The 56901-nt window shown below is 64.3% G+C and carries 53 protein-coding genes, 1 tRNA gene and 1 other RNA gene (2 of these 55 running past the window's edge); 22 read left to right on the top strand and 33 right to left on the bottom strand.

The genetic code is table 11. The features are described 5' to 3' along the window. Positions 1–33: the start of a hypothetical protein gene (locus AC3A35_RS18655; protein WP_487437698.1), read on the bottom strand. Its footprint begins 1359 nt before the window's first position; only the first 33 of its 1392 coding nucleotides appear in the window; the start codon lies at positions 31–33; its stop codon lies beyond the left edge, outside the window. Between the two features lie 188 nt (positions 34–221). Between AC3A35_RS18655 and AC3A35_RS18650 the strand changes: the two genes are divergently transcribed. Continuing rightward, the gene (locus tag AC3A35_RS18650; RefSeq protein WP_487437697.1) at positions 222–1016 is read left to right on the top strand and encodes a thymidylate synthase; all 795 of its coding nucleotides are present in this window, start codon (positions 222–224) and stop codon (positions 1014–1016) included. After that, complete coding sequence (locus AC3A35_RS18645) at positions 1013–1513, top strand: dihydrofolate reductase (RefSeq protein WP_487437695.1); 501 nt, start codon at positions 1013–1015, stop codon at positions 1511–1513. The genes AC3A35_RS18650 and AC3A35_RS18645 overlap by 4 nt, the downstream gene beginning before the upstream one ends. A gap of 78 nt (positions 1514–1591) precedes the next feature. On the opposite strand, the gene AC3A35_RS18640 is transcribed toward AC3A35_RS18645, so the two are convergent. The 3 genes from AC3A35_RS18640 to apbC form a co-directional block, all read right to left on the bottom strand. Further along, positions 1592–3838 carry an Orn/Lys/Arg family decarboxylase gene (locus AC3A35_RS18640; RefSeq protein ID WP_487437694.1) on the bottom strand — a complete coding sequence of 749 codons (2247 nt, stop codon included), beginning with the start codon at positions 3836–3838 and terminating at the stop codon, positions 1592–1594. Between the two features lie 141 nt (positions 3839–3979). Next, positions 3980–4546, bottom strand: coding sequence for a dCTP deaminase (gene dcd / locus AC3A35_RS18635; RefSeq protein ID WP_487437692.1), 567 nt, complete (start codon positions 4544–4546; stop codon positions 3980–3982). 106 nt (positions 4547–4652) lie between these two features. Beyond that, positions 4653–5744, bottom strand: a complete 1092-nt coding sequence (gene apbC / locus AC3A35_RS18630; RefSeq protein WP_487437690.1) for an iron-sulfur cluster carrier protein ApbC — start codon at positions 5742–5744, stop codon at positions 4653–4655. A 159-nt stretch (positions 5745–5903) separates the two neighbouring features. On the opposite strand from apbC, the gene AC3A35_RS18625 reads away from it, so the two are divergent. From AC3A35_RS18625 to AC3A35_RS18615, 3 genes are all read left to right on the top strand, one after another. Next, positions 5904–6488, top strand: a complete 585-nt coding sequence (locus tag AC3A35_RS18625; protein ID WP_487437688.1) for an OmpA family protein — start codon at positions 5904–5906, stop codon at positions 6486–6488. A gap of 126 nt (positions 6489–6614) precedes the next feature. Beyond that, positions 6615–8777, top strand: a complete 2163-nt coding sequence (gene metG, locus AC3A35_RS18620; protein ID WP_487437687.1) for a methionine--tRNA ligase — start codon at positions 6615–6617, stop codon at positions 8775–8777. A 116-nt stretch (positions 8778–8893) separates the two neighbouring features. Next, on the top strand, positions 8894–10585 hold the full coding sequence (locus AC3A35_RS18615) for a SulP family inorganic anion transporter (protein WP_487437686.1): 1692 nt from the start codon (positions 8894–8896) through the stop codon (positions 10583–10585). Positions 10586–10648: 63 nt separating this feature from the next. Here AC3A35_RS18615 and AC3A35_RS18610 read toward each other — a convergent pair whose 3' ends face one another. From AC3A35_RS18610 to hemC, 4 genes are all read right to left on the bottom strand, one after another. Next, entirely contained in the window at positions 10649–11830 is a 1182-nt protein-coding gene (locus AC3A35_RS18610) for a heme biosynthesis HemY N-terminal domain-containing protein (RefSeq protein WP_487437685.1), read from the bottom strand. A 9-nt stretch (positions 11831–11839) separates the two neighbouring features. After that, entirely contained in the window at positions 11840–12907 is a 1068-nt protein-coding gene (locus tag AC3A35_RS18605) for a uroporphyrinogen-III C-methyltransferase (RefSeq protein WP_487437684.1), read from the bottom strand. A 174-nt stretch (positions 12908–13081) separates the two neighbouring features. Next, complete coding sequence (locus AC3A35_RS18600) at positions 13082–13819, bottom strand: uroporphyrinogen-III synthase (protein ID WP_487437683.1); 738 nt, start codon at positions 13817–13819, stop codon at positions 13082–13084. A 69-nt stretch (positions 13820–13888) separates the two neighbouring features. Next, entirely contained in the window at positions 13889–14872 is a 984-nt protein-coding gene (hemC, locus tag AC3A35_RS18595; RefSeq protein ID WP_487437681.1) for a hydroxymethylbilane synthase, read from the bottom strand. Positions 14873–14890: 18 nt separating this feature from the next. Between hemC and AC3A35_RS18590 the strand changes: the two genes are divergently transcribed. Beyond that, positions 14891–15403 carry a thioredoxin fold domain-containing protein gene (locus tag AC3A35_RS18590; RefSeq protein ID WP_487437679.1) on the top strand — a complete coding sequence of 171 codons (513 nt, stop codon included), beginning with the start codon at positions 14891–14893 and terminating at the stop codon, positions 15401–15403. Positions 15404–15442: 39 nt separating this feature from the next. Continuing rightward, complete coding sequence (gene ppc, locus AC3A35_RS18585; RefSeq protein WP_487437678.1) at positions 15443–18196, top strand: phosphoenolpyruvate carboxylase; 2754 nt, start codon at positions 15443–15445, stop codon at positions 18194–18196. A gap of 15 nt (positions 18197–18211) precedes the next feature. Here the strand turns inward: ppc and AC3A35_RS18580 are convergent, their stop codons facing one another. Further along, positions 18212–18970 carry a LytR/AlgR family response regulator transcription factor gene (locus AC3A35_RS18580; RefSeq protein WP_487437677.1) on the bottom strand — a complete coding sequence of 253 codons (759 nt, stop codon included), beginning with the start codon at positions 18968–18970 and terminating at the stop codon, positions 18212–18214. Then, a complete protein-coding gene (locus AC3A35_RS18575; protein WP_487437675.1) occupies positions 18967–19998 on the bottom strand; it encodes a sensor histidine kinase in 1032 nt (343 codons plus the stop codon). Before AC3A35_RS18575 ends, AC3A35_RS18580 begins: the two co-directional genes overlap by 4 nt. A gap of 98 nt (positions 19999–20096) precedes the next feature. Between AC3A35_RS18575 and argH the strand changes: the two genes are divergently transcribed. The 6 genes from argH to AC3A35_RS18545 all read left to right on the top strand — a co-directional run bounded on the left by argH (position 20097) and on the right by AC3A35_RS18545 (position 25883). After that, entirely contained in the window at positions 20097–21533 is a 1437-nt protein-coding gene (gene argH / locus AC3A35_RS18570) for an argininosuccinate lyase (protein ID WP_487437674.1), read from the top strand. Positions 21534–21539: 6 nt separating this feature from the next. Continuing rightward, a complete protein-coding gene (locus AC3A35_RS18565; RefSeq protein WP_487437673.1) occupies positions 21540–22826 on the top strand; it encodes a protein kinase domain-containing protein in 1287 nt (428 codons plus the stop codon). Between the two features lie 257 nt (positions 22827–23083). Continuing rightward, positions 23084–23629: a hypothetical protein gene (locus tag AC3A35_RS18560; protein WP_487437672.1), complete on the top strand. Its 546-nt coding sequence runs from the start codon at positions 23084–23086 to the stop codon at positions 23627–23629. 12 nt (positions 23630–23641) lie between these two features. Beyond that, the gene (locus tag AC3A35_RS18555; protein WP_487437671.1) at positions 23642–23923 is read left to right on the top strand and encodes a hypothetical protein; all 282 of its coding nucleotides are present in this window, start codon (positions 23642–23644) and stop codon (positions 23921–23923) included. A gap of 17 nt (positions 23924–23940) precedes the next feature. Then, entirely contained in the window at positions 23941–24789 is an 849-nt protein-coding gene (locus tag AC3A35_RS18550) for an HprK-related kinase A (protein ID WP_487437670.1), read from the top strand. A 17-nt stretch (positions 24790–24806) separates the two neighbouring features. Then, complete coding sequence (locus tag AC3A35_RS18545) at positions 24807–25883, top strand: nucleotidyltransferase domain-containing protein (protein ID WP_487437669.1); 1077 nt, start codon at positions 24807–24809, stop codon at positions 25881–25883. Positions 25884–26148: 265 nt separating this feature from the next. Here the strand turns inward: AC3A35_RS18545 and grxD are convergent, their stop codons facing one another. From grxD to AC3A35_RS18520, 5 genes are all read right to left on the bottom strand, one after another. Further along, positions 26149–26478: a Grx4 family monothiol glutaredoxin gene (grxD, locus tag AC3A35_RS18540; protein ID WP_487437668.1), complete on the bottom strand. Its 330-nt coding sequence runs from the start codon at positions 26476–26478 to the stop codon at positions 26149–26151. A 98-nt stretch (positions 26479–26576) separates the two neighbouring features. Beyond that, the gene (gene prmC, locus AC3A35_RS18535; protein WP_487437667.1) at positions 26577–27413 is read right to left on the bottom strand and encodes a peptide chain release factor N(5)-glutamine methyltransferase; all 837 of its coding nucleotides are present in this window, start codon (positions 27411–27413) and stop codon (positions 26577–26579) included. A gap of 2 nt (positions 27414–27415) precedes the next feature. Then, the gene (prfA, locus tag AC3A35_RS18530; protein ID WP_487437665.1) at positions 27416–28495 is read right to left on the bottom strand and encodes a peptide chain release factor 1; all 1080 of its coding nucleotides are present in this window, start codon (positions 28493–28495) and stop codon (positions 27416–27418) included. A gap of 54 nt (positions 28496–28549) precedes the next feature. Continuing rightward, the gene (hemA, locus tag AC3A35_RS18525) at positions 28550–29803 is read right to left on the bottom strand and encodes a glutamyl-tRNA reductase (RefSeq protein ID WP_487437664.1); all 1254 of its coding nucleotides are present in this window, start codon (positions 29801–29803) and stop codon (positions 28550–28552) included. Between the two features lie 143 nt (positions 29804–29946). Further along, positions 29947–30022: transfer RNA gene (locus tag AC3A35_RS18520), tRNA-Phe, on the bottom strand. Between the two features lie 239 nt (positions 30023–30261). Between AC3A35_RS18520 and AC3A35_RS18515 the strand changes: the two genes are divergently transcribed. Together AC3A35_RS18515 and AC3A35_RS18510 are read left to right on the top strand one after the other, a co-directional pair. Further along, positions 30262–30915, top strand: a complete 654-nt coding sequence (locus tag AC3A35_RS18515; RefSeq protein WP_487437663.1) for a response regulator transcription factor — start codon at positions 30262–30264, stop codon at positions 30913–30915. A gap of 3 nt (positions 30916–30918) precedes the next feature. Then, positions 30919–32367, top strand: a complete 1449-nt coding sequence (locus AC3A35_RS18510; RefSeq protein WP_487437662.1) for a sensor histidine kinase — start codon at positions 30919–30921, stop codon at positions 32365–32367. Between the two features lie 62 nt (positions 32368–32429). Here the strand turns inward: AC3A35_RS18510 and AC3A35_RS18505 are convergent, their stop codons facing one another. From AC3A35_RS18505 to AC3A35_RS18470, 8 genes are all read right to left on the bottom strand, one after another. Further along, the gene (locus tag AC3A35_RS18505; RefSeq protein ID WP_487437661.1) at positions 32430–34148 is read right to left on the bottom strand and encodes a cation acetate symporter; all 1719 of its coding nucleotides are present in this window, start codon (positions 34146–34148) and stop codon (positions 32430–32432) included. Further along, on the bottom strand, positions 34145–34453 hold the full coding sequence (locus AC3A35_RS18500; protein ID WP_487437660.1) for a DUF485 domain-containing protein: 309 nt from the start codon (positions 34451–34453) through the stop codon (positions 34145–34147). Before AC3A35_RS18500 ends, AC3A35_RS18505 begins: the two co-directional genes overlap by 4 nt. 174 nt (positions 34454–34627) lie before the next feature. After that, a complete protein-coding gene (locus tag AC3A35_RS18495; RefSeq protein ID WP_487437658.1) occupies positions 34628–36112 on the bottom strand; it encodes a sensor histidine kinase N-terminal domain-containing protein in 1485 nt (494 codons plus the stop codon). Next, complete coding sequence (locus AC3A35_RS18490; RefSeq protein WP_487437657.1) at positions 36087–36773, bottom strand: response regulator transcription factor; 687 nt, start codon at positions 36771–36773, stop codon at positions 36087–36089. Before AC3A35_RS18490 ends, AC3A35_RS18495 begins: the two co-directional genes overlap by 26 nt. A gap of 339 nt (positions 36774–37112) precedes the next feature. Next, a complete protein-coding gene (gene groL / locus AC3A35_RS18485) occupies positions 37113–38765 on the bottom strand; it encodes a chaperonin GroEL (RefSeq protein WP_487437656.1) in 1653 nt (550 codons plus the stop codon). A gap of 53 nt (positions 38766–38818) precedes the next feature. Next, positions 38819–39109, bottom strand: coding sequence for a co-chaperone GroES (gene groES / locus AC3A35_RS18480; RefSeq protein ID WP_487437655.1), 291 nt, complete (start codon positions 39107–39109; stop codon positions 38819–38821). A gap of 185 nt (positions 39110–39294) precedes the next feature. Beyond that, the gene (locus AC3A35_RS18475) at positions 39295–41058 is read right to left on the bottom strand and encodes an autotransporter assembly complex protein TamA (protein ID WP_487437654.1); all 1764 of its coding nucleotides are present in this window, start codon (positions 41056–41058) and stop codon (positions 39295–39297) included. Beyond that, positions 41048–42049, bottom strand: a complete 1002-nt coding sequence (locus AC3A35_RS18470) for a class 1 fructose-bisphosphatase (protein ID WP_487437653.1) — start codon at positions 42047–42049, stop codon at positions 41048–41050. Before AC3A35_RS18470 ends, AC3A35_RS18475 begins: the two co-directional genes overlap by 11 nt. Positions 42050–42224: 175 nt before the next feature. Here AC3A35_RS18470 and AC3A35_RS18465 point away from each other — a divergent pair, with 175 nt between their 5' ends. Continuing rightward, on the top strand, positions 42225–43490 hold the full coding sequence (locus tag AC3A35_RS18465; RefSeq protein ID WP_487437652.1) for a D-amino acid dehydrogenase: 1266 nt from the start codon (positions 42225–42227) through the stop codon (positions 43488–43490). A gap of 20 nt (positions 43491–43510) precedes the next feature. Here the strand turns inward: AC3A35_RS18465 and AC3A35_RS18460 are convergent, their stop codons facing one another. Beyond that, on the bottom strand, positions 43511–43999 hold the full coding sequence (locus tag AC3A35_RS18460; protein ID WP_487437651.1) for a bacteriohemerythrin: 489 nt from the start codon (positions 43997–43999) through the stop codon (positions 43511–43513). A 184-nt stretch (positions 44000–44183) separates the two neighbouring features. On the opposite strand from AC3A35_RS18460, the gene AC3A35_RS18455 reads away from it, so the two are divergent. Then, complete coding sequence (locus tag AC3A35_RS18455; RefSeq protein ID WP_487437650.1) at positions 44184–45371, top strand: glycosyltransferase; 1188 nt, start codon at positions 44184–44186, stop codon at positions 45369–45371. 15 nt (positions 45372–45386) lie between these two features. On the opposite strand, the gene AC3A35_RS18450 is transcribed toward AC3A35_RS18455, so the two are convergent. From AC3A35_RS18450 to dnaX, 8 genes are all read right to left on the bottom strand, one after another. Beyond that, positions 45387–45827, bottom strand: coding sequence for a ClpXP protease specificity-enhancing factor (locus tag AC3A35_RS18450; protein ID WP_487437649.1), 441 nt, complete (start codon positions 45825–45827; stop codon positions 45387–45389). 62 nt (positions 45828–45889) lie between these two features. Beyond that, positions 45890–46486, bottom strand: a complete 597-nt coding sequence (locus tag AC3A35_RS18445; protein ID WP_487437648.1) for a glutathione S-transferase N-terminal domain-containing protein — start codon at positions 46484–46486, stop codon at positions 45890–45892. Positions 46487–46593: 107 nt separating this feature from the next. Beyond that, the gene (locus AC3A35_RS18440) at positions 46594–47334 is read right to left on the bottom strand and encodes a cytochrome c1 (RefSeq protein WP_487437647.1); all 741 of its coding nucleotides are present in this window, start codon (positions 47332–47334) and stop codon (positions 46594–46596) included. After that, a complete protein-coding gene (locus tag AC3A35_RS18435; RefSeq protein ID WP_487437646.1) occupies positions 47331–48599 on the bottom strand; it encodes a cytochrome b in 1269 nt (422 codons plus the stop codon). Before AC3A35_RS18435 ends, AC3A35_RS18440 begins: the two co-directional genes overlap by 4 nt. 3 nt (positions 48600–48602) lie before the next feature. After that, complete coding sequence (gene petA, locus AC3A35_RS18430) at positions 48603–49196, bottom strand: ubiquinol-cytochrome c reductase iron-sulfur subunit (RefSeq protein WP_487437645.1); 594 nt, start codon at positions 49194–49196, stop codon at positions 48603–48605. Between the two features lie 179 nt (positions 49197–49375). Next, positions 49376–49969 carry a recombination mediator RecR gene (recR, locus tag AC3A35_RS18425; RefSeq protein ID WP_487437644.1) on the bottom strand — a complete coding sequence of 198 codons (594 nt, stop codon included), beginning with the start codon at positions 49967–49969 and terminating at the stop codon, positions 49376–49378. 4 nt (positions 49970–49973) lie between these two features. Then, positions 49974–50297, bottom strand: coding sequence for a YbaB/EbfC family nucleoid-associated protein (locus tag AC3A35_RS18420; RefSeq protein ID WP_487437643.1), 324 nt, complete (start codon positions 50295–50297; stop codon positions 49974–49976). A 30-nt stretch (positions 50298–50327) separates the two neighbouring features. After that, a complete protein-coding gene (dnaX, locus tag AC3A35_RS18415) occupies positions 50328–52304 on the bottom strand; it encodes a DNA polymerase III subunit gamma/tau (RefSeq protein ID WP_487437641.1) in 1977 nt (658 codons plus the stop codon). Between the two features lie 91 nt (positions 52305–52395). Between dnaX and AC3A35_RS18410 the strand changes: the two genes are divergently transcribed. The 3 genes from AC3A35_RS18410 to AC3A35_RS18400 all read left to right on the top strand — a co-directional run bounded on the left by AC3A35_RS18410 (position 52396) and on the right by AC3A35_RS18400 (position 55041). Continuing rightward, positions 52396–52977 carry a catalase-related domain-containing protein gene (locus AC3A35_RS18410; RefSeq protein ID WP_487437716.1) on the top strand — a complete coding sequence of 194 codons (582 nt, stop codon included), beginning with the start codon at positions 52396–52398 and terminating at the stop codon, positions 52975–52977. Beyond that, a complete protein-coding gene (gene cfa / locus AC3A35_RS18405) occupies positions 52865–54034 on the top strand; it encodes a cyclopropane fatty acyl phospholipid synthase (RefSeq protein WP_487437715.1) in 1170 nt (389 codons plus the stop codon). Before AC3A35_RS18410 ends, cfa begins: the two co-directional genes overlap by 113 nt. A gap of 119 nt (positions 54035–54153) precedes the next feature. Beyond that, positions 54154–55041, top strand: coding sequence for a ZIP family metal transporter (locus AC3A35_RS18400; RefSeq protein ID WP_487437640.1), 888 nt, complete (start codon positions 54154–54156; stop codon positions 55039–55041). 78 nt (positions 55042–55119) lie between these two features. Here AC3A35_RS18400 and ffs read toward each other — a convergent pair. Further along, an RNA gene (ffs, locus tag AC3A35_RS18395) (signal recognition particle sRNA small type) lies at positions 55120–55218 on the bottom strand. Between the two features lie 156 nt (positions 55219–55374). Here ffs and AC3A35_RS18390 point away from each other — a divergent pair. Together AC3A35_RS18390 and AC3A35_RS18385 are read left to right on the top strand one after the other, a co-directional pair. Then, positions 55375–56196 carry an NADPH-dependent oxidoreductase gene (locus AC3A35_RS18390; protein ID WP_487437713.1) on the top strand — a complete coding sequence of 274 codons (822 nt, stop codon included), beginning with the start codon at positions 55375–55377 and terminating at the stop codon, positions 56194–56196. Between the two features lie 83 nt (positions 56197–56279). Next, a protein-coding gene (locus AC3A35_RS18385) for a TonB-dependent receptor (RefSeq protein ID WP_487437639.1) crosses the window boundary here: on the top strand, positions 56280–56901 show its start. The gene runs 788 nt beyond the window's last position; only the first 622 of its 1410 coding nucleotides appear in the window; its start codon is at positions 56280–56282; its stop codon lies beyond the right edge, outside the window.

The raw sequence follows: 56901 nt of genomic DNA, 5'->3' as shown, positions 1-56901 counted from the left end.
GGTAAAGTCGAATATGTCGCCCCTGCTCTTCACCGCCTATCCTCCGGCCCGGTTGGCGATCGTACCCGCCGGACACTCACCAGATGGCTCTTCCTGATGCACTAGCCGCAGTCAGTTACAAGCTCGAAAAGCGAGCTTACACAATCGCGAGTGCATAAGGCCAGATTTCCGACAAACCATCTCTACACAGGTAGAATTCCGGACTTTACCCGGAAGCTGCCATGAACCAATATCTCGACTTGATGCGGCATGTGCTCGAGCATGGCGACCGCAAGACGGATCGCACAGGTACCGGTACCCTCTCGGTCTTCGGGTGGCAGATGCGGTACCCGCTGAACCAGGGTTTCCCGCTCCTTACGACCAAAAGACTGCACACCCGGTCGATCATCCACGAGTTGCTGTGGTTTCTCCAGGGCGAGACCAATATCCGCTACCTGAAAGACAACGGGGTATCGATCTGGGACGAATGGGCTGATGAAGAAGGCGAATTGGGCCCGGTCTATGGCAAGCAGTGGCGACACTGGGAGGCCGCCGACGGAAGCAGAATTGATCAAATCGCACAGCTCGTTGAAGGCCTGAAGCGGAACCCGGACTCGCGTCGCCACCTCGTGTCCGCCTGGAACCCCGGCGAGGTGGACCGTATGGCGCTCCCCCCCTGTCATGCACTGTTCCAGTTCTACGTCGCCAACGGCAAGCTGTCCTGCCAGCTCTATCAGCGCAGCGCTGACATCTTCCTCGGGGTGCCCTTCAACGTCGCCTCATACGCCCTGCTCACGCTCATGGTGGCCCAGGTTTGCGGATTCGAAGCCGGAGATTTCGTGTGGACGGGGGGCGACTGTCATCTCTACCTGAATCATCTGGACCAAGCGCAGGAGCAGCTCGGACGTGCCCCGCGTGCGCTACCGAAAATGAGCCTGAACCCGGAAGTGAAGGATTTGTTTGCCTTCCGCTTCGAGGATTTCACCCTTAGCGGCTACGACCCCCACCCTCACATCAAGGCGCCGGTCGCAATATGAACAAGCTCCCCGATGTCGTCCTGATCGCCGCGGTTGCCCGCAATGGCGTCATTGGCAGGAACAATGCACTCCCGTGGCACCTGAAGGCGGACCTCGTACGCTTCAGGAGCGTGACCATGGGGCACCCTGTACTCATGGGACGGAAGACATGGGAATCGCTCGGACGTCCGTTGCCCGGACGGCGCAATCTGGTGATTACCCGGACTCCAGGATACTCGGCGGTGGGCGCGGAGACCTACCCGGATGTCGACAGCGCCCTGAATGCGCTTGCAGATCTGCCGCAGGTGTTCGTGATCGGAGGCGCCGAGATCTATCGGCAGATGTTGCCGCGGGCGCGCACGCTGATGCTGACCGAAGTGGCTGCGGACGTTGCCGGCGACGTCCACTTTCCGGCGTTCGACCGCCAAGGATTCGTCGAAGTCAGCCGGATCAGTCACAAGGCCGACGTCGTGAACGACCACGATTATGACTTCGTGGAGTATCAGCGCCGGAAGTGACCACCACATCGGTCGATCGAAAAAGGGGCCGCTTGCGGCCCCTTTTTCGATGATCCTATCGATGCACTGAAGTCCGAATCACTTCGAGTGTACGCAGTCCACGTAGTAGCGACCATCCTCGCCCTTCACCAACCCATGAATATCGGTTTCGAAACCGGGGAAAGAGGCGTTGAAATCACGCGCAAACTTGAGATATCGCACGATGGTCGCGTTAAACCGCTCGCCAGGGATCAGAAGCGGAATACCCGGCGGATAAGGCGTAACCAGCATCGCCGTCACACGCCCTTCGAGCTCGTCGATCGCAACCCGCTCAATCTCGCGATGCGCCATCTTGGCAAAAGCATCGGCCGGTTTCATCGCCGGCACCATGTCCGAAAGATACATTTCGGTGGTCAGGCGGGCGATATCGTGCGCTTTGTAGAGCGAGTGGATCTGATTGCACAGATCCTTGAGTCCAACCTTTTCGTAGCGCGGATGCTTGCCGATGAACTCGGGCATCACCCGCCACAGCGGCTGGTTGCGGTCGTAGTCGTCCTTGAACTGCTGCAACTCGGTCACCATCGTGTTCCAGCGACCCTTGGTGATGCCGATCGTAAACATGATGAAGAACGAATAGAGACCGGTCTTCTCGACGATGATCCCGTGTTCGGCCAGATACTTGGTGACGATGGCCGCAGGGATGCCGGTGTGGTCGGCGAAGTCACCGTCGACATCCAGCCCCGGCGTGATGATCGTGGCCTTGATCGGATCGAGCATGTTGAAGCCCGGCGCCAGGTTGCCGAATCCATGCCAGCGTTCGCCAGCTTTCAGCATCCAGTCCTCGCGCTCGCCCAGCCCCTCCTCGGCGAGATACTCCGGCCCCCAGACTTTGAACCACCAGTCGGCCTCGCCAAACTCGGCCTCGACCTTGCGCATCGCGCGACGAAACTCGACCGCCTCCGACAGCGACTCGTTAACCAGCGCGGTGCCGGCCGGGGCCTCCATCATCGCCGCGGCCACGTCGCAGGAAGCGATGATCGCGTACTGTGGCGAGGTGGAGGTGTGCATCAGATAGGCTTCATTGAAAATGTCGCGGTCGAGCTTGCGCGTCTCGGAATCCTCCACCAGGATCTGCGACGCTTGGGACAGACCGGCAAGCAGCTTGTGGGTCGACTGGGTGGAGAACACCATCGACTCCTTGCATCGCGGCCGCCCCTCGCCGATGGCGTGATAGTCGCCGTAGAAATCGTGGAATGCCGCGTGCGGCAGCCAGGCCTCGTCGAAATGCAGGGTATCGATCTTGCCGTCGAGCATGCCCTTGATGGTTTCGACGTTGTACACGACACCGTCATAAGTCGACTGGGTGATGGTCAGGATCCGCGGCTTCTGGCTCCTCGCAGCGCGGGCGAACGGATTCGCATCGATCTTGCGCTGGATGGTCTCCATCGAGAACTCTTCGAGCGGGATCGGACCAATGATGCCGTAATGGTTTCGGGTCGGGGTCAGGAACACCGGCACCGCACCGGTCATGATGATCGAGTGGAGAATGGACTTGTGGCAGTTACGGTCCACCACGACGATATCGTCGGGCGCCACGGTGGTGTGCCACACCATCTTGTTCGACGTCGAGGTCCCATTGGTCACGAAATAGAGGTGGTCGCAGTTGAAAATCCGCGCCGCATTGCGCTCGGAGGCGGCCACCGGTCCGGTGTGGTCGAGCAACTGACCGAGTTCATCCACGGCATTGCACACGTCGGCACGCAACATGTTCTCGCCGAAGAACTGGTGAAACATCTGTCCCACCGGGCTCTTCAGGAAGGCGACGCCGCCGGAGTGGCCGGGACAATGCCACGAATACGAGCTGTCGGCCGCATAGTGCACCAGCGCGCGGAAGAATGGCGGGGGCAGCGACTCGAGATAGTTCCTTGCCTCGCGGGCGACGTAGCGCGCAATGAACTCGGGCGTATCCTCGAACATGTGGATGAAGCCGTGCATCTCGCGCAACACGTCGTTCGGAATATGGCGCGTGGTCCGGGTCTCGCCATAGAGGAAGATCGGAATTTCCGAGTTGCGGAAGCGAATCTCCTCGACAAAGGCGCGCAGTCCCGCGATCGCATTTGCCGAAGCCTCCGGCGACGAGAACTCCTCATCGTCGATCGACAGGATGAAGGCCGAACCCCGACTCTGCTGCTGGGCAAAGGACGTCAGATCGCCATAGCTGGTCACCCCCAGGACCTCGATGCCCTCCTCCTCGATCGCCTTGGCAAGCGCGCGGATACCAAACCCCGACGTGTTCTCGGAACGGAAATCCTCATCGATGATGATGATGGGAAAGTGGAAGCGCATCCTTCAGGTCTCCAGCACGGTGCCAGGGCGGGCAAAGCGGGATTTTACCCCCGCAATCGTTGCCCGCTCGTTACCGGAAATGTTCAAAAAGACAAAAGGGCCGTCAGCCGGCCCCGTGCATCGCGGATGATCGGTACCGGCTCAGATCTTGGGCAGGGTCACCCCGGTCTGACCGAGGTACTTGCCGCCACGATCCCGGTACGAGGTTTCGCACACTTCGTCGGACTCGAAGAACAGCATCTGCGCGATGCCCTCGTTTGCATAGATCTTGGCCGGCAGCGGCGTGGTGTTGGAAAACTCCAACGTCACATGCCCCTCCCACTCGGGCTCGAGCGGGGTGACATTCACGATGATGCCACAGCGTGCATAGGTACTCTTGCCCAGACACACCGTCAGCACGCTGCGCGGAATCCGGAAGTACTCGACGGTGCGCGCCAGAGCGAAAGAGTTGGGTGGGATGATGCAGACATCGCCAACGAAGTCGACGAAGTTGCGGGCATCGAAATCCTTGGGGTCGACGATCGTCGAATTGATGTTGGTGAAGATCTTGAACTCGTTCGCACAGCGCACATCGTAGCCGTAGCTCGAAGTGCCATAGGAGACGATCTTGCCGCCGTCATTGACCCGCACCAAATCCGGCGCGAAAGGCTCGATCATGCCTTTCTGTTCAGCCATGCGGCGGATCCACTTGTCGGACTTGATGGACATGAGCAATGCTTCCTGTGCGGGCAGCCGGAACGTCCGGCTGCGTAAAATCTGCCTAGTTTAGGCCAAGCGCCGCCGATGCGAAAGCAGACGCCGGCACAAAACCCGCTCAGGTGTTCTGGATCACGATATTGGGGAACTTGTGCGTCATGTCCTTCGACTTCTCCGCGATACTGACCGCGACCTTGCGTGCGATCGCCTTGTATGTCGCGGCGATGCGCCCGTCCGGATCGGACACCACGGTCGGCGCGCCCTGATCGGCCTGCTCGCGGATCTGCAGGTCGAGCGGTAAGGCGCCGAGGAAGGGGATTCCGTAATCGTCACACATCTTCTGTCCACCGCCGGTACCGAAGATATGCTCCTCGTGACCGCACTTCGAACAGATATGAATGCTCATGTTCTCCACCACGCCGAGGATGGGAACACCCACTTTCTCGAACATCTTCAAGCCCTTGCGTGCATCGAGCAGGGCGATGTCCTGCGGCGTGGTGACGATCACCGCCCCAGTCAGCGGCACGCTTTGCGACAGGGTCAACTGGATGTCGCCGGTACCCGGGGGCATGTCGATCACGAGGTAATCCAGATCCTGCCAGTGGGTTTCCTTGAGCATCTGGTTCAGCGCCTGAGTTGCCATCGGTCCACGCCAGACCATCGGCGTTTCGATATCGACCAGGAAACCGATCGACATCGCCTGCAGGCCGTAGGCCTCCAGCGGCTCCATGGTCTTGCCGTCAACCGACTCCGGCCGACGTTCGCCGATACCGAGCATCTGCGGTTGGGAGGGCCCGTAAATGTCCGCATCGAGCATGCCCACCTTCGCCCCCTCGGCGGCCAGCGCAAGTGCCAGATTGACGGCAGTGGTACTCTTGCCCACGCCCCCCTTCCCCGATGCGACGGCAATGATGTTCTTCACCCCGGGCAGCAATTTCACGCCATGCTGAACCGAATGTGCAACGACCTTGCTCGAAACCTCGATATCCACCCGGCCAAGCCCGGGCAAAGCGGCAAGGGCCTCGCGCAATTTCTGGCGTACCGGCTCGTGCTGGCTCTTCGCGGGGTAGCCAAGCTCGACATCGAAGCGCACATCGGCGCCATTGATCGCCAAGTTCCGGATACAGCGGGTCGATACGAAGTCCTTCCCGGTGTTCGGGTCGATCACGGATTTCAGCGCTTCGGTAACGACGTCGGGGGTCAGGCTCATGATGGCTTCCTTCAGGATCGGTCCAACCGCAAATTCGCGGGGTCGGATGAAATCATACCGGACGCGGCCGTTTCGCTCACCCTCATGTGCAACAAGGTCTTCCATTCAATGGATTTCCGGCGATAATATGCCATTTCGATAACCCTATCAGGACTCGCGATGAACACCAGCACCCCCGGCTCGGCCGGCAAATTTCTGCTCATCCCTTTGTGTCTGAGCGCATTGCTGTTGGCAGCCTGCGCCACGCAGGGGAACGTCGCCGATGGCCCGGCGGCAAAACCCGCCATCCCGACCCCCACTGCCCCGACTGCGAACTGGGCCGAGCTGCAGCAAGAACTGGGCAACGCACTCGGCACCATAGACGGCGCCGAAATCCTTGCCCCGTCGGCAACAGAGCTTCATCTACGCATACCCGTCTCCAACGGCTTCGGATCCGGCAGCGCCGAACTGCGTCCGGCGCTTACCGGCGCCCTCGACGGCGTCGTCCCTGCCCTCGTCGGGCACCCCGAGGTCGTCCTTCACATCGTCGGCCATACGGACAGCGTCGGCAGCGAGATGTACAACCTGCAACTGTCGATCAAGCGTGCCGAGGCGGTGATGGAGTACCTGCGCAGCCGCGGGGTTGCACTGGACCGGATGTCGGCCGACGGCCGGGGCGAAGCCGAGCCGATTGCCGACAACGCGCGCGAATCGAACCGCACGCGCAACCGACGAGTCGAGATATTCGTGCGTGCGCGGGGCTGATGATCGCGCGGAGAGCGTTCGACGAACGCTCTCCGCTTCGGCAACACCACAAACCGACCACATCCGGTTAAGGGTGAAGCGGCCGGCTTTGCTAAACTCTCGTCTTTCGAATCACGCAAAGCCATCATGTCGCGCAAGATCCTCGTCACCAACGCCCTGCCCTACGCCAACGGCGACATCCACCTCGGCCATCTGGTCGGATATATCCAGGGCGACATCTGGGTGCGCTATCAGCGCATGCGCGGCAACACCGTGCACTACGTGTGCGCGGACGACACTCACGGCACCCCGGTCATGCTGCGCGCGGAAAAGGAGGGCGTCACCCCCGAGCAGTTGATCGACCGCGTGCATGGCGAGCATCTGCGCGACTTCACCGCCTTCGGCGTCGCCTTCGACAACTACCACTCCACCCACAGCACCGAAAACCGTGCCTACGCCGAAGACATCTACGGCAAGCTGCGGACTGCGGACCTGATCGACACCCGAGCGATCGAGCAGTACTACGATCCGGTCAAGGAGATGTTCCTCCCCGACCGCTTCATCAAGGGCGAGTGCCCCAAGTGCGGCGCGGCAGACCAGTACGGCGACAACTGCGAAAGCTGCGGCGCCGCCTATGCGCCCACCGAACTCAAGAATCCGTATTCCGCGGTGTCCGGTGCCAAGCCGATGCTGAAGACGTCCGAGCACTACTTTTTTCGCCTCTCCGACGAACGCGCCGTAGCCTTCCTGCGCGAATGGACCCGTGGCAGCAACACCGCCGGTACCCGTCGCCTGCAGGCCGAAGCCGCCAACAAGATGAAGGAGTGGCTTGGGGAGGAAGGCGAGAACACGCTCTCCGACTGGGACATCTCGCGCGACGAGCCTTATTTCGGCTTCGAGATCCCCGGCGCGCCCGGCAAGTACTTCTACGTCTGGCTCGATGCGCCGATCGGTTACCTTGCGAGCTTCCGCAACCTGGCCGGCAAACGCGCCGACATCGTGGTCGAGGATTACACCGATGGCGCACGGGCCGAGGCGGCCGGTACCGAGATGGTGCATTTCATCGGCAAGGACATCCTCTACTTCCACGCCCTGTTCTGGCCCGCCATGCTGAAGTTCGCCGGCTACCGCACCCCCAGCCAGCTGTGTGTCAATGGCTTCCTCACCGTCGACGGCGCCAAGATGAGCAAGAGCCGCGGCACCTTCATCACCGCGCACTCCTATACCGAGCAGAAGCTCAACCCGGAGTGGTTGCGCTACTACTTCGCGGGCAAATCCAACGGCACCATGGAGGACGTCGATCTCAACCTCGACGACATGATCGCCAAGGTCAATTCCGACCTCGTCGGCAAGTTCGTGAACATCGCCAGCCGCTGCGCCGGCTTCATCAGCAAGCGGTTCGACGGCAAGCTTGCCGCAGCCGAGAACGTGGCGACGACCGAATTCGCCGCGGCCTGGACCGCGGGCTCGATCGCCGCCTGTTACGAAGCGCGCGACTACAGCCGCGCCCTGCGCGAGATCATGCATCTTGCCGACCTCGCCAATCAGTATGTCAACGAACACAAGCCCTGGGAACTCGCAAAGCAGGACGGGCAGGCGGCACGGCTGCACCAGGTATGCTCCACCGCACTGACCATGTTCCGCGACCTCGCCCGCTATCTGAAGCCGGTGCTCCCCGCCCTGGCGGCGCAGGTCGAAGCCTTCCTCGCCATTGCCGAGATGGCCTGGGACGGGCAATGGCAGCCGCTGCCGGCCGGCCATGTCATCAACGGCTATTCGCATCTGATGACCCGCATCGAGCGCAGGCAGATTGACGCGCTGCTCGCCGCCAATCGCGAATCGCTCGCGCCGGCCGCACCGCTAAAGACCGAGGACGACGCGAAGGCCGCCTCCTCGCCGCAGCGCCACGCGGAGAAGCAGCAGCACGCCGCGCAGTCCGCGGAAACCGCATCCGAACACATCTCGATCGACGATTTCACCAAGGTCGACCTGCGCATTGCGAAGATTGTCGATGCGCAGCACGTGGACGGCGCGGACAAGCTGATCCGGCTGCACCTCGACATCGGCGAAACGGACGACGCTGGCAACCCGAAGCCACGTCAGGTCTTTGCCGGGATCAAGTCCGCCTACGATCCGGCCACGCTCGTGGGACGCCTGACGGTGATGGTCACCAACCTCGCCCCGCGCAAGATGAAGTTCGGCATGAGCGAGGGCATGGTGCTCGCCGCCTCCGATCCGGACGGCAAGACCGGAGGCCTCTACATCCTGTCGCCGGACAGTGGCGCCACCCCGGGCATGCGGGTCAAGTAGGTCATGCCACTGACGCCCTCCAAACGCTGGATCGCCCTGCGGCGTGCTGGCAGGGGGCGTCCGTCTCTGTAGTGATCGTCCGCGCGAAACGCACCAGACCGACCTACGGAGCCACCATGAATATCAAGTTTCGCCCCAAGCTGCTCGACACCCTGCCCGGGTACGAGCGCAGCGCCTTTACTCACGACCTGTCGGCCGGCATCACGGTCGGCGTGCTCGCACTGCCGCTCGCGATGGCCTTTGCGATCGCGTCCGGCATGTCGCCCACGGCCGGGATCTGGACTGCGATCGTTGCCGGACTGCTGATCTCGCTGCTCGGCGGCTCGCGCGTCCAGATCGGCGGTCCGACCGGCGCCTTCATCCCGATCATCTACGCTATCGTGGTCGACTACGGCGTGCAGAACCTGCTCATCGCCACCATGATGTCCGGCATCATGCTACTGGCGATGGGGGCGTTCAGGCTCGGCAGCATGATCCGTTTCATCCCGCTGTCGGTGGTGATCGGGTTCACCAACGGCATTGCGGTCGTCATCTTCATGTCTCAGATCAAGGACTTCCTCGGACTGACGATCGACAACCTGCCAGGCGAGTTCTTCGCCAAGGTGCAGGCACTCTACTCGGCGCTGCCGAGCCTGCACCTGCCCACGCTCGTGGTCGCCGTCACCTCTCTCGCGGTGCTGCTCCTCTGGAACCGGAAGGCCACCAGCGTGGCGTGGATGCGGCGCATCCCAGGCCCCCTGGCGGTACTGATCATCGCCACCGCAGTGAGTGCCCTGATCGGCTTGCCAGTCGACACCATAGGCAGCCGGTTTGGCGGGATCCCTCAGGAACTGCCATCCATCGGCTTGCCTGAACTCTCGCTCGGCACGGTGGGCAAACTGATCGCCCCGGCGCTGACCATTGCGCTGCTCGGCGCGATCGAATCGCTACTGTCGGCCCGCGTTGCCGACAGCCAGATCGACGACCGCCACGACCCCAACCAGGAGCTGATGGCCCAGGGCATCGCCAACATCGCGGCACCGCTGTTCGGCGGTTTCGCCGCCACCGGCGCGATCGCGCGCACCGCCACCAATATCCGCACCGGCGGCCGCACCCCGATGGCCGGCATCGTGCACGCCTTGGTGTTGCTGGCGATCGTACTTGCCCTGGCACCGCTGGCCAGCCACATCCCGCTTGCGACCCTTTCGGCGATTGTCGTGATGGTCTCGATCAACATGGGGGAATGGCATGCCTTCGCACCGAAGAGCCTTGCGCGCTACTCGGTGCAGTATCGAACCATCCTGCTCGGCACCTTCTTCGTCACGGTGATCTTCGACCTCACCCTGGCGGTGGAGCTCGGCATGGTGCTGGCCAGCCTGTTCTTCATCTACCGGATGTCGGACCTGACCCGGATCGAGCGCATTCCGCTGGAAGAACATTACGGTATCGAGGCGCTGTCGCGCACCGACGGCACCCCGCGCATCCTCGCCTACCGGATGTTCGGCAGCCTGTTCTTCGGTGCCGCCAACAAGCTGGAGAACCTGCTGTTGATGCAGCACGGCCACCCCGACGTAGTCATCCTCGACATGGACAAGGTAATCAATATCGACACCACCGGGCTGGACATCCTGCAGACACTCCAACGCAACCTTGGCAAACGCGGCGCGAGCCTGATCCTGAGCGGACTGAACTCGCAGCCAGGCTCGCTGGTGTTCCGCTCCGGCTTCCTCGACGAACTGGGCGACGACAATGTCACCACCAACATCACCGAGGCCCTGATCCGCGCCCAACGCCTCGGCGGCAGAGAACCGGAAGTGGCTTACGCCTGAGCACCGCGAGCCTCGCCGAATCGCAACAGGGAATCGGCGAGGCCCGGACCATTCGAGTCTTATTCAAGCAGCGACGCGCTCGGCAGCAGCGCGGTAGTGGCGCTGGGCCTCTTCGGGATGCTCGAGTTGCTCGAGCAGGCGCGCAAGTGCCAGATGGGTCTCGACCGTGGGCGCAAGGTTGAGCGATGCCTCGAGGTAACTCTGCGCCTTGCCCCACAGCTGGGACACGATGCACAGACGTCCCAAGGCAAACAACAAGCCCGCATCCCGCGGATGTTGCTTCAGCCACGCTTCGCCCTTGGCCAGGCAGGCCACGGCATCGCCGGCCCCCTCGCCACAGTGTCCATAAAGACGCGCCAGTCCATCGTCCCACTCCGCGTCCAGCAGGCGTTCCAGCGTACGCCGCACCAAGGCGCCCTGGCCCGCATCCGCGAGCAGCGGCACCGCACGCTCGACCAAACGCCGATCGGCCAATTCATCCGCCGGAATCTCGTTCCACAGCAGCGCAAGCGCGTCCCCCTCACCGGCACGTTCCTGCAAGCGTTCGAGGTGGGCGCGCCGCAACAGCGGCAACGCCTGCTCGTCCGACAAGGCCTTGTGCTTGCGCAATTGGCGGGTCAGGCGCAGCGCCTCTTCCCAGCGCCGCAGTGCGGAGGCTACCCGCAAGGACAGACGCAAGACTGCGATATGGCGGTGTCCGGCCAGCTTCAGGGTTTCGAGGCGTTCCGCAGCCTCTTCGAAGCGGCGGTGCTCGATCGCGAGTTCGGCCTCGGTCATCAGGCGCGCCACCCGTGCCTCCTCGCCGAGGTCGGCAGCCCGGCCCAACCAGATACGGTAGCGGGTGTCGTCATGCATGGCGTGTGCCGCCCGTGCCGCCAGCAGCGCGGCCATTGCGGGGCTCTCGCCCGACGAAAATGCGGATGAGGCAAATTTCAGGGATTGGGTGAAGCGCCCTTCGAACAAGGTCCGCAAGGCGTCCCGTAAGGCCTGCCCCGCCCGCTGACGCCGCCGGCGTTCCCGCCACTGCCCAACCGCGGCCGGCAGCGCCAACGTGCGCCGGACGAGCCGGATCGCCAGGTACCCGACCGCAAAACCGAGCACCAGCAAGAGCAACAACAGATTGAGCGACAGTTGAGCCCGCCACGGCGGCAGAACGACAAGCACATAGCCGTCGTTGAGCCCTGCCAGCATTGCCATGCCGGCTGCGAGTGCAAAAATACCGATGAGCCAGATCAGGGCGCGCATGGTCGGCCCTCAGTTCCGCGGAGCCGCGGCCGGCGTATCGCCTGCCGGTTCGGACGGAACGGTGGCCGGCGGCGAGACCTTACCCGGCACCTCACCCCGGCGCGATTGCAGCAGGCGCAAGGCACCGAAGCTGTTGGTCAGGCCGTGACGCTCGACCGTGACCGGCATGGCCTCGAGCGCGCGCAGTTCCGCGATCGCGGAACTCACGGCTTCGTCGCGGACATCGAAGAAGCGTTCTATCCATCCTCGCGCCTGCGCGAGATCGGCGGCGTAGGTTCGGCCGTCGCGCGCCAACAGGGCCAGACGGGCCGTAAGCAGTCGAATCTTAAGGTTCTCGCGCAGAAAAGTGCTTTGCGCCGGCGCCAGCAGGACCGGCTCGGCGGCCTGATCCAGACGCTCGACCCGAACCAGCGTTTGCAGGTCCTGCCACACATCGAGCGCCAACTGGGCGATGAAATCCAGCGCAGCCACGCCGCTACTGTCCATCACCGGCCCGGGTGTGCTGCCGGGAGCACTCTGTGCCTCGCCGGCAAAGGCCAGGGGCAGTCCGTCCGTACGCTCGAGCAGACGCTCGAGACGCAGGGCCATTCCGGCCACATCTACCACCGGCTGCTGCCTGAGCACGTCGATATCACTCGCCAGAGCTCGACGCAGCGGCGCCAGCTGGCCGCGATCCTGCATCGCGAGGCGCGTTTCGGCTCCCTGCAGGGCAATCAGGGCAGCCTCGACATTGCCGGCCAGTTGCAGCTGTTGCGCCGCGATGGTGACAGCCTGCTCGACCTCGGCCACCACCCCATCTTCCTGCGAGCGGGAAAACTGCTGATAAAGCGTCTCGAGCGCAGCCGCCTGACCCTCGGTCGCTTCCACCTTCGATTCGAGCGCACCGAGCTTGCCCTGCAAGCTTGCAATCGACTCCTGCTGCTGCCGCGAGATCGCCCGCGCCTCGGTCGCTACGGATTCACCCGCGGACAGGCGGCTGGCGAGCTCCTCGCGCAGGCCGACAGCCTGAGCACGCAGCTCCCAGGCCTGCCAGCCGGCAAACCCTGCGCCGGCGAGTGCCACGAGCGCCAGCAACACGGCCCACCCCGCGCCGCCGCCAGTGCGCGCAGGACCGGCAGCGGGTATGGTAGCGGCCGCCCCGGCGGGATCCGGAGTGCGATCGGAACCACTCCCGGCCTGTGAAGCGGACAAAGGGGGCGCCTCGGAAGGCGGCTGAACCAGTGCGGGGGTTTCTTCTTTCATGCCGAGAGTTTAACCAAAGTGTTGAACAAGCGCGCGCAACAAGCCCTCGTCGCCCGCTTCCGTCGCGATGACATGGGTCAGCCCCAGGGCGCGACACTGCGCCGCAATGCGCGCATGCGGTACCAATATGGGCAGGTCGCCCAGCACGCCCATGCCCTCCGCACCGACGATGGCCGCCAGATTGCGTGCGCCTTCGCTGCTGGTCAGCAACAAGGCATCGACCTCGCCCCTGAGCACCGGCCCGAGGAGCAAGGCGGGATCGATCTCGGGGCAGGAGCGCCGGTAACAGGCAAGATATTCGACGCGGGCCCCGCGCTCGACGAGGGTCTCGCCCAGCAGATCGCGGCCGCCATCGCCCCGCAGGACAAGCACGCTGCGCCCGCGCACCGCGTCCGCAGCAAACTCGGGCAAGGCCAGCACGGCCTCGCTGTCGAAACCCGTAGCGGGCGCAATCACGTTCTCGAACCCGCGCTCAGCGAGCGCGCGTTCACTGCCTTTGCCGACGGTCGCTACGCGCAGCCGCTCGGGCCACTTGCGCACGGCCAGCAGACCGTCGAGCGCAAACCTGACCGCATTCGGACTGACGAAGAACGCCAGATCGAACGCATCCAGTCGGGGGGCGATCTCGTCGAATGCGGATCGATCGACAACCGGGCTGACTGCAAGCAGCGGAAAATTCAGGGCACGCCCGCCCCGCGCCTCGATCGCCCGACACAGGGTTTCGGCCTGTCCGGCAGGGCGGGTCACCACGATCGTCCGCCCGTTCCAGGCACCGCCTGCCCTTTCGCCCGCGGCCACGACGCCCGCCCGGTCCGCTCAGCCGAGCTCGGCCAGGATCGCCTCGGCACCCTGTGCGCGCAGGTCCTCGGCCAACTCGCGCCCGATCGCCTCGGCGTCGGCCGGCGCACCCTCGCGTTCCGCGCGCACCATGCGACTACCGTCTGGGACGGCCACAAAACCACGCAGCCATAACGCCCCTCCACGGATCTCCGCGTAGGCACCCAGCGGAACCTCGCAGCTGCCGGCCAAGGCACGCGCAACCGCACGTTCTGCCCGCACACAGGCAGAGGTATCCGGATCGTCGAGCGGCTGCAGCCAGCGCACCACGTCGGCGCGTGCACCAAGGCACTCGATCCCGAGCGCCCCCTGCCCGGCGGCCGGCAGCGACACCTCCGACGTCAGGGTGGAGCGGATCCGCTCGCCCAGGCCAAGACGGATCAGCCCCGCTGCGGCCAGGATGATGGCATCGTACTGGCCCTCGTCGAGCTTGCGCAGACGGGTATCCAGGTTGCCCCGCAGGCTGGTCACGCCAAGAAAGGGATACTGTGCGTGCAACTGCGATTCGCGGCGCAGGGACGATGTTCCGACCACCGCCCCTGGCGGCATGTCGGCCAGTGAATCGTAGCGATTGGAGACAAACGCATCGAGCGGAACCTCACGTGCCGAAATGCAGGCCAGGGTGAACTCGTCGCCCATGGTCATCGGCACATCCTTCATCGAATGCACCGCAATATCCGCCCGGCCGTCGAGCAGCGCCGTTTCCAGCTCCTTGACGAACAGCCCCTTGCCCCCCACCTTTGCCAACGGCCGATCGAGGATCTGGTCGCCGCGCGTGGTCATGCCGAGGAGTTCCACGCGGCACTCGGGATACAATCCTTCGAGACGTGCCTTGACATGCTCGGCCTGCCACAGGGCAAGACGACTTTCTCGAGTGGCGATGACGATACGCTCGGGGGCTGCAGGGATGGCCGCCGTGGGGCGGGATCCGGAGTTGGGTTGGCTCACGATAGGAGGACTCATGCAGGAGAATCGGTTTTCATGTTGCTGACAGCGCGACTTTGCCGCACTGCAGCATCAGGGTTCGCACCAATGGCGCGCAAGCTGGCAACGATTCTAGCATGCGTACCGGTGGCCCTGAGCGCAGCAACGGCCCTACCCGCGGCCGGTGACCTGGCTGCCGATGCCCGTTTGATGCGGTCATCGGCCCAGCCCTTGGTGGTGCTTTACAGCCAGACCGGCTGCACCTGGTGCGAGGAAGCACGGCGCTACCTGGTGCCGCTGTCGACGGCTGACGAGTCGCACGGCCGCGCGCTGTTCCGGCAAATCGATATCGACTCGGATACGGCGCTCACCGACTTCGCCGGCGTGCGCACGACGCACCGTGCGTTTGCGCGAACACGAAAAATCCGGCTGACGCCGACGGTCGCACTCTATGACGCCGACGGCAGAGAGCTGGGTCAAGCCATTGTCGGCCTGCGCCTGCCCGACTTCTATGGCCAGTACATCATCAATGCAATCGACGCCGCACGCAGCACCCTGAAAGCACGCTGACCACGCCACTACAACCCGACCAATCAGACCTCTCTGCCCATGACCCATGACAAGGACGCGCCCCTGCGCGAAGACATCCGCCTGCTCGGTCGCCTGCTCGGCGACACCGTGCGCGACCAGCAGGGCGAAGCAAGCTTCGACCTGATCGAACGCATCCGCCAGACTTCGGTGCGCTTTCGCCGCGACGACGACCTCGCCGCGCGGCGCGAGCTGGAGGGCTTTCTCGATGCCCTGTCGCGCGAGCAGACCATACAGGTGGTGCGCGCGTTCAGCTATTTTTCGCACCTGGCCAACATTGCCGAAGACCAGCACCACATCCGCCGTAGCCGCGCCCACCTGCTCGCGGGCTCGGCGCCGCGCGAGGGCAGCCTGGCCTACGCGCTCGATCACGTGCTCGACAAGGAAATTGCCACCCCCTCCGGGCTCGCCGCCTTCTTCGACGGTGCACTGATTTCGCCGGTACTTACGGCGCACCCCACCGAAGTGCAGCGCAAGAGCATCCTCAATTGCCAGACCGTGGTCGCCCGCCTGCTCGACGAGCGCGACCGCATGCAACTGACCCCGGACGAGGCCGAGACCAATCTCGAGGCCCTGCGCCGTGCCGTGCTCACGCTGTGGCAGACCCGCATGCTGCGCCCCGCCCGTCTGTCGGTGATCGACGAAGTCAGCAACGGCGTGTCCTACTTCGAAACCACCTTCCTGCGCGAACTGCCGCGCCTCTACGCCACGCTCGAAGATCGCCTGGCGATCTCCGACCCCGCGATCGGCGCACTCGAGTTGCCGGCCTTCCTGCAGGTCGGCAGCTGGATCGGTGGCGACCGCGACGGCAACCCCTTCGTCACTGCCGAGGTGCTCGAGCACGCGCTGGCAATGCAGGCCGCTGCCGCACTCGGCTACTACCTCGACGAGCTCCACACCCTGGGCTCGCAACTATCGCTCGCGCTGGGCCTGGTCAGCGCGTCGGATGCCCTGCTCGCCTTGGCCGAGCATTCCCCCGACCGCTCCCCGCACCGCTCCGACGAGCCCTACCGGCGTGCGATTTCCGGGATTTATGCGCGCCTGTCGGCCACCCATCGCGCCCTGCTCGGCAGCGACCCCGTACGCCATCCGGTCGCCGATGCCGAACCCTACCCGAGCGCCGACGCCCTCAGCGACGATCTCGACATCCTGCACCGCTCGCTGGTCGCCAACGGCAGTGCAGCGCTGGCGCGCGGACGCCTGCGTCATCTGCGCCGCGCGGTGCGCGTGTTCGGTTTCCACCTGGCGCCGATCGACCTGCGCCAGAATTCGGATGTCCATGAGCGGGTCGTCGCCGAGCTGCTCGAGGTGGCGCGCCCTGGCGCCGGCTACCAGGCGCTCGACGAGGCGGGCCGCTGCGCCCTGCTGCTCGAGGAACTCGCCACCGCGCGCCCGCTGGCCTCGCCCCATGTCAGCTACTCGGAAGAAGCGGAGTCCGAACTCGGCATCTTCCGCGCCGCGCGTGCCGCTCATCTGCGCTATGGCAAGGCGGCAATCCGTAACTGCATCATCTCCAAGACCGACGATGTATCCGACCTGCTCGAACTGGCCGTGCTGCTGAAGGAGGCCGGACTGCTGCGGCCACTCGAGAACGCGCTCGACGTCGACATCATCCCGCTGTTCGAGACCATCGGTGACCTCGACAACGCCGCGGTGGTGATGGACCGCCTGTTCTCGATTCCGATCTACCGCACGCTCATCGGCCACGCACGCCATGAGACGCAGGAGGTGATGCTGGGCTATTCGGACAGCAACAAGGACGGCGGCTTCCTGACCTCGGGCTGGGCACTGTACAAGGCCGAGGGAGAACTGGTCGAGGTCTTCGACCGCCACGCCATCCGCCTGCGCCTGTTCCATGGCCGTGGCGGCTCTGTCGGGCGCGGTGGCGGTCCCAGCTACCAGGCCATCCTGGCGCAACCGGAAGGTGCGGTGCAGGGACAGATCCGGCTTACCGAACAGGGTGAAGTCATCGCCGCCAAATATGGCAACCCGGAAGTCGGCCGCCGCAACCTCGAAGTGCTGGTCGCTGCGACCCTGGAAAGCAGCCTCAGGCCAGTCGGCGCCGAGCTCACGCCGCCGGCCTTTCTCGACGCCATGCAGACGCTGTCCGACACCGCCTTCACCGCCTACCGCGGGCTGGTCTATGAAACCCCGGGCTTCGAGCAGTACTTCTGGGAATCGACGGTGATCTCCGAGATCGCCGGCCTCAACATCGGCTCGCGCCCCGCCTCGCGCAAGAAGGGCACCCGGATCGAGGATCTGCGCGCCATCCCCTGGGTGTTTTCGTGGTCGCAGTGCCGGCTGATGCTGCCGGGCTGGTTCGGCTTCGGCTCCGCGGTGCAGGCCTGGCTGGCGGCGCATCCGGAGGACGGTCTGGCCCGCCTGCAGGCGATGTATCGCGACTGGTCCTTCTTCGCCACCCTGTTGTCCAATATGGACATGGTGCTGGCCAAGACCGATCTCGCCATCGCCTCGCGCTACGCCGCGTTGGTCAAGGACACGGCCCTGCGCACCAGCATCTTCGACCGCATTCGTGCGGAGTGGAAAGAAACCGTGGATGCGCTGCTGGCAATCACCGGCCAGGACGAACTGCTGACCGCAAACCCGCTGTTGAAACGCTCGATCCGCAACCGCTTCCCCTACCTCGACCCACTCAACCACGTGCAGGTCGAACTGCTGCGGCGCCACCGCGAACAGGGCGACGACGAGCGCATCCGGCTCGGCATCCACATCTCGATCAACGGCGTCGCCGCCGGCCTGCGCAATAGCGGCTGAAGCCGGTTCGGCGTGTTACAGCCCGAGCACCTGTCGTACCACCGGCCACTGCCGGCGGCTCACCGGCAGGTGCTCGTCCATCCCGCGCAGCAGAATTTCCCAGTGCGCCTCGCTTTCATCCTCGCCGGCACGGACAACGCCCTCGACTGCCGCATGGGCAACCAGGCAGTTACGATGGATACGCAGGAATCGTCCGGGAAACTCCTGTTCGATCTGCACCAGGGTTTCATCCAGCAGATAGTCGCGACCGGCCGTCCTCGCGGTCACGTACTTGAGCTCGGCGCGCAGGTAGACCACCTCCGCCACCGGCAACAACAGGATGCGGCCGCGCTCGCTGACGCTGAAGTGCCGGCGCTCGCCCGGCGCCAGTGCGGTCAGCACCTCGTCGCCGAGCGGAACGCGCCTGACCTTGCCCAGTGCGGTTGCCAGACGTTCGGCCCGGACCGGTTTCAGCAGATAATCGACTGCAGCCACGTCGAATGCCTGCAGTGCATACTCGTCGTACGCGGTGGTGAAGATCACTGCCGGCGGCCGGGGCAAGCGCGTCAGATGGCGGGCAAGCTCGACCCCGTCCATCGCCGGCATGCGGACATCGGCCAACACCACGTCGGCCTCTGCGGTTTCGAGCAGCCGCAGCGCCTCCACGCCATTGGCCGCCATGCCCACCACCTGGTTCGGATGGGTGTCGGCGATGTCGCCGAGCACATCGCGCAGACGCGAGCGCGCCGGAGCCTCGTCATCGACGATCAGGATACGCAGCGGCGCCCCGCTCACGTCGTTTCCCTCCTGAACGGCAGACGAACACGCACGCGGTAGCGACCGTCACTGCAATTGATATCCAGCCCGGCCTCGAGATCGTAGAACAGCATCAGACGCTCGCGAATATTGTCCACCGCCATGTGGTTGCCCGCATGGTGCGAGCTCGGATCGATCGCCGGATTATCCACCTCGAGCAGCAGATCGGCACCACGCCGCGAGATCCGGACCACGACCTCCCCCGCGTCGAGTGCAGGTTCGATACCGTGGTATACCGCGTTCTCGAGCAAGGGCTGCAGCAGCAGTGGTGGTACCAGCGCCTCGGCGACCGCCGCGGCGGAATCCGGACCGGACCGTACCTCCCACCGCACCTTGAGCCGATCGCCGAGGCGCAACTGCTCCAGCCCGAGATAACGCTCGCACAGCGCAATCTCGTCCCCGAGCGGGACCAGCTCGCGGTTGTCGCGCATGAACACACGGAACAGGTCGGCCAACTCCTCGAGCCCGCGCTCGGCCCGACGAGGGTCCGAACGGATCACCCCGAGCACCCCGTTCAAGGTATTGAACAGAAAATGCGGCCGGATCCGGGCGGTCAGGGCCAACAGCCGGGCTTCCGTCAATGCCGGCGAAAACAGTCGACTGCGGTAGTCGAAATAGAACAGGCAGATCACCACCGCACCGAGCGCCCAGCTCAGCCAGCGGAACAGGCTCCCGCCTTCGCTGCCCTGCAGCAGCGGCCAGGTCAGCATCACGGCCGCGAGTGCGGTCACCGCCACCGCGACCGTGGCCGCACGCCGTCCGAACCGATGCAAACCGGGGCCGACCGCATAGAGCAGCAACACCACGAGGAAAAGCGGCAACTCCACCCGTCCGGCCATCAGCACCAGCTCGGGGACCAGCCCGCCAGGCTCGTCCACCCGCAGCAACACCGTGAGTATCGCGAGCAGATTGACCGCCAGCAGCACGCGCAACATGACCCCCAGATTGCGAAAATCCGGCAAGGCGGCAGGAACAGGCGGGCGAACCTTTTGCTTTATACTTTCCATCGATCGAGCAAGCCGACAGGCAGGCTCCGAAAATTGCCGAACACCGCAGGCCGCGCCCGCAATCGGGGACGCCGGCCGTTCTTCACAACACGGACATTATGACAGACCACAACTCCTCTCCGACCACCGGCGCCACCCCGCCGGCCAAGGCCTGGTCGGGCCGCTTCTCCGAACCCGTGTCCGACCTCGTCAAGCGTTACACCGCCTCGGTTCTCTTCGACCAACGCATGGCGCAACAGGACATCCGCGGCTCGCTCGCCCATGCCAAGATGCTGGCGAAGCAGGGCATCATCGCCGCCGCCGACCTCGCCGACATCGAGCGCGGCATGACACAGATCCGGGGCGAGATCGAACGCGGCGAGTTTGCCTGGAGCCTCGACGACGAGGATGTCCACCTCAACATCGAGAAGCGCCTCACCGCGCTCGTGGGCGACGCCGGCAAGCGCCTGCATACCGGGCGCAGCCGCAACGACCAGGTCGCCACCGACATCCGGCTGTGGCTGCGCGATGCGATCGACCAGATCCTGGTCCTGATCGGCGACTTCCAACGCAACCTGCTCGCCGTGGCCGAGGCCCACGCCGCCACGCCGATGCCCGGCTTCACCCACCTGCAGGTCGCCCAGCCGGTCACTTTCGGCCACCACCTGATGGCTTATTTCGAGATGAGCCGGCGCGACGCCGAACGCTTCGCCGACTGCCGCAAGCGGGTCAACCGCCTGCCGCTCGGCGCCGCCGCCCTGGCCGGCACCAGCTACCCGATCGACCGCGAATTCGTGGCCGCCGAGCTCGGCTTCGATGAGGTCTGCTACAACTCGCTCGACGCGGTCAGCGATCGCGATTTTGCGATCGAATTCTGCGCCGCCGCGGCGCTGCTGATGACCCATCTGTCGCGTCTGTCGGAAGAGCTGATCCTGTGGATGAGCCCGCGCGTCGGCTTCATCGACCTCGCCGATCGCTTCTGCACCGGCTCCAGCATCATGCCGCAGAAAAAGAACCCGGACGTGCCCGAACTGGTGCGAGGCAAGACCGGTCGCGTAAACGGCAGCCTGATCGCGCTGCTAACCCTGATGAAGGGGCAGCCGCTGGCCTACAACAAGGACAACCAGGAAGACAAGGAGCCGCTGTTCGATACCGCCGACACCGTCATCGACACCCTGCGCATCTATGCCGACATGATTACCGGGATCAAGGTCAAGGCGGCAAGCATGCTCGGCGCGCTGTCGCAAGGCTACGCCACCGCCACCGACCTGGCCGACTACCTGGTCAAGCAGGGTCTGCCCTTCCGCGATGCGCACGAGGCGGTCGCGCTCGCTGTGCGCGCAGCCGAAACCCGCGGCTGCGATTTGCCGCAGTTCACCCTCGAGGAGTTGCGCGCAGCCATGGCCCCGGTGCCGGGCGCCGCCGAGCGGGTTGGCAGCGAAGTGTTCGCGGTCCTCACCGTGGAGGGCTCGCTTGCCTCCCGCAATCATGTCGGCGGCACCGCACCCGACCAGGTGCGCGCGGCAATCGCCACCGCCCGCAAACGATTGGGGTGATCTCGAATGGTGGCGAACCGGATCGGAAAGTACGAGATTCGCCGCCTGCTCGGCGAAGGGGCCACCAGCGCGGTCTATCTGGCATGGGATCCCTTCCACCAGCGTGAAGTGGCGCTCAAGCAGCTGTACCCGGAGATCGTCAGCGACCGCCAGCGCGGCCGTCTGTACCGTCAGTTGTTGCTCAACGAAGCGGCTCTCGCGGGCAAGCTGGTGCACCCCCACATCGTCCAGATCTTCGATGCGGTGATCGGTGACAACGAAGCCTACGTGGTCATGGAGTACGTGCCGGGCGGCACCCTCGAAGCCCTCACCCATCTCGATCAGCTGCCGCCCTTCGTACGCCTGATCGAGATCATCTTCAAGTGCTCCCGTGCGCTCGACTATGCCTTCCACCAGGGCATCACCCATCGCGACATCAAGCCCGCCAACATCCTGCTCAACGTTCCCGGCGGCAGCGACATCCGCATCTCCGATTTCGGCGCGGCCCTTCAGGCCGCGAGCGAGGCTACCCAGATCACCGGCATCGGCTCACCCGCCTACATGTCGCCGCAGCAGGTGCGCGAGATGCCGCTGGACCACCGAACCGACATCTACTCGCTCGGGGTGGTGATGTACCAGCTGCTGACCGGTCATCTGCCTTTCGAGACCGACAACAACTACAGCCTGATCTACCGGATCGCCCACGACACCCCGCCGCCGCCGATCGAGCTGCGCCCCGAAATCCCGGATGCGCTCGATGCCATCGTGCGGCGCGCGATGGAAAAGGAGATCGACCGCCGTTACCAGACCTGGGCCGAGTTCTCGCACGACCTGGCGCTTGCGTTTCGCAATCACAGCATCGCGTTCGACCGCCACGCGCTGCCCGAGGCCGAGAAGTTCCAGACCCTGCGCGGCATTGCCTTCTTTCGCGAATTCGCCGACGCAGAACTGTGGGAAGTGATCTCGCTCGCGCAGTGGAGCCATCTGCGACCAGGTACCGTGATCATGAAGGAAGGCGAAGCCGGCGACCACTTCTGTTTTCTCGCCGACGGCGAAGCGCGGGTAAAGAAACGCGGCAAACTGCTCAATGTGCTGAGTGCGGGCGAGTGCTTTGGCGAAATGGCTTTGTTCTCCGCGGGCGGCGGCGTCCGTTCGGCCTCGATCGAAGCGACCACCGAGGTCGAAATCATCACCATCCGGGCAAGGGCATTGCAGAGGGCATCGGACACCTGCCGGATGCATTTCTACAAGGCGTTCCTGGAGGTGCTGTCTACGCGGTTGTCGCTCGCGAGTTCGCGGATTGCGAATTTGTAAACCTCGGCGGCGGCCCGCAACCTGAAGGTGAGGCAAATGCTTTCGGCATCAAACATGACGTTCGATACCGTCGACATTTTTTACACCATGCCTATCCGGATACTTTCGGCCCCGCACAAATTCGTTCCAAATCAATTTACTGTGTCTTTTTCTTGCGGCTGGCGTGAAATTTGCATCGGATCTGACAAACATTCCCGTGCCGGACTTATCGGCATGGCTATAATCGTCTCATTGGGATTGGTTTGAGAGAGGACTCCATGGACAAGACCCACAAAGAAGCAGCCGTCGAGCAGCGCCGCACGCTGCTAAAAGGCGCACTGGGCGCTTCCACCGTGATGACTCTCGGGTATGGAGGCGCTGCTGCCGCGGCTTCGCTGACATGTATCGCCAAGGTAGACGGCGGATTTCCCACGACGCAGTTCGTGTTTGCAGAAAGTCCGCCGCCGGCAACAGGGGGCGGGTGGGCATGGAAGCGGATCGATGTAAACCTCTACAGCAGCACCGGCAGCACCAACGGCAACTGCAACCTCAATGCCAATGGCAACTTCGAGGGATTTACAGTAGCTGGCAATGTGTATAACGTTGCTCCCCCCCAGAACCTGGTGCCTACCGCAGTGCTGAAGTCTTGCGGCGCCCCCTATCCCAAAACAGCTTGGGTACTCGCATATTTCGATGAAAGCGGCAACGAGATCGGCACTTACCCAACCTACAGCGATCAAGGCACCGGATTCGCTCCGGCAGCGCATTCCTGCCTCACGTCAATCAATCCCGGAATCGTCGAAAACTACACTTTCGGTGGCTGAGCAGCTTCGCTGATGGCTGCACCACAAGGCCCTTGCGCCTGGCTCGAATGCCACTGCCCGTCGATGGACGGGCAGTTTCTTTTTCTGGATCCGGTTGCCTGGAGGACGCACCTCTTGAGTGAGGGTGCGGTGCTGATCCTGCGCGAAGCTGCCACGGCGATCGAATCCGGAACGTACGAGTGCTTCGTCGCAGAGATCGAGCAGGCCGGCGGCTGGCCTCCGGAACTGGAGCAACTCGTCGCATCGTTGAGGACGCTAGCCGGAGAGAAAAAGCGTCCCGGGGCGCAAGGATGAGACAGGAGCCTTGCCGTGTGCTCGATCTCGGCGGCGCGCGAATTGCCGTCAGCTCGCCGATCGCCCGTTTCCACGAGCATCTGGACATTGTCTATCCGCATCAGCGGGCCGAAGATCCCGCCGTGTTCGTGGACGTGCGCGTGGCGGTGCTACCGGGCACTCCATTGCGGATATGGGGCCGCCAGGCGCATCTCTGGTCCGAGGCTTCACAGCCTTTCGAACCCTATCCGCTCCAGAACGCGCTTCCCCTCTTTGAATGGGGCGGAAACTGGCTGCTGGCCCAACGACTGAACGCCTACTTGCTGCTGCACGCAGGGGTCGTCGCCCGCGATGACGGCGCCATCATCCTGCCGGCGGCCCCCGGCTCGGGCAAGAGCACGCTGACCTGCGCATTGCATCTCGCCGGCTGGCGCTTTCTCTCGGATGAGTTCGGTGTGCTGGATCCGGCGTCGGGCATGGTGCTTCCCCTGCTCAAACCCGCGGCGCTGAAGAACCGCTCCATCGACGTGATCGGGACGTTGCCGGGCGCCACCCTTGGGCCCGTGTTCCCGAACACGCGCAAGGGCGACGTGGCCCATTTCGTACCCGATCGTGCCAGCTTCGTCCACCGCGGCCGTGGCGCGAAGCCACGCCTCGTGATCTTTCCCCGCTTCAGGGAGGGCGCCACGCTCGGTTGCACCCGGTTGCATCCTGCGGATTCGGCGATGCGACTCGGCCTGAACAGCTTCAATTATCAGACCCTGGGGCCGGTCGGATTCCATGCCGTAACGTCCCTTGCGCGGCAGACACACGCCTACGAACTGGAATACGGCGTCCTCGATGAAGCCATCGAGCACATCGAAAAGCTGTTTTCGGAGGTGCCGTGACAGAGATTCATTCAGCCATGATCGACCTTATGTTGCGGGGCGCAGTTGGCCCGATAGAATGCAACGAGAGTGACTGGGAACAGATTCTTCGCCTCGCCAGAATGAGCGGCTTGCATGGCCGACTGGCTGCCAACAACGGACAAAACCCGCTATTGTCGGCGCCGGTGCGCCGGCATCTGCTATCCGCCGCACGCGTCGCCGCGTTTCGCAGCCAGATGCTGCGTGCGGAGTTGTTTCACCTTGCGCCGCTGTGCGACAAGGATTTCCCGGTTGTGCTTCTGAAAGGCGGCGCCTATCTGGCGCAGCAATTGCACCTGGCAACCGGGCGCTTCGTTTCCGACGTGGACCTGCTCGTTCCCCGCGTCCACCTCGACGCCATGGAACAACGACTGCGCGCAGGCGGCTGGCAAGCGGTCGAACTCGCCGCCTACGACGAGCGCTACTACCGCGACTGGAGCCACGAAACCCCGCCTTTCCGACGTCCCGGACACTTCCTGGAGGTGGACCTGCACCATGCAATCACTCCGGTAACCGGCAGCCTGAGCTTTGATCCTGCGCCGCTGATCGAGGCCAGCATCCCACTCGCCGGCACCCCGTTTCGCGTCCTGTGCGCAGAAGATCAGGTGCTGCACGCATGCCTGCACTGCTTTCATGACGGTGACCTCGCGCTGCGGGTGCGGGAAGTGGTGGATATCGACGGACTGTTGCGCACCTTCTCGCAAGAATCGGGGTTCTGGGATCGTCTCGTACGCCGCGCTTCGCAACTGGGGCTGGAACGGCCGCTCTGGTACGGACTTCATTACGCGCGCCGCTTGCTCGATTGCCCGGTGCCGGCAATCATCCCGGCATCGCTATCAAGGACGCCCTCAAAGATTGCTCGGCGCTGCATGGACACGCTCGCGCCGCTGGCCTTGCTGCCATCCAATCCGGACACCCCGGTCCCGCTCCACGTTCGACTTGCACGAAATCTCATGCTGACGCGGTATCACTTGCTGCGAATGCCCCTCCACTTACTCCTGCCACATCTCGCGCGCAAGGGCGGACGTCGGCTTCAAACAAGGCTAAGCCAGAAATCGATCGGAGCCGGCGTCTAGGAGGCGGTCGGCCGTGAGCGGTCGTCGTCACGAGCCGAGTGGAGAAACGACGACAGATTCGGCCGTTTCTTGAGGCGCATCGTTGGTCCATGCAACGAACGAACGGACGGATATGGACCGCCACAGACGCATCCATTCGCCCCGGGCTCGTCGATCAGCCTCAAGTCCGACAGCCTCCCAAGCCTGCACGGACGACGATCGGTTCGCCAAAGAGTGAGCGCGTCGGTCCAAGCGGAACGAGACGATGCCCGACGCGGCCGGACACTCAGTTGCTGGCCACCACCCCCGCATCCTTGAGCAATTGCTGCATCTCGCCGCTCTGATACATCTCGCGCATGATGTCCGAGCCGCCCACGAACTCGCCGTTTACATACAGTTGCGGAATGGTCGGCCAGCTGGCGAATTCCTTGATGCCCTGGCGGATGGCTTCGTCGGCCAGTACATTCACGGTGTAGATTTCGGTGACGCCGCAGGCGTTCAGAATCTGCACGGCCGTTGAGGAAAAACCGCACTGCGGAAACTGGGCAGTGCCCTTCATGTAGAGCACGACGGGGTTGGTGGTGACCTGCTCGCGGATGACGTCCTGGATGTTCATGTGCTTACCTGCAAAGGTTGAGTGAAATAGTCGGGAAATTCTAGGCTTGACACAGGGCGCCGTCAATATTGCCGACATTGGCACCCGAGCGCCAGGATTCAGGGACGGCCGAGCCAGCGCCCACCCGACACCCGCTCGATGCCGGCAAGGTCTTTCCACGACGCAATCGAGGCAAAACCACCGTCCGCCAGCAGGCCGCGAACAGCCGACGCCTGATCATATCCATGCTCGAGAAAGAGCCAGCCATCGGTTTCGAGATGGACAGGGGCACCGGCAACGATCTCGGCCAGATCGTCCAGCCCGACCGGACCCGCCGCCAGCGCGGTACGGGGCTCGAAACGGAGATCCCCCTCCTCCAGATGCGGATCGGCTGCTGCAATGTAGGGCGGATTGGAGACGACAAGCTGGTAGCGCTCCTCGCCGAGACCCGAGAACCAGTCGCTCTGCACGAAGGACACGCTGGCACCGAGCCGCGCCGCGTTGCCCATGGCCACCCACAAGGCCTCGCGTGACCGGTCGAGCGCGGTGACATCGGCGCCGTCGAGTTCCAGCGCCAGGGTGATCGCGAGCGCGCCGGAACCAGTGCCCATATCGAGCACGCGCGGACGTTGCACCCCGGAGAAGTGTGCAAGCGCGAGTTCCACCAGCAACTCGGTGTCCGGTCGCGGGATCAGCACCGCCGGGGTAACCATGAACTCACGCCCGTAAAATTCACGCTCGCCGGTCAGGTAGGCCACCGGCTCACCCGCTTCGCGACGCGCTACCAGTTCGCGATAGCGCATCCAGTCCTCGGCTTCCAGCCGCTGTTCGGGCCAGGCCACCAGGCGCGACGCCGGACACTGCAGCACATGGCGCAACAGCACCCGCGCGTCCATGTGGTCGATGGACTGGCGAGCCCATGCGAGCGCGCCGGCAATATCGGGAGGACTCGACATCGTCATTCGTCCGCCAGTGCGGCGAGCAGATCGGCCTGGTGTTCCAGGATCAGTGCATCGATCAACTCGTCCAGCTCACCCTGCATCACCGCGTCGATCTTGTACAGGGTGAGATTGATGCGGTGATCGGTCACTCTTCCCTGCGGGAAATTGTAGGTACGAATACGTTCCGAACGGTCACCGCTACCGACCAGACTCTTGCGCGTCGCCGCTTCGGAGGCCTGCCGCGCGCGTTGCTGCGCATCGCGCAAGCGCGCCGCGAGCACGGCCATGGCCTGGGCCTTGTTGCGATGCTGCGAGCGGTCGTCCTGGCACTCCACCACCAGCCCGCTAGGAAGATGGGTGATGCGCACTGCCGAGTCGGTCTTGTTGATGTGCTGTCCGCCCGCGCCCGAGGCCCGGAAGGTGTCGATGCGCAGGTCTGCAGGGTTGATCTCGATCGCGTCGAGCTCATCCGCTTCCGGCATCACCGCCACGGTACAGGCTGAAGTGTGGATGCGCCCCTGGGTTTCGGTCGTCGGGATACGCTGCACCCGATGCCCGCCGGATTCGAACTTGAGTTTCGAATAGGCACCACTGCCCACCACCCGGACGATGACTTCGCGGTAGCCCCCCAGGTCGGATTCATTGGCCGACACGATCTCCACCTTCCAGCGCTGGCGCTCGGCATAGCGGGTGTACATCCGCAGCAGGTCGCCGGCAAACAGCGCCGCCTCGTCGCCACCGGTACCGGCACGGATCTCGAGGAAGAGATTGCGCTCGTCGTTCGGGTCTCGCGGCAACAGGGCGCGCTGGAGCTCGGCCTCCAGCTCGGCAATACGTGCAGCGCCGGAATCGAGTTCCATGCGCCCGAGCTCGCGCATCTCGGGATCGTCGAGCATCTCGCGTGCGGTCTCGCAGTCGGCCTCGGCCTGGCAGAAGGCCTGATAGAGCGCGACCACCGGCTCGATCTCGGCACGCTCGCGCGACAGGTCGCGGAAGGCGTTCATGTCGCGCGCGGAATCCTCGGCCGCAAGTTCGCGGTCGAGCTCGTCGAGACGGCCGGTCAGGTGTTCTAGCTTGTCGCGAATGCTCTGTTTCATCGGATCAATGACATGCACCCGGGCCCCAACGCACCCACGGTGGCCGACGGCCGGCTAGTGGTGAGGCGGGAGGTTGAACAGCCGCTGCACGATGCGCCCGGCCTCGGCATGCTGCTCGCCCTCGGACTGGTTGAGAAAGCGCGTGGGGCCGTGCATCAGCTTATTGGTGAGGCCGTGGGACAGCGCTTCGAGCACCTGCTGCGGATCGTCGCCACGGGCGAGCAAACGCAGGGCGCGCTCGACCTCGGCCTCGCGCACGGTCTCGGCATGTTGGCGCAGCGTGCGGATGATCGGCACCGCATCGCGTGCCTGCATCCAGTGCAGGAAGCCGTCGACCCGGGTGTCGATGATGCCCTCGGCTTCGATCACGGCCTGCTGGCGGGACTCCATGCCCGCATCGACGATCTGGGCCAGATCGTCGACCGTGTACAGAAAGATGTCGTCGAGTCCGCCGACCTCCGCTTCGATATCGCGCGGCACCGCCAGATCGACCATCACCATCGGGCGGTGGCGGCGCGCCTTCACCGCGCGCTCGACCATTCCCAGGCCGACGATGGGCAGCGGCGCCGCAGTACAGGATACGACGATATCGAAGCGCGACAGCATGTCGCCAATCGTCTCGATACGCATCGTCTGCGCTCCGAACCGCCCCGCCAGCGTCTGCGCCCGCTCTTCGGTCCGATTGGCCACGGTCATGGATTTCGGTTTCGCCCCGGCGAAGTGCGCGGCGCACAGCTCGATCATCTCGCCGGCGCCGATGAAGAGTACATGCTGCCCCGAAACGCGCTCGAAGATCCGCTCGGTCAAATGCACCGCCGCAGCAGCCATCGATACCGTGTTGGCCCCGATTGCGGTCGTGGACCGTACCTCCTTGGCCACGGCGAAGGTGCTCTGGAACAGCTTGTGCAACAAGGTCCCCAGGGTGCCGGCCCCTTCTGCACGCCGGACCGCCTCCTTGACCTGGCCCAGGATCTGCGGCTCGCCCAGAACCATCGAATCCAGCCCGCTGGCCACCCGGAATACATGGCGGATCGCCTCACGCTGCGGATGGGAATACAGATAGGGCGCAAGCTCGTTGAGCGGAAGCTGATGAAAACCCGACAGCCAGTCCGCCGCATGCTGCGGCTGCTCGGCGGCAAAATAGAGCTCGGTGCGATTGCAGGTGGACAGAATTGCTGCCTCCCTCACCGAAGATGCGCGGGTCAGATCCTGCAATGCCTGATCGAGCCGCTCAGGCTGAAACGCCACGCGTTCGCGTATCGCGAGCGGCGCAGTGTGATGATTCAGGCCAAGGGCGTAGAGTTGCATTCAGGGCGTAATGGCGACCAAGCGTGGTGCTCGATTATATCAGACCCGTCAGCATGAAAAGACTGAGCAAAATCAAGTACTTCCTTAAAAATCGAGAATAAAAAAAACGGGCCGACGCAAAGGCCGGCCCGTTTTTTTTATTCTGGTGGCCAGTCGCGGAATCGAACCACGGACACGCGGATTTTCAATCCGCTGCTCTACCAACTGAGCTAACTGGCCAAACGAGCGCGCATTATAGCGGATCAATCTTCGCCGTCAATGACAAAGTTCGCTTCCATTCGGGTGGGCAAGCCCGGCAGCCGTTGGCGAAACCGGCCTCAGCGGGTCGACACGGAACATCCGCCGTGCGTTACCAATAGTGCCCCTGCATGCAGCGGACTCGCCATTTTCGTTCGGGCGTAGGTGGCGAGGCAAAGGTGCGGGACAATCGAGTATTCCCGGTTCAGCGCGAGAACTCCATGCTTGTACTCCTGGTCGAGGACGACCCCGAACTTTCCGAAGGAATTGCCAGCTTTCTGCGCGGCCAGGGCGACACCGTCGTCCTGGAAACCGACGGCATGCGCGCAGACCAGTTGCTGCAATCGCAGGACTTCGACTTCGCCCTGATCGATATCGGCCTCCCCGGCCTTGGCGGCCACGAGATCGTGCGGCGGATCCGCAGCCGCCAGCAAGCTGTTCCGGTGATGCTGATCACCGCGCGGGACGCACTCGACGACCGGATCTATGGCCTTGACCTCGGCGCAGACGACTACCTGACCAAACCATTTCAGCTCGCCGAACTGACGGCCCGCATGCGGGCGGTACTACGCCGCGGTGGACGCATGATCGCGCGGTCGATCGCGTACGGACCGCTCGCGCTCGACCTCGAGGGCCGGCTCGCCACCCTCGATGGACAGCCGCTGAACCTCACCACCCGTGAATGGACGCTGCTCGAGGCGCTGGCCGGGGCAGAGGGCCGTACCGTTCCGAAAGAGCAGCTGCAGGCCGACGCGAGCGGTAATGCGGTCGAGGTCTATATTTCGCGACTTCGACCACGGCTGGAGCAAGGCGGTGTGCTGATCCGCACCGTGCGCGGATTCGGTTATCGGCTGGAACTCGTGTCCGCCAACTAGGAGATGCAGACCAGCCTCTACCGCCGACTGCTGCAGACCTTTGCCGGCCCCACCTTCCTGCTCCTGGCCGCTGCGGGCGGGGTGAGCTACGGCGTGGCCAAGAGCGTGATCGGCTCGGCCTACGATCAGAATCTGGTCAACCTTGCCCATGGGGTGGCAAACCACCTGCAGTTGCACAATGGTCAGGTTGTCCTGCAGCTGTCGCGAGAAGCCGAATCGGTCCTGCGCACCGACACCATCGATGGCATCTTCTTTCGGGTCAGGACCGCCACCGGCGTCGTCCTGGGAGGCGACCGCGATCTTCCCGCGCTCGATACGCCCTCCGCCGACCAGGCCGACGCGATCGACGAGATCCCCAACGTCGAGGCCCTGCCCGTGGTCAGGCCAGCCGCACACTCGCCCGGTGCCCAGTTGTTCGACACCGATTACCACGGCGCACCGATTCGGGCAGTCAGGCTGACGCAGGTCATGAACCACCAGACCTTCTATGTCACCGTGGCGGAAACGCTCAACAAACGGCGCCAGGCCATGGAGCGCCTGCTGCTTGGCTTTGGCTCGGCGGCAATAATGCTGCTGGCCGCCGCCACGCTGGCGGTGCGTTTCGGCATCCCGTCCGGACTTGCCCCGCTGAAACAGCTCGAAGATGAACTCAGCGAACGGTCGGGAACGGACCTCGCCCCGATCGAGCCGGAGCATGTCCCGCGCGAAATCCGCGAAGTGGTGCGTGCGCTCAATGCGCTGTTCGATCGCCTGAGCACGGCCAATCGCGGCCAGCGCCAGTTTCTTCAGGATGCGGCGCACCAGCTGCGCACCCCGCTTGCCAGCCTGCAGATGCAGCTCGAGCTGCTCGAAACACACCCGACCGACAACGCCGCATTCCTGCGGCTCAAACATTCGGTCGTGCGCGTCACCCGGCTGGCAAACCAGCTTCTTGCACTGGCACGCGCCGAAGCCGGGACACAACTGATGGCCAGCGCGGAGCCTGTCGATCTGGCAGCGCTGATCGACGACATGGTCGACGACTGGGTCCACCAGGCCGACGCCCGCTCCATCGATCTCGGCATTGAACGCAGCGCGGTGAGCATCGTCGGCGACCCCACCCTTCTGCGCGAGCTGATTGCCAACCTGATGGACAATGCGCTTCGCTACACGCCCTGCGGCGGCGAAGTGTCGCTGCGCTGCGCACCGTGCACAGGAATGCTGGAGATCGACGTCAGCGATAGCGGTCCGGGCATTCCGGAGCCCATGCGGGAGGCCGTGTTCGAGCGCTTCTACCGCCTGCCGGACACGACGCTGTCGGGCAGCGGACTCGGCCTGCCGATTGCCCGCGAAATTGTCCTCTGCCATCGCGGAACGATCGAAATCGCCGCAGGCCCGGGAGGCAAAGGCACCATGGTGCGGGTCAAGCTGCCCATCGGCCCGCCCGATGAAAAAATGCGGCCCCGCGTTTGAACGCACGGCCGCATTTCGAACTTGCCAAATCGCCACTGCGCACCCACGCAGTGGCGCGCCACTCAATGCCCTGAAGCGCCTTCGGCGCCCACACCGGTTTCGGACCGGATCGACTGAGCTGCGAAACCGGCACGATCCACCTTCGCCCGCGCACTGTTGTCCAGAATCGAGAACAGCCAGATACCGATGAAACCCGCCGCCATCGAGAACAGGGCCGGCGAGGTGTAGGGGAACAGGGCCGAACCCTTCGGATTGCCCAGCGTCACTTCCCACACCGACGGCGACACCACGGTCAACGCGACCGCCGTGATCAGACCGAGGAAACCACCGATGCAGGCTCCGCGCGTGGTGCAGTCCTTCCACAACACCGACATGAACAGGACCGGGAAGTTTGCGGATGCGGCGATGGCGAAGGCGAGCGAGACCATGAACGCGATGTTCTGCTTCTCGAACGCAATCCCCAGCACGACGGCGATGATGCCCAGCGCCACGGTGGTCATGCGCGACACGCGCAGTTCGGACGCCGAATCGGCATTGCCCTTCTTGAACACCGTCGCGTACAGGTCGTGCGACACCGCCGAAGCGCCGGACAGCGTCAGGCCGGCAACCACGGCGAGGATGGTGGCGAAGGCCACGGCCGAGATGAAGCCGAGGAACACATTGCCGCCCACCGCATTGGCGAGGTGAATGGCCGCCATGTTGCCGCCGCCGAGCAGCCCGCCCTTGGCATCGAGGAACTCCGGATTGGTCGACACCAGCACGATCGCGCCGAAGCCGATGATGAAGGTCAGCACATAGAAGTAGCCGATCCAGGTAGTCGCCCAGAACACCGACTTGCGCGCCTCCTTGGCATCGGGCACGGTGAAGAAGCGCATCAGGATGTGCGGCAGGCCGGCGGTACCGAACATCAGCGCCATACCGAACGAGATCGCCGAGATCGGATCCTTGATGAAGGAGCCCGGCCCCATGATCGCCTGCGCGAGGACACCTGCTTCCTCGGGCGACTTGCCGATCGCGAGCGCGGCGTCGGCCTTGACCTTCACCGACGCTGCGAACAGCGCTTCCGGCGAGAACCCGTACTGGGCCATCACCATGAACGCCATGAAGGACGCACCGGCCAGCAGCAGGCAGGCCTTGATGATCTGCACCCAGGTGGTTGCGGTCATGCCGCCGAACAACACGTAGACCATCATCAGCGCACCGACGATGACCACCGCGATCCAGTACTCGAGCCCGAACAGCAGTTTGATCAACTGCCCGGCTCCGACCATCTGCGCGATCAGGTAGAAGGCCACCACCACCAGCGTGCCGGACGCGGCAAAGGCGCGGATCGGGGTCTGCTTGAAGCGGTAGGCGGCAACGTCGGCGAAGGTGAACTTGCCGAGGTTGCGCAGCTTCTCCGCCATCAGGAAGGTGATCACCGGCCAGCCCACGAGAAAGCCGATCGAGTAGATCAGTCCATCGTAGCCGCTGATCATCACCGCCGCGGAGATCCCGAGGAAGGACGCGGCCGACATGTAGTCGCCGGCGATCGCGAGGCCGTTCTGGAAACCGGTGATGCCGCCGCCGGCGGTGTAGAAATCCGCCGCCGACTTGGTCTTGGCCGCAGCCCACTTGGTGATGAACAGGGTGCCGACGACAAAGGCCCCGAACATGCTGATCGCGGTCCAGTTGGTGGCCTGTTTCTCGGCCTGACCGAGGTCGGCGCCGGCGGCGAGCGCCGCGGCAGACAGCAGGGCAAGCAGCAAGCCGCCGAGGATATTTGCGTGACGGCCGTTCATTTACTGCTCTCCTTGATGACTTCCGCGGTGAGCGTATCGAACTCCGAGTTCGCTCGGCGCACGTAGATGCCGGTGATGATGATGGTGAACACGATCACGCCGAAGCCGATCGGGATACCGACCGTCATGACACCATCGCCCATGCGGGCGGCCAGCAAGTCCTTGTCGAAGGCGATGACTGCGATGTAGCCGTAATAGACAGTCATCATCAGTGCGGTCAGCCACCAGCCGAACTTCGTGCGGGTCCTGACCAGGCGCTGATATTTCGGGTTAGCGGCAATTCTTGCCACCGAATCGTTTTCCATGTCTCCCCCTCCAAGCGGGCATTAGTCACACCGAGCGTGCGCTCGGGCTACCGCAACATAGGCCGGGAGACTTACGACGAGCTTACGGATTCATATTTTTATTCTTTTATAACAATAGCTTACTGAATTCTTAACGTCCGCTTAACGCGCAGTTCGGTTAGCGTCATCGGCTGCTCACCCCATGGGATAGAAATCGCCATGCACCTGTGGAGGGGGCTGCAGCTGACTGCGGGGAAACACGACCTGGGCCACCGTCCCCGGACCGGCCGGATTCGGAAACAGACTGACCGTGGCGCGATGCAGTTCGGCAATTTCACGCACGATCGGCAGCCCCAGCCCCGAGCCGTCGGCACCGCTGCCGAGCACCCGGTAGAAGCGTTCGAACACGCGTTCGCGATCGGCCTCGGGGATGCCCTCGCCGGTATCCTCGACCTCGAATATCGGCGCCCCGGCATGCCGCGTGCGGGCGGTCACGCTTCCCCCGCGCGGCGTGTACTTGATCGCATTGTCCATCAGGTTCTTGATCATCTCGCGCAACAGCACCGGATTGCCCTCGACCAGCATGCCCTGGCCGCTGCCCTCCACTCCGAGATCGATACCTTTGGCCAATGCCCGCGGAAACAGATCCTGCGCCACTTCCCGCACCACCGCTTCGACGTCGAGTGGCTCGACCACATAGAGTTTCTCGAAACTGGCTTCGGCGCGCGCAAGCGACAGCAACTGGTTGATCAGGTGGCTGGCGCGATCGGTGCTGTTGCCGATCCGGGCCAGCGACTCGCGCAACTGCTCCGGATCACTTTCGAGCAGCGCGAGGTCGGTCTGCATCTTGAGGCCGGTCAGCGGGGTGCGCATCTGGTGGGCCGCATCGGCGATGAAACGCTGCTGGGCCTGGAGGTTCTCCTCGAGGCGCGCCATCATGTCGTTGAACGCGATGATCAGCGGCCGCACCTCCTCGGGCACGCTCGCCGGAACGATGGGCGACAGATCGGTCGGGCGTCGGCGCCGGATCAAGCTCTGCAGCCGGTTGAGCGGCGCGATGCCCCGGGTCAGGCCGACCCACACCAGCACCACCGCCAGCGGAATGATCGCAAATTGTGGCAACAGCACCCCGGTAACCACCCGCGAGGCGAGATCGGAACGCTTGTTGCGGGTCTCCGCCACCTGCACCAGCACCAGCGGACTGGCAGGTTCGGGCCAGGCGCGCAGGAACTGGTAGGCGACCCTGACCTCCTCGCCGTGGATCACCTCGTCCCGATAGCGCACCTCCTCGCCCAGCACCGTGGCCGGCGGTGCCACCCAGGGGATCTCGCGATCCCCGGTGATGAGCTCGCCACTCTGATCGGCGACCTGGTAGTAGACGGTATCGTCCTGATCGGCACGGAACAGCGCGCGCGGCGGAGCAGGAAAGTGCACCACCACCTTTCCGTCCTCGACGGTGACCAGCCGGGCGAGCGCCCGTGCGCTGTCGGCCAGGGCTCGGTCGTAAGGCTGATTGGCGATGTTGTCGGCGACGTTGTGGGTGACGATGATCGAGATCGGCCACAGGAACAGCAGCGGCGCAAGCATCCAGTCGAGGATCTCGCCGAACAACGAGTTCGGTTGTCCGGTGGCACGCTGGCCACCGGTCTTGCGCTCAGACTTTCGCAGTCTGGAGAACATCCGGGTTTTCCAGGCAGTACCCCAGACCACGCACGGTCACGATCCGAATGCCGCTGTCTTCGAGCTTCTTGCGCAAACGGTGCACATACACCTCGATCGCATTGCTCGAGACCTCCTCTCCCCAGCCGCACAGGTGGTCCACCAGTTGATCCTTGCTCACCAGCCGGCCGACGCGAAGCACGAAGACCTCGAGCAGGCCGATCTCGCGCGCCGACAGTTCGATTACCTGGCCGCATACCTTGACCACGCGATCGGCCTGATCGTAGGTCAGATTGCCGATCTCGATGCAGCGCGGCTGCCCGGTGCCCCGACGCGTATGCGCCCTCACCCGCGCTTCGAGCTCGGGCAGCGCAAAGGGCTTGGTCATGTAGTCGTCCGCCCCGGCATCGAGCCCGCGCACCCGATCCTCGACCCCGTCCTGCGCAGTCAGGATCAGCACGGGAATGGCCGACTTTCGCGCGCGCAGCCGTTTCAGCACCTCGATCCCGGGCAACTTCGGCAGACCGAGATCGAGAATCAACAGATCATAGGGCTGCGATGCCAGCGCCGCATCCGCGTCCACACCGCTCGCCACATGATCGATCGCATAGCCGCCACGCTTGAGCGCCCTGCAGATCCCGTCGGCGATGACCGGGTCGTCTTCCGCCAGAAGAATGCGCATAGAGTTCCGGATGTAAGTTCAATGTAAGCGGACGCACTTAAATTGTGACCCGCTGTTCTCCTTTTACTCGGTCTTCGGGAACGGGTGCGGTGCATGCCGCAAACGTTCCGGGGAGTATTGTGCGCGACGCGCACATGCTCCCTGCCGTCTTTTCCGCAGACAGCAATTATCCCACGCCTGCGCCGCGGCGCGTAGCCGTTTGCGCGGCGCGCCCGCATGTGCGCATCACCGCTGCCTTTGCGTCTTGTCGGCAGCACGGGCGCGCCCATGCCGGGCACCCCAAAAAAAAGCCCCGCCGAAGCGGGGCCGTTTGCTCGTGACCGTATGGTCAGGCAGGCATTACATGCCCATGCCCATGTCACCCATACCGCCCATGCCACCCATGCCGCCCATGCTGCCGCCGGCCGGCTTGTCTTCGGCCAGTTCGCCGACCATGCAGTCGGTGGTGAGCATCAGGCCGGCCACGGAAGCCGCGTTCTGCAGTGCAGTGCGGGTCACCTTGGTCGGGTCCAGCACGCCCATCTCGACCATGTCGCCATACTCGCCGGTCGCTGCGTTGTAGCCGTAGTTACCCTGGCCTTCGTTGACCTTGTTCACCACCACCGACGGCTCGTCGCCGGCGTTGGCCACGATTTCACGCAGCGGCTGCTCCATCGCGCGCAGCACGATCTTGATGCCGGCGTCCTGGTCGTGGTTGTCACCCTTGAGGGTGCCCAGTGCAGCGCGGGCACGCAACAGCGCCACGCCACCGCCCGGAACGATGCCTTCTTCGACCGCAGCGCGGGTGGCATGCAGCGCATCTTCAACGCGCGCCTTCTTTTCCTTCATCTCGACTTCGGTCGCGGCACCGACCTTGATCACGGCGACGCCGCCGGCCAGCTTGGCGACACGCTCCTGCAGCTTCTCGCGGTCGTAATCGGACGTGGCTTCCTCGATTTGAACACGGATCTGCTTGACCCGTGCTTCGATGCGGGCGTGGTCGCCGGCACCGTCGATGAGGATGGTGTTCTCCTTGCCGATCTCGATGCGCTTGGCCTGACCGAGTTCTTCCAGGGTGGCCTTCTCGAGGGTCAGACCGACTTCCTCGGCGATGACCTGGCCACCGGTGAGGATGGCGATATCTTCGAGCATGGCCTTGCGACGGTCACCAAAGCCCGGCGCCTTCACGGCGCAGGTCTTGAGGATGCCACGGATGTTGTTCACCACCAGGGTGGCGAGCGCTTCGCCATCGACGTCTTCAGCGACGATCAGCAGCGGGCGGCCGGCCTTGGCGACTTGCTCGAGCACCGGCAGCAGGTCGCGGATGTTGGAGATCTTCTTGTCGAACAGCAGCACGAACGGGTTGTCGAGGATGGCAACCTGCTTGTCCGGGTTGTTGATGAAGTAGGGCGACAGGTAGCCGCGGTCGAACTGCATGCCTTCGACGACATCGAGTTCGTTGGCCAGGCTCTTGCCGTCTTCGACGGTGATCACGCCTTCCTTGCCGACCTTGTCCATGGCGCGGGCGATGATCTCGCCGATGTCGGCGTCGGAGTTGGCGGAGATCGAACCGACCTGGGCAATTTCCTTGTTGGTCGAGCACGGCCGGGAAATCTTCTTCAGCTCTTCGACCGTGGCGATGACGGCCTTGTCGATGCCGCGCTTCAGATCCATCGGGTTCATGCCGGCAGCAACGTACTTCATGCCTTCGCGCACGATCGACTGGGCCAGCACGGTCGCGGTGGTGGTGCCGTCGCCGGCGATGTCGGAGGTCTTGGAAGCGACTTCCTTGACCATCTGCGCGCCCATGTTCTCGAACTTGTCCTTCAGTTCGATTTCCTTCGCGACGGAGACACCGTCCTTGGTCACGGTCGGGGCGCCGAACGAGCGCTCGAGCACGACGTTGCGACCCTTGGGGCCGAGGGTGACCTTGACCGCATTTGCCAGGATGTTGATACCGGCGACCATGCGCTCACGTGCGACGTCGCCAAACTTTACTTCTTTAGCAGCCATTGTTCAGAACTCCAGAATTATTTGGAAAAGGGAATCACGGACCCGCGGGAGGCTCAGCCTTCGACCACGCCCATGATGTCTTCTTCACGCATGACGAGCAGCTCGTCGCCATCCACCTTGACGGACTGGCCGGCGTACTTGCCGAACAGCACCTTGTCGCCCGCCTTGACGGCCATCGGACGTACTTTGCCGTCGTCCAGGATCTTGCCGTTGCCGACTGCCAGTACTTCACCCTGATCGGGCTTCTCGCCGGCGGAGTCGGGGATCACGATACCGCTGGCGGTCTTGCGTTCGGCTTCCAGACGCTTGACGATCACGCGATCGTGCAGGGGACGAATCTTCATCGAGGACACTCCTTCTTTCGGTTTCAACTATGACGGGCTGCGCCCGCCGGGAAAAATTCGCAGTGGCCACGGCCGGGACCGGGCTGTTAGCACTCACTGCCAACGAGTGCTAATAATAGGGGCGGGTTTGCGGTATTTCAAGTGCGGTGGAAGAAGAAATGCTGTGCGCCCTGTTCGCGGGCGGCTCAGAATGCCACGGCAACGCCGAAATGCAGACGCAACCGCCGATCGTCGTGGCCCCACGCCAGGTCGACCGCCAACGGCCCCGCCGGACTGCGCCAGCGCGCGCCGACACCGTAACCGGTACGCAGGCGGAATTCGGCGCGCGAGTCGGCGGCATCACCGACGTCGACAAAGAAGGCCGCGCCCCAGTCAGGACGAAACCAGCGCACGTACTCCACACTCCCGGTGGCAAGGTAGCGTCCGCCGACGGTCGCCTCACCTTCGCTGACACCGAGGCTCTGATAGGCGTAGCCGCGAACGGATTGCGCGCCGCCCGCACGAAACAGGAAATCCTGCGGGATGCCATCGCGCGACGGTGCGAGCGTCGCCCCGGCTTCGGCGCGCAGCACCACCACGTCGGTCTGACCGATCGGAAGATAGTGCTGGTAGCGTCCATAGAAGCGGGCGAAATCCTGGGCCGACAAGGCAATGCTCGACCCGCCGCCAACCTGGAATTCGAGCACATAGCCCTGGCGCGGATCGAGCAGGTCGTCCACGGCGCGCCGCACCCAGCCCCAGTTCGCGGTCAGCGTGTTGTGGCTGCTCGACGCCGCTCCGTCGGGACGCAGTGCTTCATGCTGCAGACGCAGGGTGATATTGGTTTCGATATCGCCGCGGATGGTGCTCCGCCCTACTCCGACCGCCTGACTCGAAATCTTCAAGCCTTCGAGATCGCTGTGATCGATCAGGGCACCGACGCTGTCGCGCCGCTGCGCCCGATCCGGCGGGAAAAACAGATCTGCGTACATTGCCTGACGCCGCTGCTCCAGGCGCAGGCCGGACGAGAACTCCCACGCTCGATCGAAAAGATTGACGTGGCGATACCCCGCCTCGACGCGATAGCCGGTGTTGCTCGACAAGCCGGCACCGAAGCCGACGCGCTGCGACTGTGCCTCGCTGACCTGAACCCGGACCGGCACGGCCCCTGCAAGCGCCGGATCGCGCTCGATGTCGACCACCACGGAGGCAAACTGGGGCGCGGACTGGAGCGCCCCCTGAAAGGCCAACAGGGCCTCGCGATCGTAAATGTCGCCTTCGTCGATCGTGCTGTAACGGGCGACCAGATCCTCGGGTAGCCTGCGCATGCCGCTCACCTGCAGTGAACCGAGCCTGAAGGTGGGCCCGCTGTCGATGGTGGCCGACAAGCGGACGGTGGCGGCCTCGGGATCGACTTCGGCTCGCGTGGCAGTCAATCGGGCCGCGGCATAGCGGCGGGCGCTGACCGCATCGAGCAGGCGCTGCTTGGCTCGATCCCAGTCGGCCTGTCGAAAAGGCTGACCGGATGGCAAAGACCAGTCGCGGCGCAGCGCATCACGCCGCTCGGCCTGGGCCGCATCGTCGCCGAGTTCGCCCTCGAAGCCGAGACTGACGTCGACGATCCGGGCCCGCGGACCTGGCTCCACGATCAAGCGCCAGCTGCGCTCGTCGCTGCGATCGAGCCGGATCTCGGGACTGAAATGGCCTTCGGTCGCAAGCAGCTCGGTCACCTCGCGCCGTGTTCGACGAACCAGCGCGGTACGGTCGGGCCCCGCCTCGGGGATGGTAAAGTCCGCACCGCTCCGGAGCATGCGGACATGCTGTTGCAGCAGATTGCGCACGGTATCGGAGGCGCCCGGCGCGTCCAGCACCACCCTCACCCGCTCCTGCGCTGCTGCGCTCCCGCTCCAGGGCGCGACACCGAATGCCGCGACCAAGTGCAGGACGACAACCAGGGACTTACCCCTCAAGGTGATACCCGGTTACCCGGTCCACCTCGCGCCTGGAACCGAGGACGACCGGAATGCGCTGATGCAGCTTCGACGGGACGATGTCGAGAATGCGCTCGCGGCCGGTCGTCGCGGCACCGCCGGCCTGTTCGATCAGCATTGCCATCGGATTCGCTTCATACATGAGCCGCAGCTTGCCGCCCTGCGCACGGCACTTCTCGTCGAGCGGGTACATGAAGATGCCCCCACGCGTCAGCACCCGGTGCACGTCGGCAACCATCGATGCCACCCAGCGCATATTGAAATCGCATCCTCGCGGGCCACCCTTGCCTTCCTGCAGTTCCGCGATGTAGCGCTTGACCGGCGCTTCCCAATACCGCGCGTTGGACGCGTTGATGGCGAACTCCTGCGTCTCCTCGGGCACGGTCATGAACGGATGGGTGTAGATGAAACTGCCCATCTCACGATCGAGCGTAAACCCGTGAACACCATTGCCGACCGTCAATACCAGCTGGGTGGACGGGCCATACACCGCGTATCCCGCCGCCACCTGCTCTCTTCCCGGCTGCAGGAAACTCTGCTCGGTCGGATCGCCATCGCCCGGTGGATTGCGCAGCACGGAAAAAATGGTACCGACCGTGACGTTGATGTCGATATTGGACGACCCGTCGAGCGGATCGAACAGCAGCAGATAGCCGCCCTTCGGATAGTCGAAGGGGATCTGGTGCACGGTCTCGACCTCTTCGGAGGCCATGGCTGCGAGATGCCCCCCCCACTCGTTGGCCTGCAGCAGGATCTCGTTGGCGATGACGTCGAGCTTCTTCTGCGCTTCGCCCTGCACATTGTCGGTACCGGCTTCACCCAGCACCCCCGCCAACGCGCCCTTGGACACATTGACGCCGATCGCCTTGACCGCGCGGGCCACAACCTCGAGCAGCAGACGCAGGTCGGCCGACACGCGGCCGGCGCGCTGCTGCTCGATCAGAAACTGGGTAAGGGTGACACGACGCATTTGCAGAACCCCCGATACGGATGATGAAAGATGTGATGTTGCCCCGGATTATCCCGCTTCCCGGCCCTCAACGCACCACGAGATACACGCGCACGGTTATCATCCGCATCGCGGCGGAACTCCCGCCTCACCCCGGACGTCGTACCGGGGCGTCCCTAGCGAGTACAACCGACTTATGCACGTGATGGTTCTCGGCGCCGGCATCACCGGCGTCACGACCGCCTGGTATCTCCATCAGGCGGGTTTCGAAGTCAGCGTTGTCGACCGCCAATCCGCAGCCGGACAGGAAACCACTTTCGCCAATGGTGGCCAGATTTCGGTCAGCCACCCCGAACCCTGGGCCAACCCTTCCGCGCCGCTTCTCGCTCTGCGCTGGCTGGGCAAGGACGACGCACCGTTGCGTTTCCGGCCGCAGGCAAGCATGACGCAGTGGTCGTGGGCGCTGTCCTTCCTGCATGAATGCCTGCCCTGGCGCGCACGACGCAACACCGAGGCCATCGCGGCACTGGCGATCCACAGCCAGCGCGAGTTACGGCGCGTACGCAGCGAGGCCGGGATTGCGGACGCGTACGATGCGCGCCAGCAGGGCATCCTGCATCTGTTCTTCAGCCCGGACGAGTTTCGCCACGCCCCCCGGCGCGCGGCCTTGCTGAGCCGTTTCGGCATCGAGACGGCGGTGTGCACGCCGGCCGACTGCGTGGCAATCGAACCGGCGCTTGCCAGCCTCGCCCCCATCCTGGCGGGCGGGCTGCACGCCCCCCAGGACGAGACCGGCGACGCCATGCGTTTTACCCGCGCCCTGGCCGAGGTACTGGCCGGCAAGGGCGTCCGCTTTCACTACGACACCCCGATCGAGCGACTGTCCTATCAGGGGACCCTGATCGACGGGGTCGAGGTTCGCGACCCCCGGGGCCGCAAGGGCAGCCTGACCGCGAATGCCTACGTCGTCTGCCTCGGCAGCTTCAGCCCGCTGATGGTGCGCCCGTTCGGCGAGCATCTTCCGATCTATCCGGTAAAGGGCTATTCGGTCACCGCGCCGGTGGCCGATCCCGCACGCGCGCCGCAGGTCAGTCTGACCGACGAGTCACGACGCATCGTCTGCTCGCGGTTGGGCAACCACTTGCGCATTGCCGGCACCGCCGAACTCGACGGCTACAACCTGACCATCGATCCGGCGCGCGGCCGCGCGATCCTCGCATGGGCGGAGAACCGGCTCCCGGGTGCAATCGACACCACGCAGGCGAAACTGTGGGCCGGGCTGCGGCCGGCCACACCGGGCAACCTGCCCATCATCGGCTCGAGCCGGTATTCCAACCTCTGGTACAACACGGGGCACGGCACGCTGGGCTGGACCCTGGCCTGCGGGTCAGCCGAACTGCTGGTCAGACTGATCGAGGGCAGACCGCCCACCGTCGATTTCCCGGTACGCCGAGCGGGCTGAGAAGGTGCCCGCGCGACGACTCAGGCCTGTTCGACGGCCGGGGGAGCGGCACAGGCACAGCCCCCGCCTGATTTGCCATCGCTGCACCCGGCGCCCGTCGGCGGCGTGATTACGCCGGTGTGGACGTCGAAACCGATGCTGTCGAGGTGAAAGGCGAGGGCCGCATCCATGCCATTTACATGGCCGTCGAACCATGCCGGCAGCTCTTCCATCAATCTCCGTCCGAGAAATCCGTCACCGCGCGCAACCCGATCGCGCACGTCGCGCATCACCACCAGCACGCGGTCGTGCTCGGCCCGATGGCACCCCGGAAAGCCGACCTGCTCCATCCAGCGATTCTCCTGGTCGAAATGTGCTTGGGTATGTGAAATGAACGCATCGAGCCGCGCCAGGAACTGTTCGGGTGCAGCCGCCGCCACCTCGTTATAAAGCGTCACGAATTCCCGATGGGTGTCGTCCATCTTGTCGAGGCCGAGCTCGAACTGCTCGACCCATTGCATCTGCGCCATCTTTGTTGCCTCTCCGGAATAGCTGCCCCACAGGGCCGCGTCGGGCTGCTTTATAACGCGAAACGGCATCGCCTTGCCTGATGCCGATCAATGGTCGGCTCATCCGTGCCCGATCCGGCGAGCACTGAAACAAGGGCGTCATGCGGCGGGCCTAGATTGGCACCACCATCAACGGCGCCGATCCATGAACATCCTGATGATCTCGGACGTGTTCTTTCCCCGCATCAACGGGGTCAGCACCTCCATCGAAACCTTTCGCCAGTCGCTCCACGCGCGCGGCGTACGCTCCACGCTGATCGCACCCGCCTACCCGTCCGCGGAGCCAGCCGGCGACGACGCGCTGATCCGCATTCCGTCACGCTTCATCCCACTCGACCCCGAAGACCGGATGATGATGCGCAAGCCGATTCGCGCGCTGGCCGAGACCCTGCGCCGGCAACACTTCGATCTCGTCCACATCCATACCCCGTTCGTCGCCCACTACGCCGGCGTCGAACTTGCGCGCACCCTGGGCCTGCCATGCGTGGCGACCTATCACACCTTCTTCGAAGAGTATCTGTTCCACTACGTACCCTTGCTGCCGCGCACGCTGTTGCGCGCTGCCGCACGGCGCTTCTCGCGACGGCAATGCAACCAGCTCGACGGCGTGATCGTCCCGTCGCGGGCGATGGCCACGGCGCTCACCGAATACGGCGTGGACGCGCCGCTCCACATCCTGCCCACCGGCATCCCCGAGCATCAGTTCCACGGCGGCGACGGCTGTCACTTCCGCCTGCGCTACAACATCCCGAAAGACCGCCGCCTGCTGCTGTTTGTCGGTCGCGTTGCGCACGAAAAGAACATCGGCTTGCTGATCGACATGGTCGACAATTTGCGTCGTCGGGAGCCGAAGGTCCTGCTACTGATCACCGGAGAGGGGCCGGCGCTGCCCAACCTGCGCGCCCGCGTGGACCGCGCCGGCCTGAACGAGCATATTCGTTTCATCGGCTACCTCGACCGCCACAGCGAACTGCACGACTGCTACCGTGCGGCCGACCTCTTCGTGTTCGCGTCGAAGACCGAAACCCAGGGCCTGGTCCTACTGGAAGCGATGGCACTCGGGATCCCCGTCGTCGCCCTCGCCGAGATGGGGACCCGGGATATCCTCGAACCCGAACGGGGATGCCGGATTGCGCCCGACGACCCGGAACGCTTCGCTGCGCTCGTTGCACAACTGCTGGCGGACCGCGCCGGCCTGCGCCGCCTCGGTACGGAGGCGCGCGAGCATGCGGCGGGCTGGCGCACCGAGGAGATGAGCCGCCGCCTGGTGGCGCTCTACGGCAACTGGATCATGACGCACCGGCACACGGCCGCCGATCTGCACCCCGCCTGACGCGGGTCGGGTCGGCTACTTCACGATCTTGAGGTGACCGCCACGCGGCGGCGGACGAACCTCATCGCCGTCGGCGGGTGCAGCTGCAGGCTCGCCGTCGGAGATCTCGGACGTGAGGGCGGCGTCCGCTGCTGGATCGCCTTCGTCGCCGAACTCGGGTTCGAAGGCCATGCCGTGGCCGTTCTCGCGCGCATAAACTGCGGTGACATTCGCCATCGGAATGGAAATATGATGCACAGCACCATTGAACCGCGCCTGAAAGCTCACCAGCTCGTTATCCATCGATAGCTGATTGGTGGCATCGGATGCGACATTGAGCACGATCTGCCCATCCTTGGCGTAGCCCGGTGGCACGCGGGTGTTTTCATCGACGCGCGCGGCCAGATAGGGCGTGAAGCCCTGATCGACGCACCATTCGTAAATGGCGCGGACCAGGTAGGGCTTGGTGGATACCATTTCGTAAGTCCCTTCTCAGGCCCGGCAGCGTGTGCGTACACGCCGCCGGACCATCCTCAGTGTCAGCGCCGCATCACCTTCTCGGACGGGGTCAGCGCGTCGATGAAGCCCTGCCGGCTGAAGATGCGTTCGGCGTACTTCATCATCGGCGCTGCGGCCTTGGGCAGCTCGATGCCGTAATGCTCCAGGCGCCACAGCAGGGGGGCGATCGCGACGTCGAGCATGGAGAACTCGTCGCCGAGCATGAACTTCTGCTTGGTGAAGATCGGCGCCAGCTGGGTGAGGTGATCGCGCACATGCACGCGAGTCTTGTCGGTACCCTTCTGGTTGGCCTCGAGTGCAGCGATGTGCGCGAACAGTTCATGCTCGAAGGTATGGAGCAGCTGTCGCGCACGGGCGCGCATGATCGGGTCGGGCGGCATCAACTGCGGATGCGGGAAACGCTCGTCGATGTATTCATTGATGATGTTCGACTCGTACAGCACGAGATCGCGGTCAACCAGCACCGGCACACGGTTGTAGGGGTTGATGACAGCGATGTCTTCGGGCTTGTTGTAGAGGTCGACATCGATCACCTCGAAATCCATGCCCTTCTCGAAGAGCACGATCCGGCAGCGGTGACTAAAGGGATCGGTCGTGCCGGAATATAGATTCATCATGATGTTGCGACTCCGGGTGCAAAAAACAAAAGCGCACCACGCAGCAATTTGCGCGGTGCGTCTGGACGAAAGTGTGTGTCAGGCCATGTGACCCGTCACCGTTCCGCTCAATGAATGTCCTTCCAGTAATTCTTCTTCAACGCGTAGGACAGGACGAACAGACCCGCGAGGAAGACCAGCACGACGATGCCGATCGACTTGCGCTTGTCGGCAACCGGTTCGGCCATCCACACCATGAAGGACACGAGGTCGGCTACCGCCTTGTCGTACTCCTGCGCGGATAGCTTGCCGGGCTTGACCAGCTCGAGCGCGGTACCGTTATCGCCCGTGGTCGCGACCTGATCGCCCTGCAGTTCCCACAGCACGTGCGGCATGCCGACGTTGGGGAAAACCACGTTGTTCCAGCCGGTCGGCCGGTTCGGATCGCGATGGAACTGGCGCAGGTAGGTGTAGAGCCAGTCCGCACCGCTGCCGAACTCGGAAGAACGGGCGCGTGCGACCAGGGTCAGATCCGGCGGCGGAGCACCGAACCATGCCTTGGCCTCCTCGCGCCGCATCGCGACCTTCATCAGCTCGCCGGTCTTGTCCGCAGTGAACAGCAGATTGTCGCGAATCGCCTGCTCGGTCAGGCCGATCTCGCCCATCCGGTTGTAGCGCACGAACGATGCACTGTGGCAGTTCAGGCAGTAATTGACGAAAAGCTTGGCGCCGTGCTGCAGCGCAGCCGGATCCGTGCTCACCGGTGCCTTGTCCAGATGGAGCACGGCACCGGCGGCCATCGCCATCGCCGGCGCGAACAGCACCACCGCGGCGGCACGCTTGATGAACTTGATTACACGCGATTTCATTTGAAATTCACCCTTTCCGGTTCGGGTTTGCACTTGTCGAGCTTGCTGTACCACGGCATGGCCAGGAAGAAGGCGAAGTACAGTACCGAGCAGATCTGCGCCACCAGGGTGCGACCCGGGGTCGGCGGCAACACGCCCAGATAGCCGAGGACGAAGAAGCACACCACGAAGATCGCAATCGCGGCCTTGAAGATCGGGCCCTTGTAGCGGATCGACTTCACCGGGCTGCGGTCCAGCCACGGCAGGAAGGCAATGATCACCACTGACGCACCCATTCCGACCACGCCCCAGAACTTCGCGTCGAGGCCGAACAGCGGATAGGTGATCGCACGCAGCACGGAATAGAACGGGGTGAAGTACCACACCGGCGCGATGTGCGGCGGCGTGACCAGCGGGTCGGCCGGCAGGAAGTTGTTGAACTCGAGGAAGTAGCCGCCTGCTTCGGGCGCAAAGAACACCACCGCGCTGAAGAAGAACAGGAACACCACGGTCCCGACGATATCCTTCACCGTGTAGTACGGATGGAAGGGAATGCCGTCGAGCGGGATGCCGTTGGCGTCTTTCTTCTTCTTGATCTCGACCCCGTCCGGGTTGTTGGACCCGACTTCGTGCAGCGCGATGATGTGCGCGGCAACCAGACCGATCAGCACCAGCGGCACGGCGATGACATGGAAGGAGAAGAAACGGTTCAGCGTGGCATCGGAGACGACGAAGTCACCACGGATGACCAGCGACAGGTCGGGACCGATCACCGGAATCGCGGAGAACAGGTTGACAATCACCTGCGCGCCCCAGAACGACATCTGCCCCCATGGCAGCAGATAGCCCATGAACGCCTCGGCCATCAGCACCAGGAAGATCAGCGTGCCGAAGATCCAGATCAGTTCGCGCGGCTTGCGGTAGGAACCATAAAGCAGCCCGCGGAACATGTGCAGATAGACCACCACAAAGAAGGCCGAGGCCCCGGTGGAGTGCAGGTAGCGGATCAGCCAGCCGCCCGGCACGTCGCGCATGATGTACTCGACGCTGGCAAAGGCCACCGGCACCCCGGAGGCGTTCAGCGAGGCATCGGGCTTGTAGTGCATGACCAGGAAGATTCCGGTCAGGATCTGGATCACCAGCACCAGCAGCGCGAGCGAACCGAAGAAATACCAGAAGTTGAAGTTCTTCGGCGCGTAGTACTCGGTCAGGTGCCCCTTGATCGACGACGTCAGCGGAAAACGCTCATCGACCCAGTTCAGCAAGGCTTGGGATTTGGTCGTCATCGCTTATGCCTTTCCGTCATCGCCAACGAGAATGGTGGTATCCGCAAGATACTTGTACGGCGGAATCTCGAGATTGTCCGGCGCCGGCATGCTCTTATAGACGCGCCCGGCCAGGTCGAATATCGACCCGTGACAGGGGCACAGGAAACCGCCCGGCCAGTCGGCGGACATACCGCCTTCCGCGCCCGGCTTGAACTTCTCCGACGGCGAGCACCCGAGGTGCGTACAGATCCCGACCGTGACCAGGAATTCGGGATTGATCGAACGATGCTTGTTCTTCGCGTAGTCCGGCTGCTGCGGCTTCTCGGAGTCCGGATCGCTCAGATTCGGTTCCGCCTTGTCCAGTGCCGCCAGCATTTCCGGCGTACGGCGGAGTACCCACACCGGCTTGCCGCGCCATTCGACCGTCATCATCTCGCCCGGCGCGAGCTTGCCAATATCCACTTCGACCGGTGCGCCTGCTGCCTTCGCGCGCTCGGAAGGCGTCAGACTGGCAACGAACGGCACTGCGGTCGCCACGGCGGCAACGCCACCTACGGCAGACGTCGCCAGCAACAAGGTGCGGCGGCCGCTGTCCATCTTTTGTTCAACGCTCATGACCCTCTTCCCAGAAAGGAAAACGAAAGACCTGGATACAAAAACCAACGGATTATAGCGAACTCACTGCAACAGAGAAAGCCGATGTCGCCAAGACATTGAGCAGTCAAGGATTTCAACACCTCGCCGGGCCGCGATCGCATACGCAACCGGGCGAAATTTTGCGCCGCACAAGAAAGCTAGAGCGTGCGCCGTTCGACCAGCGCCTGGGCGATGGTGCCGATATCGGTGTGTTCCAGCTCCCCACCCACGGGTACGCCGCGGGATAGCCGACTGACCGCCAGCCCACGTGCCGAGAGCAGGGTGGCGAGCGTATGCGCCGTCGCTTCGCCCTCATTGGTGAAATTGGTGGCGAGGATCACCTCGCGAACCTTGCCGTCGGTCGCCCGGGCCAGCAGCTTGTCGAGCTTCAGTTCGCGCGGGCCGATCCCGTCGAGCGGCGACAGACGGCCCATCAGTACGTAGTACAGACCGTTGAAGGACTGGGTTTGCTCGATCATCGCCAGGTCGGCCGGCATCTCGACCACGCACAGCTGCGCTGCATCGCGCCGCGGATTGGCGCAACGCTGGCAGACCGGCTCCTCGGTAAAGGTGTTGCAGCGCTCGCAATGGCGCAACACCTCGAGCGCGCGCCCCATTGCCCGCGCCAGCCGGGTCGCCCCGCGCTGATCGCGCTGCAGCAGGTGATAGGCCATGCGCTGCGCCGACTTGGGACCGACCCCGGGCAGACAGCGCAGCGCGTCGATCAACTCGTCGAGAGTGGACGGTGACATCGGATCAGAACGGCAGCTTGAATCCCGGCGGCAGGTTGAGCCCGGACGTGAACCCGGCCATGCGCTCCTGGGTGGTGCTCTCGACCTTGCGTACGGCATCGTTGACGGCCGCGGCGACGAGATCTTCCAGCATCTCCTTGTCGTCCATCACCGAATCGTCGATCGACACGCGACGCACATCGTGCTTGCAGGTCATGACGATCTTCACCATGCCCGCACCAGCCTGGCCCTCGACTTCGACGCTGGCGAGCTGGTCCTGCATCTTCTTCATGTTCTCCTGCATCTGCTGGGCCTGCTTCATCAGGCCGCCAATACCGCCTTTCATCATGGTGGATACTCCAAAGGTGGAATGAATGGTTCACACGGGTCTGACCGAAGCTTCGATCAGAGTGGCATCGAAACGCTCGATCAACTCGCGGACAAAGGGATCGCTCTCGAGGGCGGCAACGGCTTCGGCATGACGCGCGCGGCGCTCGATCTCGTCGCGCTGGGCCGGCGTCTCGCCGGCAATCGCACCGACATCGATACGGATCTTCAGGGGCCGGGCCAGCGCCGAGGCCAGCTGATCCTGCACGCGTTCCACCGCCCCCCGGTTCATGTCGAGCAGATGGCGATGGGTATCGGACAGGCGCAGCGTCAGCAACTCGTCGGTGCAGCCGACCCATTCGCAGTGCTGGGCAAATTCGCGTACCAGCCCGCCCAGGCCCAGCCCGCGTACCACCGTGCGCCAGTCGCCGGCGGCGAACGCGGCAGCGAGCGTGGCGTCGGGTGCCGCTCCGCCGACAATCGGCGCGCCGGCAGCCGGCGGCACCGACGCGCCCTCACGACCGCGGACCGGAGCGGCGGCCACAGGCGGGGTCGGCGGCGGCGTGGACGCGGGCGTCGGGTCGCGGTCAGGTTCAAGGCCGGCATTGTCCCCGCCGCCGACATAGGCCTCATCCTGCACCATGGCTTCCGGGGGCAGATCCTCCCACGGCGCGATGTCACGACTGGCAGCACCGCGCTCGACCATGGGCGGAACATCTGCGGCCCGCACCGGTTCCTTGTGCTCGAGGGCGGCCGGAGGAAGGGCGGCCGGGGCCGATGGTCGCTCCGGTTTCGCCTCCTCACGCACCCCGGCAGCAGGCGCGGAAGGCGTCGCCCGCACGGAAGCGGTTGCCTGCGCGGGGGCCGCTTTCGGCGTCGGAGGCAGCGCCTTCGCCAGCCCCGCGCCACCGCCGCCGGCAAGCACTGCGGAGCCCAGCGCAGCAGGCTGCTCCGGACGGAAGGCATGCAGGCGCAACAAAGTCATGGTGAAACCGGTGTATTCGTCCGGCGCCAGCGCGAGTTCGTCGCGGCCGTGGATCGCGATCTGGTAGGCCAGTTGCAGGAACTCGGGATCGAATCGCGCCGCATGGGGTTCGAGCCGCTGACGTTCGAGCTCGTCGGTGATGGCCGCGGGCGCGAACTGGACCAGTGCGATCCGGCCGAGCAGCGACGCCAGCGCCTGCAGTGCGGCATCGAAGGACAGGCTGCGCGTTTCCATGCCATCGGCGACCGCCAGCAGCGCGCCGACATCTCCCGCCGCCAGTGCGTCGAGCACGGCATACAGGTGATCGTCGCCCACGGTGCCGAGCATGTGGGTCACCTGCTCCTCGAGCACCTTGCCCGCGCCATGGGCAATGGCCTGATCGAGCAGCGACAGCGCATCCCGCATCGAGCCGCTCGCGGCCTTGGCGATGTGGCGCAACGCGCCGGGCTCGAAGCTCACCGCTTCGGCCTCGAGCACGCGCGACAGATGATCGACGATCGCCGCGTGCGGCATCTGCTTGAGATTGAACTGCAGACAGCGCGACAACACCGTCACCGGAATCTTCTGCGGGTCGGTGGTCGCGAGGATGAACTTGACGTGCTCGGGCGGCTCTTCGAGCGTCTTCAACATGGCGTTGAACGCATGCCCGGTGAGCATGTGAACCTCGTCGATCATGTAGACCTTGTAGCGCCCTTGCGACGGCGCATACACCGCCTTGTCGAGCAGGGCCGCCATGTCGTCGACGCCGCGATTGGAGGCGGCGTCCATTTCGACATAGTCGGGAAAGCGGTCGGCATCGATCGCACGGCAGGCATCGCACGTGCCGCAAGGCTCGGCGGTAATTCCGGTCTCGCAGTTGAGGGCCTTGGCGAGAATGCGCGAGATCGTGGTCTTTCCCACCCCGCGCGTCCCGGTAAACAGCCAGGCGTGGTGCAGCCTGCCGGTAGTCAGCGCATGCGACAGCGCCCGGACCACGTGCTCCTGACCGACCAGCGTGCCGAAGGATTTCGGCCGCCATTTGCGTGCGAGAACCTGATAGCTCATGGAGCCGGATTCTAGCAGAGCGACGCGCGCGACCCGGCGTAAAAACACAGCATTCCATAGCAGCACACCATTAAAAGGATACCTATAATTCATTAACCCTATTAAGAGAAATGAAAGCCATCTCGGCGGCACCCTGGGCGACCAGCCCAACGGCTACAGCGACGGGCAGGAACAGGCGGACCACCGCGAGCCGCCGCTGGCGATCGACGGCACAGCCTATCCCTGGAACTTTCGCGAGGACGATGACGACTATTACTCACAACCACGCGCCCTGTTCCGGCTGATGAGTGCCGCGCAGCAGCAAGTACTTTTCGACAACCCGCCCACGCCCTGGGCGACGCACCGGAGGAGATCGAGCGCCGTCACATCCGCAACGGCACCCGATGCGACCCGGCCTCTGGCGCAGGCGTCGCCAGCGCACTTGGTCTGCCAACGGACCAAGCAAGCACGAACCGGATTCGTCCCGGCGCGCGTTTCAGACCGGACGGCTCACGCCGTGCGGCTTCCAGCTCACCGCTTCAACCGACCGCAAGGAGGGAGCAAGGATGGAACAAACCCGCATTACAAGCGCATCACCCGCCCTTGCCCGGGAGCTGCCACCGCCGAGCGACGCCCCCACTCAGCGGGCGATGGCCGATCTTTTTGCCATGGCGGACATCGAAGTCAACGGTGACCGGCCATGGGATATCGTCATTCACCACCCCCAGACCGCCGACCGCATCCTGGCCCAGGGCAGCCTCGGCCTCGGCGAGAGCTACATGGATGGCTGGTGGGATTGCGAGCAGCTCGATGAGTTCATCACCCGCGTGCTGTCGGCCCGCCTCGACGAAAAAGTGGGCGCCACTGCGCTGGTGATCCAGGGATTGCGGGCGCGCCTGTTCAACCTGCAGACCATGCGCCGAGCCTGGCAGGTCGGAAAGATGCACTACGACCTCGGCAACGACTTCTTCCAGGCGATGCTCGATGGCCACATGGCCTACACCTGCGGTTTTTGGGCCGAGGCCAAGACCCTCGAAGAGGCGCAGACGGCCAAGCTCGACCTGATCTGCCGCAAGCTGGGCCTCGCACCCGGCATGCGCCTGCTCGATATCGGTTGCGGCTGGGGAAGCCTGATGAAGTTTGCGGCCGAACACTACGGGGTCGGATGTATCGGCCTGACCATTTCGGAGGAGCAAGCCGCACTGGGGCAGGTGCGCTGCCGCGGCCTCGACGTCGAGTTCCGGCTGCAGGACTACCGCAGCTTCAACCTCGACGGCAGCGAGCAGTTCGACCGCGTCGCCTCGATCGGCATGTTCGAGCACGTCGGTCACAAGAACCACCGCGCCTTTTTCGACATGGCGCGGCGCAGCCTGAAGGAGGACGGGCTGTTCCTGCTGCACACGATCGGCAAGAATCTGCGCCACACCCCGACCGACCCGTGGATAGATCGTTACATCTTTCCCAACGGAGACGTTCCCGCACTCGGCCAGATCGCGGACGCGAGCGAGCGCAACTTCATCATCGAGGACGTGCACAATTTCGGTGCCGACTACGATCGCACATTGATGGCGTGGCATGCGCGCTTCGAAGCCGCCTGGCCCGGCTTCGCAGGACGCTACAGCGAGCGCTTCCATCGCATGTGGCGCTACTACCTGCTGGCGTGCGCCGGCACTTTCCGCGCACGCACCAACCAGTTGTGGCAGATCGTGCTGTCGCCACAAGGCGTACCGGGCGGGTATCGGCGGCCGTGACAATGTGATTTCGCTATCAAGTTAGTTTCTTAATTCAATTTGAGCTATCGTAACCCGACTCCCATACTGAATACATATCCCGGCCTCTCAACCGGGAAACGATTCGGAAAGGAGCCGCCATGGTTGCCAAGCTTGCCAGTCTGCATTTCCAGCGCCCCAACCCGATCGGCGCGCTGCGCGCGATCAGCGGCTGGCTGATTGCCCTCACCGGCCTCGCCCTTGTCGCCGCCCGCATCGCGAGCGGCATCGAACAGTTCGAGATTCCGATCTCCGGCGCAGTGACCGGCGGTGTGATGGCAGCGGCGGCGACTGCGCTGGGCGCCGTGCCGGTACTCGTGATGGGCCGCATCGGCAGCGGCATCCAGGGCCTGCTGCTCGGCTTCGGCGCCGGGGTGATGCTCGCCGCCAGCGTGTTCTCGCTGCTGCTGCCGGCCTTCGATGCGGCTCAGGTGCAAGGCGCGTCGAGCACCGACGCGGCGCTGCTGGTCGCGCTCGGACTCGGCGCCGGAGCCGCCCTGCTGCTCGCGGTGGACCGCGCACTGCCGCACACCCATGCGTCGGACGGTGCGCGCAGCGCCACCGCGGTGTGGCTGTTCGTGTTCGCGATTGCCGTGCACAACATTCCGGAGGGCCTTGCAATCGGCGTCGCGAGCGGGTCCGCCGGGGCCAATGCGGTGGCGACCGGGATCTCGCTACAGAACGTGCCCGAGGGTCTGATCGTCGCCATCGCCCTGGCGAGTGCCGGCTACACCCGCCTGTTCGCCTTCGCGGTGGCCACCATCTCCGGCTTGATGGAGCCAATCGCGGCGGTGGCCGGCTCGATGATGGTGTCGACCTCGGCTGCCCTGCTGCCGTGGGGCCTGGCCGGCGCAGCCGGCGCCATGCTGTTCGTGGTGAGCCACGAAATCATCCCGGAATCGCATCGCCGCGGGCACGAGACCCTGGCGACCGGTGGCCTGATCGCAGGCTTCGTCGCGATGATGCTGATGGACACCGTGCTCGGCTGATCCCGTCGCCGTCGCAATACGGATGGCAGTCGGCAAAAAGGGCGTCCCCGCGAGGAGACGCCCTTTTTCCGTGTTCGGGGTGGCGAGCCTGACCCCCGGCACTTGCAGGAAACGGCTGTGGCTGCTGCCTTCCGGCCCTGACCAGGTTCACCGCGCTGCAATGCGGGGAGACCCGCCACGGGGCGCACTATACCAGCGAATCCCCGATGCCGTCAGCCGCAATGCGCGGACAGGCGCGCGGAGCACGTATACTTGGCGGCTATGCCGGCAGGCGGCCCGACCGGGGTCACCCCGGCGATCCACATCGTCATTTCCGGCAAGGAGCCCTTCCCCATGCTTGATGCCCAGGCCCGCCTCGACATCCGATACGGCAGCAATGCCATGCCCGCCCCGCACAGCTGGAGCCCGATCATCGACAACCTGCTCGGCCACTGCTCGGTGCGCAGCTACCTGCCCGAGCCGGTCAGCGACGATCAGCTCACCGCCATCATCGCCGCCGCCCAGTCGGCCGCCAGTTCGTCCAACCTGCAGGCATGGAGCGTGGTCGCGGTGCGCGACCCGGCCAAGCGCGCCGCGCTCGCCGACTGCGCCGGCGGCCAGGCCCATGTGCGCGACGCGCCGCTGCAACTGGTGTGGCTCGCCGACCTCGCGCGCCTGGAGAAGCTCGCCGCCGACAACGACCGCCCGAGCGCTGCGCTCGACTATCTCGAGATGTTCCTGGTCGGCGTGATCGACGCTGCGCTGGCCGCGCAGAACGCGGTCTCGGCGGCGGAGTCGCTCGGTCTCGGCACGGTGTATATCGGCGGCATGCGCAACAAGCCGGAGGCGGTGGCCGAACTACTGGATCTGCCGTCGCGGGTGGTCGCGGTGTTCGGCATGTGTGTCGGCACCCCCGATCCGGCCAAACCGGCCTCGATCAAGCCGCGTCCGCCGCAGTCGGTGGTCGTGCACCACGACAGCTACTCGCTCGCGGCCCAGGACGCCGGTATCGCGGCCTACAACGACGCGATGGCCCGCTTCTACGAGGAACAGAAGATGAATGTGCACGGCACCTGGGCCGTGCACTCGGCCAAGCGCATCGCCGGGCCGGAAACCCTGTCGGGCCGCGACCGTCTGGTGGAAGCCCTGCACAACCGGGGTTTTCTGCTGAAGTAAGCCTGCCACCGGGCGCCGCAGCGCGCCCTGGAACGCCACTCGTCCGGCCACCGCGCCGCCCTGCCCCCCACGGAGCCGATCCGATGCGCAAACGCGACAACAGCCTGACCACCGACCACAAAGCCCTCGCCATCAACCTCGACAAGTTCAAGTACGGCTCGATCGTCGAGATCGGCGCCGGACAGGAGGTGGCGCGCCGTTTCTTCCACGTCGGCGCCGCCGCCGGCACCGTTGCCAAGACCATGTCGGCCTACGACATGGCGGTCAGCGACGACATCTATGGCCACGTCGACCGCTACGTCAGCCGCGCGCGCTTGATGCAGATGCTGGAGAAGGAGTTCACCCAGGTGGTCGACCGCCTCGCCCACGTGCGCCCGAAGAACACCACCTTCTTCGCCTACGCGGCCACGGTGACCGCACGCAGCTTCAAGCAGAAGAACGAGTGCCATGGCTGGATCGGCATCCGCCTGCAACTGCATCCGGGGGCGGCACCGAGCGACGTGATCATGCATGTGCGCATGCTCGACAACGACAACGCAATGCAGTCGGAGGCGCTCGGCATCCTCGGCGTCAACCTGATCCACGGCGCCTTCTTCCACCACGATCAGCCGGAGTGGGTGGTCGAGGGCCTGGCCGACGGGCTCGGTCCGGAGCGCATCGAAGTGGACCTGATCCACTTCTCCGGGCCCTATTTCGAGGAGGTCG

The organism is Azoarcus sp. Soil_N_20, from assembly GCF_057656155.1.
The sequence above is the reverse complement of the archived record's forward strand: the minus strand, read 5'-3'. Positions and strand labels throughout refer to the sequence as shown.

Excerpts from the sequence above, each read along its gene's own strand:
- AC3A35_RS18650 (WP_487437697.1), top strand. The coding sequence starts at position 222 with ATGAACCAATATCTCGACTTGATGCGGCATGTGCTCGAGCATGGCGAC.
- AC3A35_RS18645 (WP_487437695.1), top strand. The coding sequence starts at position 1,013 with ATGAACAAGCTCCCCGATGTCGTCCTGATCGCCGCGGTTGCCCGCAAT.
- AC3A35_RS18640 (WP_487437694.1), bottom strand. The coding sequence starts at position 3,838 with ATGCGCTTCCACTTTCCCATCATCATCATCGATGAGGATTTCCGTTCC.
- dcd (WP_487437692.1), bottom strand. The coding sequence starts at position 4,546 with ATGTCCATCAAGTCCGACAAGTGGATCCGCCGCATGGCTGAACAGAAA.
- apbC (WP_487437690.1), bottom strand. The coding sequence starts at position 5,744 with ATGAGCCTGACCCCCGACGTCGTTACCGAAGCGCTGAAATCCGTGATC.
- AC3A35_RS18625 (WP_487437688.1), top strand. The coding sequence starts at position 5,904 with ATGAACACCAGCACCCCCGGCTCGGCCGGCAAATTTCTGCTCATCCCT.
- metG (WP_487437687.1), top strand. The coding sequence starts at position 6,615 with ATGTCGCGCAAGATCCTCGTCACCAACGCCCTGCCCTACGCCAACGGC.
- AC3A35_RS18615 (WP_487437686.1), top strand. The coding sequence starts at position 8,894 with ATGAATATCAAGTTTCGCCCCAAGCTGCTCGACACCCTGCCCGGGTAC.
- AC3A35_RS18610 (WP_487437685.1), bottom strand. The coding sequence starts at position 11,830 with ATGCGCGCCCTGATCTGGCTCATCGGTATTTTTGCACTCGCAGCCGGC.
- hemC (WP_487437681.1), bottom strand. The coding sequence starts at position 14,872 with ATGAGTCCTCCTATCGTGAGCCAACCCAACTCCGGATCCCGCCCCACG.
- AC3A35_RS18590 (WP_487437679.1), top strand. The coding sequence starts at position 14,891 with ATGTTGCTGACAGCGCGACTTTGCCGCACTGCAGCATCAGGGTTCGCA.
- ppc (WP_487437678.1), top strand. The coding sequence starts at position 15,443 with ATGACCCATGACAAGGACGCGCCCCTGCGCGAAGACATCCGCCTGCTC.
- AC3A35_RS18575 (WP_487437675.1), bottom strand. The coding sequence starts at position 19,998 with ATGGAAAGTATAAAGCAAAAGGTTCGCCCGCCTGTTCCTGCCGCCTTG.
- argH (WP_487437674.1), top strand. The coding sequence starts at position 20,097 with ATGACAGACCACAACTCCTCTCCGACCACCGGCGCCACCCCGCCGGCC.
- AC3A35_RS18565 (WP_487437673.1), top strand. The coding sequence starts at position 21,540 with ATGGTGGCGAACCGGATCGGAAAGTACGAGATTCGCCGCCTGCTCGGC.
- AC3A35_RS18560 (WP_487437672.1), top strand. The coding sequence starts at position 23,084 with ATGGACAAGACCCACAAAGAAGCAGCCGTCGAGCAGCGCCGCACGCTG.
- AC3A35_RS18555 (WP_487437671.1), top strand. The coding sequence starts at position 23,642 with ATGGCTGCACCACAAGGCCCTTGCGCCTGGCTCGAATGCCACTGCCCG.
- AC3A35_RS18545 (WP_487437669.1), top strand. The coding sequence starts at position 24,807 with ATGATCGACCTTATGTTGCGGGGCGCAGTTGGCCCGATAGAATGCAAC.
- grxD (WP_487437668.1), bottom strand. The coding sequence starts at position 26,478 with ATGAACATCCAGGACGTCATCCGCGAGCAGGTCACCACCAACCCCGTC.
- prmC (WP_487437667.1), bottom strand. The coding sequence starts at position 27,413 with ATGTCGAGTCCTCCCGATATTGCCGGCGCGCTCGCATGGGCTCGCCAG.
- prfA (WP_487437665.1), bottom strand. The coding sequence starts at position 28,495 with ATGAAACAGAGCATTCGCGACAAGCTAGAACACCTGACCGGCCGTCTC.
- hemA (WP_487437664.1), bottom strand. The coding sequence starts at position 29,803 with ATGCAACTCTACGCCCTTGGCCTGAATCATCACACTGCGCCGCTCGCG.
- AC3A35_RS18515 (WP_487437663.1), top strand. The coding sequence starts at position 30,262 with ATGCTTGTACTCCTGGTCGAGGACGACCCCGAACTTTCCGAAGGAATT.
- AC3A35_RS18510 (WP_487437662.1), top strand. The coding sequence starts at position 30,919 with ATGCAGACCAGCCTCTACCGCCGACTGCTGCAGACCTTTGCCGGCCCC.
- AC3A35_RS18505 (WP_487437661.1), bottom strand. The coding sequence starts at position 34,148 with ATGAACGGCCGTCACGCAAATATCCTCGGCGGCTTGCTGCTTGCCCTG.
- AC3A35_RS18500 (WP_487437660.1), bottom strand. The coding sequence starts at position 34,453 with ATGGAAAACGATTCGGTGGCAAGAATTGCCGCTAACCCGAAATATCAG.
- AC3A35_RS18495 (WP_487437658.1), bottom strand. The coding sequence starts at position 36,112 with ATGTTCTCCAGACTGCGAAAGTCTGAGCGCAAGACCGGTGGCCAGCGT.
- AC3A35_RS18490 (WP_487437657.1), bottom strand. The coding sequence starts at position 36,773 with ATGCGCATTCTTCTGGCGGAAGACGACCCGGTCATCGCCGACGGGATC.
- groL (WP_487437656.1), bottom strand. The coding sequence starts at position 38,765 with ATGGCTGCTAAAGAAGTAAAGTTTGGCGACGTCGCACGTGAGCGCATG.
- groES (WP_487437655.1), bottom strand. The coding sequence starts at position 39,109 with ATGAAGATTCGTCCCCTGCACGATCGCGTGATCGTCAAGCGTCTGGAA.
- AC3A35_RS18470 (WP_487437653.1), bottom strand. The coding sequence starts at position 42,049 with ATGCGTCGTGTCACCCTTACCCAGTTTCTGATCGAGCAGCAGCGCGCC.
- AC3A35_RS18465 (WP_487437652.1), top strand. The coding sequence starts at position 42,225 with ATGCACGTGATGGTTCTCGGCGCCGGCATCACCGGCGTCACGACCGCC.
- AC3A35_RS18460 (WP_487437651.1), bottom strand. The coding sequence starts at position 43,999 with ATGGCGCAGATGCAATGGGTCGAGCAGTTCGAGCTCGGCCTCGACAAG.
- AC3A35_RS18455 (WP_487437650.1), top strand. The coding sequence starts at position 44,184 with ATGAACATCCTGATGATCTCGGACGTGTTCTTTCCCCGCATCAACGGG.
- AC3A35_RS18450 (WP_487437649.1), bottom strand. The coding sequence starts at position 45,827 with ATGGTATCCACCAAGCCCTACCTGGTCCGCGCCATTTACGAATGGTGC.
- AC3A35_RS18445 (WP_487437648.1), bottom strand. The coding sequence starts at position 46,486 with ATGATGAATCTATATTCCGGCACGACCGATCCCTTTAGTCACCGCTGC.
- AC3A35_RS18440 (WP_487437647.1), bottom strand. The coding sequence starts at position 47,334 with ATGAAATCGCGTGTAATCAAGTTCATCAAGCGTGCCGCCGCGGTGGTG.
- AC3A35_RS18435 (WP_487437646.1), bottom strand. The coding sequence starts at position 48,599 with ATGACGACCAAATCCCAAGCCTTGCTGAACTGGGTCGATGAGCGTTTT.
- petA (WP_487437645.1), bottom strand. The coding sequence starts at position 49,196 with ATGAGCGTTGAACAAAAGATGGACAGCGGCCGCCGCACCTTGTTGCTG.
- recR (WP_487437644.1), bottom strand. The coding sequence starts at position 49,969 with ATGTCACCGTCCACTCTCGACGAGTTGATCGACGCGCTGCGCTGTCTG.
- AC3A35_RS18420 (WP_487437643.1), bottom strand. The coding sequence starts at position 50,297 with ATGATGAAAGGCGGTATTGGCGGCCTGATGAAGCAGGCCCAGCAGATG.
- dnaX (WP_487437641.1), bottom strand. The coding sequence starts at position 52,304 with ATGAGCTATCAGGTTCTCGCACGCAAATGGCGGCCGAAATCCTTCGGC.
- AC3A35_RS18400 (WP_487437640.1), top strand. The coding sequence starts at position 54,154 with ATGGTTGCCAAGCTTGCCAGTCTGCATTTCCAGCGCCCCAACCCGATC.
- AC3A35_RS18390 (WP_487437713.1), top strand. The coding sequence starts at position 55,375 with ATGCTTGATGCCCAGGCCCGCCTCGACATCCGATACGGCAGCAATGCC.